The organism is Paraburkholderia phenazinium (genome assembly GCF_900142845.1).
Lineage (GTDB): Bacteria > Pseudomonadota > Gammaproteobacteria > Burkholderiales > Burkholderiaceae > Paraburkholderia > Paraburkholderia phenazinium_A.
Map to the genome: position 1 here is coordinate 798545 of NZ_FSRU01000002.1, position 57340 is coordinate 855884.

Annotated in this window: 49 protein-coding genes and 1 pseudogene (2 of these 50 cut by a window edge); 29 read left to right on the forward strand and 21 right to left on the reverse strand. The window is 64.7% G+C overall.

Annotated elements, in window-relative coordinates; genetic code table 11:
* Both BUS12_RS20750 and BUS12_RS20755 read left to right on the forward strand, forming a co-directional pair.
* Positions 1-1006: the 3' portion of an oligosaccharide flippase family protein gene (locus tag BUS12_RS20750; RefSeq protein ID WP_074298861.1), read on the forward strand. It extends 461 nt beyond the left edge of the window; the window shows 1006 of its 1467 coding nt (coding positions 462-1467); the start codon falls outside the window, past its left edge; its stop codon occupies positions 1004-1006.
* Positions 1003-3471, forward strand: coding sequence for a glycosyltransferase family 4 protein (locus BUS12_RS20755; RefSeq protein WP_074298864.1), 2469 nt, complete (start codon positions 1003-1005; stop codon positions 3469-3471). The genes BUS12_RS20750 and BUS12_RS20755 overlap by 4 nt, the downstream gene beginning before the upstream one ends.
* 89 nt (positions 3472-3560) lie before the next feature.
* On the opposite strand, the gene BUS12_RS20760 is transcribed toward BUS12_RS20755, so the two are convergent.
* A complete protein-coding gene (locus BUS12_RS20760; protein WP_074298866.1) occupies positions 3561-4763 on the reverse strand; it encodes an acyltransferase family protein in 1203 nt (400 codons plus the stop codon).
* A gap of 247 nt (positions 4764-5010) precedes the next feature.
* Here BUS12_RS20760 and BUS12_RS38860 point away from each other — a divergent pair, with 247 nt between their 5' ends.
* Entirely contained in the window at positions 5011-5166 is a 156-nt protein-coding gene (locus BUS12_RS38860; RefSeq protein WP_171991691.1) for a hypothetical protein, read from the forward strand.
* A 249-nt stretch (positions 5167-5415) separates the two neighbouring features.
* Positions 5416-6309 (forward strand): UTP--glucose-1-phosphate uridylyltransferase GalU, encoded by an 894-nt coding sequence (galU, locus tag BUS12_RS20765; RefSeq protein WP_074301606.1) that lies wholly within the window; start codon positions 5416-5418, stop codon positions 6307-6309.
* Here the strand turns inward: galU and BUS12_RS20770 are convergent.
* The 4 genes from BUS12_RS20770 to BUS12_RS20785 all read right to left on the reverse strand — a co-directional run bounded on the left by BUS12_RS20770 (position 6290) and on the right by BUS12_RS20785 (position 11001).
* On the reverse strand, positions 6290-6946 hold the full coding sequence (locus tag BUS12_RS20770) for a phosphoribosyltransferase (RefSeq protein WP_074298868.1): 657 nt from the start codon (positions 6944-6946) through the stop codon (positions 6290-6292). The two genes, galU and BUS12_RS20770, sit on opposite strands and share 20 nt — an antisense overlap.
* Positions 6947-7044: 98 nt before the next feature.
* Positions 7045-9285 carry a xanthine dehydrogenase family protein molybdopterin-binding subunit gene (locus tag BUS12_RS20775; RefSeq protein ID WP_074298870.1) on the reverse strand — a complete coding sequence of 747 codons (2241 nt, stop codon included), beginning with the start codon at positions 9283-9285 and terminating at the stop codon, positions 7045-7047.
* 26 nt (positions 9286-9311) lie between these two features.
* On the reverse strand, positions 9312-10319 hold the full coding sequence (locus tag BUS12_RS20780; protein ID WP_074298872.1) for an FAD binding domain-containing protein: 1008 nt from the start codon (positions 10317-10319) through the stop codon (positions 9312-9314).
* 13 nt (positions 10320-10332) lie between these two features.
* On the reverse strand, positions 10333-11001 hold the full coding sequence (locus BUS12_RS20785) for a (2Fe-2S)-binding protein (protein WP_074298874.1): 669 nt from the start codon (positions 10999-11001) through the stop codon (positions 10333-10335).
* On the opposite strand from BUS12_RS20785, the gene BUS12_RS39670 reads away from it, so the two are divergent.
* Positions 11000-11128 (forward strand): hypothetical protein, encoded by a 129-nt coding sequence (locus BUS12_RS39670; protein ID WP_290439576.1) that lies wholly within the window; start codon positions 11000-11002, stop codon positions 11126-11128. The two genes, BUS12_RS20785 and BUS12_RS39670, sit on opposite strands and share 2 nt — an antisense overlap.
* 53 nt (positions 11129-11181) lie before the next feature.
* On the opposite strand, the gene BUS12_RS20790 is transcribed toward BUS12_RS39670, so the two are convergent.
* The gene (locus tag BUS12_RS20790; RefSeq protein WP_074298876.1) at positions 11182-12126 is read right to left on the reverse strand and encodes a cupin domain-containing protein; all 945 of its coding nucleotides are present in this window, start codon (positions 12124-12126) and stop codon (positions 11182-11184) included.
* A gap of 156 nt (positions 12127-12282) precedes the next feature.
* Entirely contained in the window at positions 12283-13230 is a 948-nt protein-coding gene (locus BUS12_RS20795; RefSeq protein ID WP_074298879.1) for a LysR family transcriptional regulator, read from the reverse strand.
* 160 nt (positions 13231-13390) lie between these two features.
* Between BUS12_RS20795 and BUS12_RS20800 the strand changes: the two genes are divergently transcribed.
* Positions 13391-14254 (forward strand): class II aldolase/adducin family protein, encoded by an 864-nt coding sequence (locus BUS12_RS20800; RefSeq protein ID WP_253190171.1) that lies wholly within the window; start codon positions 13391-13393, stop codon positions 14252-14254.
* A gap of 12 nt (positions 14255-14266) precedes the next feature.
* Here BUS12_RS20800 and BUS12_RS20805 read toward each other — a convergent pair whose 3' ends face one another.
* Positions 14267-15265 (reverse strand): LysR substrate-binding domain-containing protein, encoded by a 999-nt coding sequence (locus tag BUS12_RS20805; RefSeq protein ID WP_083640531.1) that lies wholly within the window; start codon positions 15263-15265, stop codon positions 14267-14269.
* Positions 15266-15296: 31 nt separating this feature from the next.
* Positions 15297-16589: an MFS transporter gene (locus BUS12_RS20810; protein WP_253190172.1), complete on the reverse strand. Its 1293-nt coding sequence runs from the start codon at positions 16587-16589 to the stop codon at positions 15297-15299.
* Between the two features lie 351 nt (positions 16590-16940).
* Here BUS12_RS20810 and BUS12_RS20815 point away from each other — a divergent pair, with 351 nt between their 5' ends.
* The 5 genes from BUS12_RS20815 to BUS12_RS20835 are packed head-to-tail and all read left to right on the forward strand — an operon-like array spanning position 16941 to position 21578.
* Complete coding sequence (locus tag BUS12_RS20815) at positions 16941-17780, forward strand: ABC transporter ATP-binding protein (RefSeq protein WP_074298883.1); 840 nt, start codon at positions 16941-16943, stop codon at positions 17778-17780.
* Positions 17777-18595: an ABC transporter permease gene (locus tag BUS12_RS20820; RefSeq protein ID WP_074298885.1), complete on the forward strand. Its 819-nt coding sequence runs from the start codon at positions 17777-17779 to the stop codon at positions 18593-18595. Before BUS12_RS20815 ends, BUS12_RS20820 begins: the two co-directional genes overlap by 4 nt.
* Positions 18577-19617, forward strand: coding sequence for an ABC transporter substrate-binding protein (locus BUS12_RS20825; protein ID WP_253190173.1), 1041 nt, complete (start codon positions 18577-18579; stop codon positions 19615-19617). The genes BUS12_RS20820 and BUS12_RS20825 overlap by 19 nt, the downstream gene beginning before the upstream one ends.
* Positions 19614-20894 carry an amidase gene (locus BUS12_RS20830; RefSeq protein ID WP_074298887.1) on the forward strand — a complete coding sequence of 427 codons (1281 nt, stop codon included), beginning with the start codon at positions 19614-19616 and terminating at the stop codon, positions 20892-20894. The genes BUS12_RS20825 and BUS12_RS20830 overlap by 4 nt, the downstream gene beginning before the upstream one ends.
* Before the next feature lie 3 nt (positions 20895-20897).
* Positions 20898-21578, forward strand: a complete 681-nt coding sequence (locus tag BUS12_RS20835) for a GntR family transcriptional regulator (RefSeq protein WP_074298888.1) — start codon at positions 20898-20900, stop codon at positions 21576-21578.
* A gap of 134 nt (positions 21579-21712) precedes the next feature.
* Here BUS12_RS20835 and BUS12_RS20840 read toward each other — a convergent pair whose 3' ends face one another.
* Entirely contained in the window at positions 21713-23887 is a 2175-nt protein-coding gene (locus BUS12_RS20840) for a malate synthase G (protein WP_074298890.1), read from the reverse strand.
* A 79-nt stretch (positions 23888-23966) separates the two neighbouring features.
* Entirely contained in the window at positions 23967-24371 is a 405-nt protein-coding gene (locus tag BUS12_RS20845; RefSeq protein WP_074298893.1) for a heme-binding protein, read from the reverse strand.
* A 455-nt stretch (positions 24372-24826) separates the two neighbouring features.
* Here BUS12_RS20845 and BUS12_RS20850 point away from each other — a divergent pair, with 455 nt between their 5' ends.
* Together BUS12_RS20850 and BUS12_RS20855 are read left to right on the forward strand one after the other, a co-directional pair.
* Positions 24827-25420: a cytochrome b gene (locus tag BUS12_RS20850; protein ID WP_171991692.1), complete on the forward strand. Its 594-nt coding sequence runs from the start codon at positions 24827-24829 to the stop codon at positions 25418-25420.
* A 74-nt stretch (positions 25421-25494) separates the two neighbouring features.
* On the forward strand, positions 25495-26364 hold the full coding sequence (locus BUS12_RS20855; RefSeq protein WP_074298895.1) for an MOSC domain-containing protein: 870 nt from the start codon (positions 25495-25497) through the stop codon (positions 26362-26364).
* Positions 26365-27030: 666 nt separating this feature from the next.
* Here the strand turns inward: BUS12_RS20855 and BUS12_RS20860 are convergent.
* Entirely contained in the window at positions 27031-28428 is a 1398-nt protein-coding gene (locus BUS12_RS20860; RefSeq protein WP_074298897.1) for an MFS transporter, read from the reverse strand.
* A 1170-nt stretch (positions 28429-29598) separates the two neighbouring features.
* Between BUS12_RS20860 and BUS12_RS20865 the strand changes: the two genes are divergently transcribed.
* From BUS12_RS20865 to BUS12_RS20875, 3 genes are all read left to right on the forward strand, one after another.
* Positions 29599-30267 carry an HAD family hydrolase gene (locus tag BUS12_RS20865; RefSeq protein WP_074298900.1) on the forward strand — a complete coding sequence of 223 codons (669 nt, stop codon included), beginning with the start codon at positions 29599-29601 and terminating at the stop codon, positions 30265-30267.
* Between the two features lie 113 nt (positions 30268-30380).
* Positions 30381-32765, forward strand: a complete 2385-nt coding sequence (locus tag BUS12_RS20870; RefSeq protein WP_074298903.1) for a phosphoketolase family protein — start codon at positions 30381-30383, stop codon at positions 32763-32765.
* Between the two features lie 4 nt (positions 32766-32769).
* Positions 32770-33981 carry an acetate/propionate family kinase gene (locus tag BUS12_RS20875; protein WP_074298905.1) on the forward strand — a complete coding sequence of 404 codons (1212 nt, stop codon included), beginning with the start codon at positions 32770-32772 and terminating at the stop codon, positions 33979-33981.
* A gap of 51 nt (positions 33982-34032) precedes the next feature.
* Here BUS12_RS20875 and BUS12_RS20880 read toward each other — a convergent pair whose 3' ends face one another.
* The gene (locus BUS12_RS20880; RefSeq protein ID WP_074298907.1) at positions 34033-34518 is read right to left on the reverse strand and encodes a BON domain-containing protein; all 486 of its coding nucleotides are present in this window, start codon (positions 34516-34518) and stop codon (positions 34033-34035) included.
* 201 nt (positions 34519-34719) lie between these two features.
* Here BUS12_RS20880 and BUS12_RS20885 point away from each other — a divergent pair, with 201 nt between their 5' ends.
* The 3 genes from BUS12_RS20885 (at position 34720) to BUS12_RS20895 (ending at position 37310) form a co-directional block, all read left to right on the forward strand.
* On the forward strand, positions 34720-35847 hold the full coding sequence (locus tag BUS12_RS20885) for an acyl-CoA dehydrogenase family protein (RefSeq protein WP_074298909.1): 1128 nt from the start codon (positions 34720-34722) through the stop codon (positions 35845-35847).
* Positions 35848-35970: 123 nt separating this feature from the next.
* On the forward strand, positions 35971-36570 hold the full coding sequence (locus BUS12_RS20890) for a class I SAM-dependent methyltransferase (protein WP_074298911.1): 600 nt from the start codon (positions 35971-35973) through the stop codon (positions 36568-36570).
* A complete protein-coding gene (locus BUS12_RS20895) occupies positions 36567-37310 on the forward strand; it encodes a glycosyltransferase family 2 protein (RefSeq protein WP_083640534.1) in 744 nt (247 codons plus the stop codon). The genes BUS12_RS20890 and BUS12_RS20895 overlap by 4 nt, the downstream gene beginning before the upstream one ends.
* A 1-nt stretch (position 37311) precedes the next feature.
* On the opposite strand, the gene BUS12_RS20900 is transcribed toward BUS12_RS20895, so the two are convergent.
* Genes BUS12_RS20900 through BUS12_RS20910 form a run of 3 tightly spaced genes read right to left on the reverse strand, consistent with a single transcriptional unit; the run spans position 37312 to position 39684 of the window.
* Complete coding sequence (locus BUS12_RS20900; protein ID WP_074298913.1) at positions 37312-37851, reverse strand: ankyrin repeat domain-containing protein; 540 nt, start codon at positions 37849-37851, stop codon at positions 37312-37314.
* A gap of 57 nt (positions 37852-37908) precedes the next feature.
* Positions 37909-38709: an SH3 domain-containing protein gene (locus BUS12_RS20905; RefSeq protein ID WP_074298916.1), complete on the reverse strand. Its 801-nt coding sequence runs from the start codon at positions 38707-38709 to the stop codon at positions 37909-37911.
* A 60-nt stretch (positions 38710-38769) separates the two neighbouring features.
* Entirely contained in the window at positions 38770-39684 is a 915-nt protein-coding gene (locus tag BUS12_RS20910; protein WP_074298918.1) for a LysR family transcriptional regulator, read from the reverse strand.
* A 231-nt stretch (positions 39685-39915) separates the two neighbouring features.
* Between BUS12_RS20910 and BUS12_RS20915 the strand changes: the two genes are divergently transcribed.
* The 3 genes from BUS12_RS20915 to BUS12_RS20925 all read left to right on the forward strand — a co-directional run bounded on the left by BUS12_RS20915 (position 39916) and on the right by BUS12_RS20925 (position 42285).
* A complete protein-coding gene (locus BUS12_RS20915) occupies positions 39916-40689 on the forward strand; it encodes an SDR family NAD(P)-dependent oxidoreductase (RefSeq protein ID WP_074298920.1) in 774 nt (257 codons plus the stop codon).
* Positions 40690-40861: 172 nt separating this feature from the next.
* A complete protein-coding gene (locus BUS12_RS20920; protein WP_074264617.1) occupies positions 40862-41008 on the forward strand; it encodes a DUF3096 domain-containing protein in 147 nt (48 codons plus the stop codon).
* Positions 41009-41283: 275 nt separating this feature from the next.
* Positions 41284-42285 carry a phosphatase PAP2 family protein gene (locus BUS12_RS20925; protein WP_083640536.1) on the forward strand — a complete coding sequence of 334 codons (1002 nt, stop codon included), beginning with the start codon at positions 41284-41286 and terminating at the stop codon, positions 42283-42285.
* 1 nt (position 42286) lies between these two features.
* Here BUS12_RS20925 and mdtD read toward each other — a convergent pair whose 3' ends face one another.
* Positions 42287-43771 (reverse strand): multidrug transporter subunit MdtD, encoded by a 1485-nt coding sequence (gene mdtD / locus BUS12_RS20930; RefSeq protein WP_143788417.1) that lies wholly within the window; start codon positions 43769-43771, stop codon positions 42287-42289.
* Between the two features lie 65 nt (positions 43772-43836).
* Here mdtD and BUS12_RS20935 point away from each other — a divergent pair, with 65 nt between their 5' ends.
* Entirely contained in the window at positions 43837-44697 is an 861-nt protein-coding gene (locus BUS12_RS20935) for a LysR family transcriptional regulator (protein ID WP_074298923.1), read from the forward strand.
* 118 nt (positions 44698-44815) lie between these two features.
* Here BUS12_RS20935 and BUS12_RS20940 read toward each other — a convergent pair whose 3' ends face one another.
* Positions 44816-45466, reverse strand: a complete 651-nt coding sequence (locus BUS12_RS20940) for a hypothetical protein (RefSeq protein ID WP_074298925.1) — start codon at positions 45464-45466, stop codon at positions 44816-44818.
* A 257-nt stretch (positions 45467-45723) separates the two neighbouring features.
* Between BUS12_RS20940 and BUS12_RS20945 the strand changes: the two are divergent.
* A pseudogene (locus BUS12_RS20945) lies at positions 45724-46737 on the forward strand (D-cysteine desulfhydrase family protein).
* Positions 46738-46930: 193 nt separating this feature from the next.
* Positions 46931-48496: a methyl-accepting chemotaxis protein gene (locus BUS12_RS20950; protein WP_074301612.1), complete on the forward strand. Its 1566-nt coding sequence runs from the start codon at positions 46931-46933 to the stop codon at positions 48494-48496.
* Between the two features lie 111 nt (positions 48497-48607).
* Here BUS12_RS20950 and BUS12_RS20955 read toward each other — a convergent pair whose 3' ends face one another.
* Together BUS12_RS20955 and BUS12_RS20960 are read right to left on the reverse strand one after the other, a co-directional pair.
* On the reverse strand, positions 48608-49480 hold the full coding sequence (locus tag BUS12_RS20955) for a DMT family transporter (RefSeq protein WP_074298927.1): 873 nt from the start codon (positions 49478-49480) through the stop codon (positions 48608-48610).
* 112 nt (positions 49481-49592) lie between these two features.
* A complete protein-coding gene (locus BUS12_RS20960) occupies positions 49593-50507 on the reverse strand; it encodes a LysR family transcriptional regulator (protein WP_074298929.1) in 915 nt (304 codons plus the stop codon).
* A gap of 157 nt (positions 50508-50664) precedes the next feature.
* On the opposite strand from BUS12_RS20960, the gene bla reads away from it, so the two are divergent.
* From bla to tkt, 3 genes are all read left to right on the forward strand, one after another.
* Positions 50665-51552 carry a class A beta-lactamase gene (gene bla / locus BUS12_RS20965; protein ID WP_074298931.1) on the forward strand — a complete coding sequence of 296 codons (888 nt, stop codon included), beginning with the start codon at positions 50665-50667 and terminating at the stop codon, positions 51550-51552.
* A 144-nt stretch (positions 51553-51696) separates the two neighbouring features.
* Positions 51697-51942 carry a DUF6723 family protein gene (locus tag BUS12_RS20970; RefSeq protein WP_074298933.1) on the forward strand — a complete coding sequence of 82 codons (246 nt, stop codon included), beginning with the start codon at positions 51697-51699 and terminating at the stop codon, positions 51940-51942.
* Positions 51943-52399: 457 nt separating this feature from the next.
* Positions 52400-54472 (forward strand): transketolase, encoded by a 2073-nt coding sequence (gene tkt / locus BUS12_RS20975; RefSeq protein ID WP_074298935.1) that lies wholly within the window; start codon positions 52400-52402, stop codon positions 54470-54472.
* Positions 54473-54557: 85 nt separating this feature from the next.
* On the opposite strand, the gene BUS12_RS20980 is transcribed toward tkt, so the two are convergent.
* Positions 54558-55628 (reverse strand): hypothetical protein, encoded by a 1071-nt coding sequence (locus tag BUS12_RS20980; RefSeq protein ID WP_074298937.1) that lies wholly within the window; start codon positions 55626-55628, stop codon positions 54558-54560.
* 220 nt (positions 55629-55848) lie between these two features.
* Here BUS12_RS20980 and glgX point away from each other — a divergent pair, with 220 nt between their 5' ends.
* On the forward strand, positions 55849-57340 hold the 5' portion of the coding sequence (gene glgX, locus BUS12_RS20985; protein ID WP_074298938.1) for a glycogen debranching protein GlgX. Its footprint extends 737 nt past the window's final position; only the first 1492 of its 2229 coding nucleotides appear in the window; the start codon lies at positions 55849-55851; its stop codon lies beyond the right edge, outside the window.

The window sequence follows — 57340 nt, forward strand, 5'->3', positions numbered from 1 at the left end:
CGTCTACAACACCAATCAGACCATCGGCACCTTCATCTTCCAGTTGCTGCCGTTGGGCGCCGCGTGGCTGCTGGGGCCGAGCCTGCAGAACGTGCTCGCGGCGGCCGTGGTGGCGCGCCTGCTGGCTGCGGCGCTGCTGGGACGCTCGGCGCTCAAGGTGCTTAACCTGCGCCGCATGCTGCCGCCGCAACTCGGTGTGGCCAAGGGACTGTTCAACTTCGGCGGCTGGATGCTGATTGCCAGCATCACGACCATGGTGGCCGACTCGCTCGACAAGGTCTTTCTCGGCACCGGCCTCGGCGCGCGTTTCGTGACCTTCTATACCGTGCCGCAGAATCTCGTGACGCGCTTGAACATTGTGCCCACGGCGCTCGTGCGTACCTTGTTTCCGCGCTTGTCCGCGGTCGGCCGCGATCATGCGGATCTGATCACGCAGCAGTCGCTCGAATTTCTCAACGGCGCCTTCACGCCGGTCGCCCTGGTGGCGATGTTCGTGCTGGGGCCGTTCCTGCATCTGTGGGTCGGCAACGAGATCGCCACGATCGCCGCGCCGGTGGGCCGCATCCTGATCGTATCGGTGTGGCTGGTCGGGCAGGCCAACGTCAGCCGCATCATGATCCAGTCGCAGGTCAATCCAGCGGTCGCGGCGCGGGTGGGCGTATTCGAATTGCCGCTCTTCGCCGCTGCGCTGTGGTTCGGCATTCACTACTACGGGCTGACCGGGGCGGCGGTGGCCGTGGCCGGCCGCGCCTTGTTCGACTATGGCGTGCTGCTGTGGCTGTCGTCGATTCGCGCCCGGCCGATTGCGCTCGACATGCTCGCGCATCTCGCCTTTCTGCTGCTCAGCCTGTGGCTGGCCAGCTTCCTGCCCAGTCTGTCATTGGCCATTGCAGCCGGCGCGGTGGTCGTGGCCGCCAATGTTGCATGGTCGATCACGATGACCCCCGCTTTGCGCGATCTTGCGCGTTCGCTGCTGTTGCGACTGAATCCGAGGAAGAGCGCATGAACCAGGATGTCCTTGATGAAGCCGTGTTGCGGCCCAGCCAGCGCAGCGCGCTGGCCGAACTCACCACACCGCCCGCACCCCAGGCGCCGCCGCGGCGCGCGCCGCGCGTGGACAAGAACGTGCGCGTGGCGATCGTGCACGACTGGCTCGTCACCTATGCGGGCGCCGAGCGCGTGCTTGAACAGATCGTGGCCTGCTTTCCGGATGCGGACCTGTTCAGCGTGGTGGATTTTCTCGACGACCGTAGTTTCCTGCGCGGCAAGCCGGTGACGACGTCGTTCATCCAGAAGCTGCCGAAGGCCCGCACCAAGTACCGCGCCTATTTGCCCTTGATGCCCATTGCGATCGAGCAGCTCGACGTCTCGGCCTACGACGTGGTGATCTCGAGCAGCCACGCGGTCGCCAAGGGCGTGCTGACCGGTCCCGACCAGGTGCATATCAGCTACGTGCATTCGCCGATCCGTTACGCGTGGGACCTGCAGCATCAGTATCTGCAGCAGTCCAAACTGACCAATGGGCCGAAATCCGCGCTGGCGCGGCTGATTCTTCATTACATCCGCAACTGGGATATCCGCACGTCGAATTCGGTGGACACCTTCGTCGCCAACTCGCAATTCATCGCGCGGCGCATCAGGAAGGTGTATCAGCGTGACGCGCACGTGATCTTTCCGCCGGTGGACGTCGATGCCTTCGTACTCCACGAGCAGAAGGAAGATTTTTATCTGACCGCATCGCGGATGGTGCCGTACAAGAAGATCGACCTGATCGTCGAAGCGTTCGCGCGCATGCCGCAGCGACGGCTCGTCGTGATCGGCGACGGCCCCGACATGCAGAAGATTCGCGCCAAGGCGGCGCCCAATGTCGAGATCATGGGCTATCAGCCGTTCAAGGTGCTGCAGGACAAGATGCAGCGGGCCAAGGCGTTCGTGTTTGCCGCCGAGGAGGACTTCGGCATTTCGGTGGTCGAGGCCCAGGCGTGCGGCACGCCAGTGATCGCCTACGGCAAGGGCGGCGCGCTTGAAACGGTGCGCGATCTGTCCAGCTCACGGCCTACCGGGATGTTCTTCGAAGAACAGCGCGCCGAATCGATCATCGCGGCCGTCGAGGAATTCGACACCCATGCGAGCCGCTTTGTCGCCGCCGATTGCCGCGCCAACGCGGAGCGTTTTTCGGCTGCGCATTTCCGCGAGCGTTTCTTTGCGCACGTGCGCTCGGCCGTGCCGGCCTTGCAGGGCGCCTCGCTGCCGGTCTATGAACCGTATGTGGCGACACCCGCCGTCAGCGGCGCCGCTCAGGCGCCACGCGTGCTGGCGATCGATCAGAGCGGCGTGCTGGGCGGCGCCGAGCTGTCGCTACTCGAGATCGTGAAGGCGCTGCGGGCCCGCATCGAAGTCGTGCTGTTCGACGATGGACCGTTTCGCACGGCGCTCGATACGGCCGGCGTGAACGTGAGCGTCCTCGATTCCGGCGCGCTGCGCGAAGTCCGCAAACAGGGCGGCACGCCGCCGCTCGGCCAGGCGCTCAAGGGCGTCGCCGCGCTGGTGCGCGCCACGGTCGCCCGCGCACGCCATGCCGACGTGATCTACGCGAACACGCAGCGCGCCATGGTGATCGGCGCACTCGCGGGACGGCTGGCGCGGCGCCCGGTGGTGTGGCATCTGCGCGATATCGTGAGCGCCGAGCACTTCGGCCGCAAGCAACTGCGGATCATCAAGTGGTGCGCCAAACTCGGTCTTGCACACGTGATCGCCAATTCGGCTGCATCGGCGCGCGCGTTTGCCGATCTGACCGGTTTCGACGAAAAACAGATCGACGTCGTTTTTAACGGCATCGCAGCGGCCCCGTTCGACGCCTTGCGCAACGTGCCGGTCGCGACGCTGCGTGCGCGTCTGAAGCTGCCGCAGGACGCGTATCTGGTCGGCTCGTTCAGCCGGCTCGCGCGCTGGAAGGGGCAGCACGTGCTGCTCGAGGCGATGGTCCTCAATCCGCATATGCATGCCGTGCTGGTGGGGGCGCCGCTGTTCGGCGAAGACCCTTACGAAGTGGAATTGCGGGCGTTTGTCGCGAACCATGGCCTGGGTGACCGGGTGCATTTTCTCGGCTTCCAGCACGATATTGCCGCCTGCATGTGTGCGGTCGACGCGGTCGCGCATACGTCCATTACACCGGAGCCGTTCGGCCGCGTGATCGTCGAAGGGATGCTGGCGCAGCGGCCCGTGGTGGCGGCGCGGGCCGGCGGCGTGCTGGAAATCGTCGAGGACGGCGTGAACGGCGTGCTGTGCGAGCCGGGTGACGCGCATGGTCTGGCCGATGTGCTGGCCGAGTTGCGCAGCAATACGGCGCTGCGCGAGCGGCTCGTCAGAAACGGGTATCAGACGGCGATAGCGCGGTTCGGGACCGCCGCCTATGTGGCGGGTGTCGAGCGCATTCTGAAGGGCGTGGTGGGGGGCAAGAAGGCGCGGTAGGCGGCGCGAACCGCCGTCACCGCCACGCGAAAACGACCCGCTGTGCCGCTACGTGCGTGAACCGACGCACGCGGCGGCAGCCACGAATCTCACGCCCGCGCCGCAGCCACCCTGGCCTTGCTTTTAGGCTTAAGACTCGCGGACCACTTCATCGCCGGCAATTCAACCAGCCGATAGAACACATAAGCAACCGGCACCGCCACCAGCATAAAGCCAAACGACGGCCAGATCGACAGTTGCAGCGCCGAGCGATACAGCAGCGACGACAGCAGCACGAAGATCGGCAGATGGATCAGATAGAGCGAGAAACTGAAGTCGCCGAAGCGCGACAGCACGCGCGCCAGCGGTGTCTCGACCGAGCGCCGGTCGAGCGCCCGATATAGATAGAAAGCAAACCCCAGCGCCCACAACTGGAACGCGCCGTACTGGCCGAACCGGAACGCCACACAACCGAGCGCCACCAGCACCGCCGCGACCGCATACAGCCCGTTCGACGCACGCCGCGCGTCCTTGTCGGCGGCCTTCCGCGCCTTCACATCGGCGATCCACGCGCCGAGCGTCCACGCAAACCAGTACGACGTAAAGAACTGCAGATCGTGACGCTCCAGCACGTAGGCCGACACGATATTGACGAGCGCCACAAGCGCGAGCAGCGGCGTCATCCCCAGCCGGCGGCGCAGCGCGAACAGCAACGGGTAGATCGCATAGAACTGCACTTCGAGCGACAGCGTCCATAGCGCGCCGTTCGAGCCATACGTCTTGCCCGCCACGCCTTGCAGCGAGAACAGATTGACCAGAAACGCATGCAGGCCGATCTCACGCAGCTTGTGATTGACGGGCGGCAACTGGAAGCTGACCCAGTCGAGCGCGAACGTCAGCAGCAGCGCCGCGAGCAGGACCGGATAGATGCGTGCAAAGCGGCGTGCCCAGAAATTGACCGTGTTGAGCGTGTAGTTCGGGTTTTGGGCGAGACGAAGCGCCCCGCCGCGATGAATGCAATAGCCGCTGATCACGAAGAAGATCGGCACGCCCGCCGAGCCCCATGCGATCGGCATGGTCAGATAAGCCACGATCGAGCTGAAACTCAGCGCGTGGCCCACGGTGTGATGAAAACTCTCCATGCCGACCCAGGCGACCTGGCGGCAGTGAAAATAGGCGACCAGCAGCGCGGCAAAGCCGCGCATCGCATCGATGACGTGTTCCTTGCCGGCGCTGTCCACGCGCGCGTCGCGCTGCGGGCGAGCCGAAAAGGGCAGAGATGCGCCGGTGGCATCGAATGCTGAATCGCTCATGCGCGGTCCTTTTCCAGACGGGTGAGTGGGCTGACAGCGGGCGAACGCCAATACGTGCCCACCGCCGCAGGCACATCCTAGAACAGCGCCGGATCAAAAAAATCGATAAAAAATGGAATTTCAGCAGATGAAAAAATCAAACATGTTTCTATTTGTAATGAAATGCGAAATGAGTTTTCAGGGGAATTATTTGCCGATTTTTTCGTGATAATTTGAGAGCCTGATTTTTCAGACCAGAGGTGGAGTCATGAACCTGCATGTACTCGCCGGCATCGCCGTGCTCCTGATCCTTGTCGCCGCATCGGCTTACCGTGAGGCGCTCCGCAACGAACCCATCGGCCGCTTCCGGATGACACGAGGCAAGCTGCCGCCGATCGACGAAAACGAGGAAGGCGCCGCCTGAGTCTCCGGCGACGCCTCTGCCATGCGTTAGCCGGCCCGTAAAAGTTACGGCAACCGGCGCGCTTCGCTCGTAATTGTTTCCTATGTCGCCGTGTAATGTTAATCAACGACTTCATAGATTATTTTTCAGACGAATAACTTTAATTTTGTCGAAACGTGAATTAGATTTCGACGATACCTTCAACGAAATTCATTCGGCGCCACTCTGGCGAACCGCACACATTCATCAACCGATGTGGGAATGCATACCATGCTGAAAGTCACCAAAGCCGTGTTTCCGGTAGCAGGTCTCGGGACGCGGTTCCTGCCGGCCACCAAGGCAAGCCCCAAGGAAATGCTGCCCATCGTCGACAAGCCGCTGATCCAGTACGCCGTGGAAGAGGCGATTGCGGCCGGCATCACCGAGATGATCTTCGTCACCGGCCGCAGCAAGCGGGCCATTGAAGACCACTTCGACAAGTCGTACGAGATCGAGGCGGAACTCGAAGCGCGCGGCAAGGAACAACTGCTGGAACTGGTGCGCGGCATCAAGCCGGCCAATGTCGACTGTTTCTACGTGCGTCAGGCGACCGCGCTCGGCCTCGGCCATGCGGTGCTGTGCGCGGAGAAACTGGTGGGCGACAGCCCGTTCGCCGTGATTCTCGCGGACGACCTGCTGCACAGCACGCAGCCGGTGATGAAACAACTGGTGGACGTGTTCAACCACTATCACAGCTCGGTGATCGGCGTGGAAACCATCGCGCGCGAGGACAGCCGCTCCTATGGCGTGGTGGACGGCCGCGAGTGGGAAGAGGATGTGATCAAGCTGTCCGGCATCATCGAAAAACCGGCGCCGGACAAGGCGCCGTCGAATCTCGGCGTGGTGGGCCGCTATGTGCTGATGCCGACCATCTTCAAGCACATCCGTGCGCTGAAGCCAGGTGCCGGCGGCGAACTGCAGTTGACCGACGCGGTGCAGTCGCTGCTCTCGGAGGAACAGGTGCTGGCCTATCGCTACTTCGGCACGCGCTTCGATTGCGGCAGCAAGCTCGGCTATCTGAAGGCGACCGTCGAGTTCGCGCTGCGCCATCCGGAAGTGAAGGCCGAGTTCGAGGAGTATTTGCAGAGCTACCTGCCGCTGCATCTCACGGCTGCGGCGGCCTGAAAGAGGCAGCGAGGAGGGCACGGACGTCGTCGTCGGTGGTTTCGTCGAAATCCTGGTAGAACTGACCGACGCTGAAAAATACCCGTGGCGTCAGCGCGCAGACGAACTCGTCGGCGGCAGCGCCGAGGCGCTGTTCGCCATCCGCTGGCGCCACCGGGAGTGCGACGACGATCCGCGCCGGCGCGCGGCTGCGCAACGCGCGCAGCGCCGCGAGCAGGGTGGCGCCGGTCGCCATGCCGTCGTCCACCACGATGGCGATCCGTCCTTCCACCGATACCGCGGGCCGTTGCTCCCGGTAGAGCGTGTCGCGCCGCGCCAGTTCGCCCTGCGCGTCGGCGAGTGCGTGCTGGAATTGCGCCTCGGTGACGTCGGCCTCGTGCATGAGCCTTCGATCGACGTACAGCGCGCCGCCGGAGGCGATCGCACCCATCGCCAGTTCCGCCTGCCACGGCACGCCGAGCTTGCGCACCAGCAACACGTCGAGCGGCGAGTGCAGCGCCGCGGCCACTTCAAAACCGACCGGCACGCCACCGCGCGGCAGCGCGAGCACGATCACGTCGTCACGCTGCGCATAGCGGCGCAGATGCCGCGCGAGCGCACGGCCCGCTGCGGCACGGTTGAGGAAAATGCGTTCCATGATCGACCCCCTCACGGGTGACGTGGATAGTGTGCCACGCGCCACCCGTCATGTCCCGCTAGCAGAACGAGCGCGCCGCAAACGGCTCGCTCCGGGGACTACGCGGATACCTGGGAAGCCAGCAGGTCCTCGATACGAACCGGAAGATTGCGTACCCGCACCCCGGTTGCGTGATACACGGCGGCTGTAATGGCAGGCGCAATCCCGGCCGTGCCGATTTCCCCGACCCCACGCGCGCCGAGCGGATTCAACGCGAGATCCGGATAGTCGAGGAACGTCACGTCGATCTTCGGCGCATCGGCATGCGTGGTCATCACATAGTCGGCGAGGTTGCGGTTGATCGGCGCTCCGGTGCGCGTGTCGTAGTGCGTTTCTTCGAACAGCGCCATGCCGACGCCCATCACAACAGCCCCTTCGATCTGGTTGCGGGCCGTGCGCGCGTTGATGATCTGACCACCGTCGATCACACTCACCACGCGGCTGACTCGCAACCTGGCTGTTGCCGGCTGCCAGGTGACTTCGATGAAATGCGCGCAGTACGAGTGAATCGATACTTTCGCCGCGTCGGCATCGTCCTGGCTCGCGCCGGAGTGGCCTTTTCCTACGACCATATTGATCTTTGCGGGCGCGAGAATCCGCTCGAACGGTACGCCCGCGCCAGGCGAGGTGCCTTTCCGGTAGACCATGCCGCGCTCGAACGCGAGTTCGGTGACCGGCTGGCCGTTGAACGGCGAATTGTCCGCCTGGGCCGCGGCGACCAGAAGCTGCTGGATCGCCGCCTGCGCCGCCTGGGTCACCGCCGGAACCAGCGACGCGGTAACCATGGAGCCGCCGGACAGCGGTCCAGGCGGCAAACGGGTGTCGCCGATCACCACGGCGATCCGCTCGAGCGGGATGCCCGTCAGGTTAGCCGCCATCTGCGCCAGGATCGTATACGTTCCGGTGCCGATGTCCTGGGTCGCGGTCGACACGCGCGCGGTTGCATCGGCATGAAGTTCGACGATGATTTCCGTCGCGAGGCGCCGCGCGGCCCACGACCCCGCCGCTACGCCCCAGCCCACCACCAGGCCGTCGCGACGCATGGAGCCGACCGCCGGCGTGCGTTGCGGCCAGCCGAATTGTTCGGCGCCGAGTGTGAGGCACTCTTTAAGGTGCCGCGAAGAAAACGGCACGTTCAGGCCTTCGTCGATCGCGGGCTCGTTGATCAGGCGTAAGCGGACCGGATCCATGTTGAGCTGGATGGCGAGTTCGTCAACCGCCGACTCGATCGCGAACAGTCCGGGAACGGCGCCGGGCCCACGCATCGATGTACTGGGCGCGACATCCCGGCGTGCGTACGCCGCCGTCGCACGCAGGTTCGGCGAGCTGTACAGATAGCCGGTTGTCTCGCCACAGTTCTCCTTACGCGTTTCCTTGCGTGCGGTCTGGTAGACGTAGTCCTGCTGGAGCGAGGTGAAACGCCCGTCGGTCGTTGCCGACAGGCGCATGCGTTGCTGCGTGCTGGTGCGGTGGCCGACGTTGTGAAACATCATCTCGCGGGTCACCACCAGTTTGACGGGCCGCATCAGGTTGCGGGCCGCGGCGCCGGCGAGTAACGAGTGCGACCACGGAAACAGCTTGCCGCCGAATCCAGACCCCAGGTATTTCATGATCACACGCACCTGGTCTTGCGACACGCCGAGCATCTGCGCCATGACGAGGCGCTGGTTGACGATCGATTGCGAGGTTTCGTAGAAGGTGTAGTTCGTGCCGTCGAACGCGGCCACCGTCGCATGCAATTCGATCGGATTGTGCGTTTCGATGGGCGTCGTGTAGGTCTGGTCCAGCTTCTGCGCATCAGGCGCGGCCGCGAACGCGCTATCCGCGTCGCCGCGTTGCGTGTCGACGCTCGGGGTCTGCTCTGCCGACATCTCGCTGCGGACGTCGGGACGGCTCGATGCATACGCTACCTTTACCGCTCGCACCGCCGCGCTTGCCTGTTCGAAGGTATCGGCCACGACGACACCGATGTACTGGCCGTAGTAGTAAATGTTGTCGTCGTCGAACGGCGGGCGCTTTTCGTCGATCCGGGTGTCGACGGCAAAACCGACGCGATAGAACTTGCCGATGTTCTCGCGTGTGAAGACGGCCCGGACTCCCGGCATGCCTGCGGCCGCCGCTGTGTCCAGACGGGTGATGCGCCCCTTGGCGATCGTGGCGCAAACCGGCACCGCGTAAAGCATCCCCGGCAGGTTGAAATCCGAGGTGTAGGTTGCCGTGCCGCTGACTTTGAGCGGTCCGTCAATTCGAGTGAAGTCGCCGCCGATCATCGGCTGCGTTTTGTTGCTGGCTAATTGCATATTCTCTCCGCGTCACGACCGTTGCGTCAGGCAGTCTGTGTGGCTTGTGTGAGTGCGTGCTGGATGCAGCGCCGCGCGAGTTCAACCTTGAAGCCGTTTTGACTCTGGACCCGCGCCGACTGCAGCGCCGCTTCGGCTGCGGCCCGGAACGCGGCGGCGTCCGGGGTCCGTCCGAGCAACTGGGCCTCGGCCTCTTTCGAGCGCCACGGTTTGACGCCGACGCCGCCCAGTGCGATCCGGATGTGATCGATCCTGCCCGACGAGACCCTCATGACGACGGCAGCCGAGGCCAGCGCGAATTCATACGACGCGCGGTCGCGTAGCTTGAGATAGACACTGCGATTGCCGGGCACCGGCGCGGGAAGCGTCACATGGGTAATGAGCTCGCCGGGATTGAGCGTGGTTTCGCGGTCAGGCGTGCTTCCGGGCAGCAGGAAGAAATCGTCAATGGCGATGTCTCGCCGACCCTGCGCGCTTTCGACGTGGATCGTGGCTTCGAGTGCCGTCATCGCGACGCTCATGTCCGAAGGGTTGGTCGCAATGCAGTGCTCGCTGGTCCCCAGGATAGCCAGGTTGCGGTTATAGCCGTCGATCGCGGAACAGCCCGTGCCGGGCTCGCGCTTGTTGCACGGCATGACGGGGTCGCGAAAGTAGACACAGCGGGTACGCTGCAGGAGATTGCCGCCAGTGGTCGCCATGTTGCGCAACTGGGCCGATGCACCGGATAGCAACGCCTGCGACAGCACCGGATAGTGGCGCTTGATCAGCGGATGATTGGCGAGATCGGCATTGCGTACGGTGGCGCCTATTGTGACGCCGCCGTCGCTGCTGGTCTCGACCTGATCGAGCGGCAGGCGATGGATGTCGATCACCTGGGTGGGACGCTCGACGTCGAGCTTCATCAGATCGAGGAGTGTCGTCCCGCCCGCGAGGAAGCGGATCGACGCGCCGTCGGCTTCACCGTGAGCGGCGGTCTGCGCGAAGTCGATCGCTTGTCCGACGTTGGAGGCGCGCTTGAGCTGAAAGGGTTCCATGCGTAGGCTCCGCTTAGACTTTGCGACGAATTTGCTGGATCGCGGAGACGATGTTCGAATAGGCGCCACAGCGGCAGATATTCCCGCTCATGGCTTCCTTGACGTCGTCGTCGCTGTGACCGTAGGGCTCATGGAGGAGTGCGACGGCCGACATGATCTGGCCTGACGTGCAGTAGCCGCACTGGAAGCCGTCGTGTTCGACGAAGGCTGCCTGCATCGGATGCAGCGCGCCCGGCTTGCCGATCCCTTCAATGGTCGTGATCGCCTCACCCTCGTGGGTGGCGGCAAGGCTCAGGCAGGAGTTCACCCGCCTGCCGTCGACATGGACCGTACACGCGCCGCACTGGCCGTGATCGCAACCCTTCTTGGTGCCGGTCAGGTGCACATGCTCGCGCAGGCAGTCGAGGAGGGTGGTGCGTGGATCGATATCGAGGTCGTAGTTCGAGCCGTTGATATTCAACCGGATCTGCATGGTGGCACGATCGGCTGATGCGTTCGACGCAGCCGGCGCTTCCTGGGGCGCGACATCGGTATCCGCGAGTGCGACCGAATGAAGCTGCCCGGTGCCGATGGCGACGCCGGCAGCACCTACGCGGGTCAGGAACGAACGCCGCGTCGGACGTTCGGGTGACGACGCGGGATCTTCTTCGCTGGTGTCCGGTGTCTGGGACTCTTTGGTCATGAATCTGATTCTCCGCTGCGGCATGGATCAAGGGGAGGCGGATGCCGCTTTGGAGTTCGGCACCCGTTATGTCAATCATACAAAGGTGGAGTGGCGCGAAAATGGCCGCCGGCTGGCGGTTAGATGAAACATCGCGTTTATGGCCCACATGTGGGGCAGGTGCAGGCGATTGCTTCGACCTTAATGCGCGAAGCGGATGTCGAGCGTGCGCAGCCAGGTCTGCAAGCCGGCATCCTGAATCGGAATCACATAAGCGTTCTGGTTCGATTCGTTGAAATGCGCGTGCCAGTATCCGGGAGGGGTCACGAACGCCATGCCGGCTTCCCAATCCACGCGCGTCGGATGCGCGATATTGCCGTTCTCGTCCAGTTCGGTGCCGACCAGCGTATAGACGCCGGAGGCGCAGCCGGCGATGAAGTCGAGTGCGATCGACTGGTGGCGGTGCGGCTTTTGCATGGAGTGAGGCGGCACGATGCCGAACATGGCCCACAGCACATGCGTGACGGTGCGCGTTTGCGGGAAGTTGGCGTTGCCCATCAGCACGCTGATGCGGTTGCGGCGCCCCGCGTTGGCGTCGTCCGCGACCTTGCGCAATTCCGCCTGCGCCTCAGCCGCCGGATAGAGTGTCGGCGCAAAGCGCGCCCGCACGCCGGTCGTGCCCAGATAGGTGAGCAGCGGTGCGTCGTTGACGTAGTAGAGCGTGGCCGTTGCGTCGGCGGACAGCACCGCGTCGGCGCCGCCCGGCAGCGTGAAGAAGTCGCCCTGCGCGAACGGGAAGCGGCTCGTGCCCTGGGTCACGCTGCCGCTCCCGCTGACAACGTAGCAAACCTGCGAGGTCGCGTTCGGCGCGAGCGTCAATGCGTCGCCTGCGGCGATGCGCAGAAAATTGGCGCTCAGGCCAGGACCGGTCGCGGGGCCCGGGCAACCCAGTTCCGCGGAGAGATCGAGCGGTACGACGCGGGTGGGTCCCTCTGCGTACAGCGAAGGCGGGAAATTGCGGAACGGCACGCGCGAGATCAGCTTCGCGCCGATCGGATTGGCGGACGACGTGTACTCGAAGTATTGGGCGTCATGGGTAGCGGCGGGGGCGTCGTCAACCGCCGGGGAGGTCGTTCTGGTCAGCATGGTCTGCTCCTGAAAGTGAGGGACGCTTCGCGCAGGTTGCATCGTGAGATGTGGCATGCGTTCGAAAGCTGGTCTGACTATAGGTGCGGGTCACTGACAGCAGAAGTGCCGGGTATCGAAATCAGCTTTGCGCAAAAGGGAGTGCCGTGCCGGCTCTCATGCGTGCTTTGAGATGCCGTCGTCCCAGTACGGTGGCTCGCCGATCACCTCCGCAAAGAAGTCGACAAACGAGCGTACCTTCGACGACACAATCTTCTTCGGCGGATAGACCGCCCAGATGGCCGGTTCGGCCTTGCCGGTGCGCGCCTCCCATTCGGGGAGGGCGTGGAGCAGGCGTCCCTCGCGTAGCGCGGTGCCCGCGAGCCAGGTGGGCAGGAGCGCGATGCCGCATCCCGCCAGCGCGAGGTCGAGCACCGCCTCGGAGTCGTTGGCGCGCAAGCGGCCTTTCAATTCGACGGGTGTCTGTTCCAGGGCCGCTTTGGTCTTTCCTGCGCGGGTGAAAAGCCATTTGTCGCCGGGCAGCAGCGACAGGCGCAACGACTCATGAGCTTCGAGATCGGCCGGCACGGAGGGCATGCCGTTGCGGTCGAAATAATTCGGGCTGCCGCAGACGATCCGTCGATGCGGGGCAAGACGTTTAGCCATCAAGGAAGAATCGGACAAGACCCCGATCCGAATGGCCGCGTCAATCCCGGCATCGATCATGTTCACGGTCTCGTCGGTCAGCACGAGGTCGAGGTCGATGTCCGGGTATCGGGTCATGAAGGCGGGAAGGTGCGGCACCACGTGCCGGCGCCCGAAGGCGGATGGCAGGGTCACGCGCAGCAGGCCCTGCGGCGAGCTATTGAGCGACGAGGTGGCCTGGCGGGCGTCATCGAGTGCCTCGAGTGCCAGGATCGCGCGCTCGCGAAATACCCGGCCGCCCTCGGTCAGCACGAGACCGCGTGTCGAGCGATTGAAGAGGGCGATGCCCAGATCTTTTTCGAGGTCGCTCACATATCGCGAGATGGTTGAAGTCTTCACGGTCATCTCGCGTGCCGCTTTGCTGAAGCTCTGCAGTTCCGCCGCACGAACGAAAGCGTGTACCGCCGAAAAATAGTCCATTTTTTGCGTGAGTCGATCTGCCTGAGCCTTTAGTGTACCGGTACGGCACAGGCGGTTGACGAACCTTTGCGAAAGCGACCCGTTACGCAAAACAGTTGTGCGTAAAAGGGTCTACGTCATTTGCTGTGAGCGCAAGAAGCAATCCTGTGAGAAATCGTCGATGGACCGTGTCCCCGGCACGGAAGAAAATCAAGGCTCGATCAGCACGAAGGAGCGTGTCATGGGCCATGCGGAAGTCCGCGAGTTGCAGATTCCCAAACCGATCGGCGGACGTTTGCCGGTGCCGCCGGTATTCGCAAGCTTCGACGCAGAACGCCAGCATCGCAAACTCAAACTTGCTGCGGCGTTTCGCCTCTTCGCGCGCTTCGGGCTTGCCGAGGGCATAGCAGGACATATCACGGTGCGCGATCCGGAGTTTCACGACCGGTTCTGGGTCAATCCGTACGCACAGCATTTTTCCTCGATTCACCCCGACGATCTCGTGTGCATCGACGAGGATGCCAACATCTATCATGGGAGCGCGCCGGTCAACGCCGCGGCGGCAGCGATTCATTGCGGGATCCACGGCGCGAATCCCGATGTCGTTGCCGCGGCGCATACGCATACGACCTTCGGCCGCGCCTTCTCGGCGCGCCCGAGGTTGCTGGCGCCACTCAATCAGGAGGCTTGTCTCTTCTATGACGATCACGTGCTGTTTCGCGGCGACGTCGTCGTGCTCGCCACAGAAGAGGGCCGCCGGATTGCCGAGACCATGGGCACAAAACGCGCCGCCGTGTTGCTCAATCATGGCCTGCTGACGGTCGGTTCATCGGTCGACGCCGCGGCATACCGCTTCATCGCCATGGAGCGTTGCTGCCAGGTGCAGCTACTGGCCGAGGCGGCCGGCCCGATCGAGCCGTTATCCGATGAGGCAGCGAGGACGACGCGCGCGCAACTCGGCTCGGACTATGTCGCGTGGCTGAACTTCCAGGGGCTTTATCAACAACTCCTGCGCGACAGCCCCGATCTGCGCGAACTCGCCTGAAACCGCGCGTGCTCAGTTCGGCGCAAGCGTCGCTTCGACGGCTGCCGTGTGGTCGCGGCGGCAGCCGTCGCGATAGTCGCGAACGGCTGCGCTCAGCCATCGATCGAAGCGTTGAAGCGGCTCCCAGTCGCGTTTTTGCTCCGGAAACGAGTAGTAGACGGTCTCCGGATTCGGAATCGAGTGAGGGTGCACCTGAATCAGCGCGCCGTTCTGCAACTCCCGTTCGATCAGGATGCGCGGAAGCAGGGCCACACCCAGTCCGGAAATCGCCGCGTTGATGGCCATGATGAACATGTCGTAGTGCTGGTTCGACGTGCTGGGTTCGATGACCTTCGAACAGGCTGTCTCGGACCAGGCAAGCCACGCGCGCGGAAGATCGCGGGTGTGGATCCACGGCAGCGCGCTAATTCCTTCCGCGCTTAAGCCGTCGCGCCGACCGATCAACGCGGGTGCACAGACCGCCAGAATCCTGTCGTCGTTGACGAGCGGCTGTCCCGGCATCGCGGGCCACAGGCTCTGCGCAAAATAGATCGCGGCGTCGAAGCTGGAATTGTCGAAGAAGGTGGGCTGGTCGCGGCCCATGATGTGCAACTGCAGATCCGGATTGAGTTCGTAGAAGTCGTGCAGGCGCGGAATCAGCCATTGCGAGGCGAACGTCACACCGACGGCCAGCTGGATTTTGACTTCGCTTTGCTGGCGGACCAGTTCGAGCGTATCGCGGCGAATCTGGTCGAGATGGACGCGAATCCGCCGTGCGTACTCCGCACCCGCCGCAGACAGTACCAGCCGCTGGCGCACCCGCTCGAACAGCGTGATGCCCAGATGCGCCTCGAGTTCGTTGACCTTCTTGCAGACGGCGCCATGCGTCTGCGACAGTTCGACAGCGGCTTTCGAAAAACTTTCATGTCGCGCCGCTGCTTCGAAAGCCTGCAGGGCGCTGAGACTGGGGACACCGCGGCGCATCGATAATCCTGGCTGGCGAAAGGAAATGGCAATGGATGCGTCGATCATAGCCCTTCGTACGAGGCGGCGCTGGCGGCGCTCATTCGCTGGCGAGTCGAGGCGGGCTGACCGCGCGCCAACGGGTCTCGAGCAGGAAGACCACGATCGACGCGAGCACCATCGTCGCTGCAATGCCGATAAACGCGAGCACGAAGGTGCCGGTTGCATCCTTCACCCAGCCAATAAAATAAGGCAGCAAAAATCCCGACGACACCCCGATACTCGTGATCAACGCGATGCCGGCCGCTGCGGCACGATCGGTGAGGATGCGGCTCGGCAACTGCCAGAAGGTCGTGATGCTGCAAAAGCACGCTGAGGCGCCGATCGAGAGCGCGACGATCGACTGGTAGGGGGACTTCAGCAGCAGGGCGACCGAAAGCGCGGCCGCGCACACCAGCAGCGGGCCCGCCACGTGCCAGGCGCCGACGTTGTGGCGGCTGACCAGACGGCCCCAGATCAGCGTCGCGATGACGGCAACGCCGAATGGAACCGCTGTGATGAGCCCGATATCCGTGAGGCTGTAAGTCACGCCAAAAGTATGTTCAAACGTCTTGACCACTTGCGGCAGGAAATAGAGCAAACCGATGATGCCGGCATTGGTGCCGAAATAGACGGTACCGAGCGCCCAGACCTTCGGATTGCCAAGCGCTCGCCATGCGCTGGCCGGTGAGGTGACGGCCGCTGCCTGAGCCTGTTCGACTGCGAGTGCGGCGGCGATTTCAGCCTTTTCCGTCGCAGACAGCCAGCGCGCGCGGGAAGGGCTGTCCGCCATCCAGAACCAGGCGACCACGCCGAGGACGAGCGCGGGCACGCCCTCCAGCAGGATCATCGCGCGCCAGCCGGTCACGCCGAACACATTCGCATGCGCCATCAGCCATGTAGAAACGGGTGCGCCTAGCACGCCGGTAAGAGGGATAGCCGTCACGAACAGCGACATCATCCAGACGCGATTGCGCGCGGGCATCCACAGCGTGAGGTAGTACACCATGCCCGGAAACAGCCCCGCCTCGAACGCGCCAAGACAGAAGCGGGCGATATAGAGCCAGCGTGAGTCGGGAACGAAGCTGGTCAGCGAAGACAGCAGACCCCAGCTCAACAGGATGCGCGCCATCCAGCGCCGCGCGCCGAACCGATGCATGCACAGGTTGCTCGGGACTTCGAACAGGATGTAGCCAAGAAAAAACAGGCTTGCCGCGAAACCGTATTGCGCCGCCGTCATGTGGAGCTCGGCGTTCATGGTCAGCGCGGCATAGCCGATGTTGGCGCGATCAAGCTGGTTCGCGATGTACATCACGATCATGAGTGGGGCGAGCCGCCAGGCGATCCGTTTCATCAACCGATCGGAAATCGCGGGTTTGAGCGCGCCAATGTCCATGGTTCCCCCAGATTTACGCGTTACGGAATGCTCTCGCAGTCGATTAAGCGCTCTGGCCGTGTGGACGACAATGGACGAAAAATATTGACTTTGTGAGCAAACGTCACAGCTTGAGGCCGGGGCCCGAGCGGGGTTCGCTTCGCGCGCGGCGCTGCGCGTTATGTAAAGGGATGCGCGCTCGGGAGGGCCTGCGGATTTTTTATGGCGAGTTGTGAAGCGTTTTTTTTTCGCTCACTGTGCATTGTGCACAATGCATTGGCGGCACTGTGCCATTTCCTGGGTATGCCAATGAACACATCGAACACAGTGATGTCACAGGGAGTCGAACGGACCGCTTCGGCAGACGATCTCAAGCCGGGCGCGCGCTTGACGGTTGCGGGGCTGAACCATGGCTTCGAGACAGACGACGGTGTGCGAACGACCCTCTTCGCCGGGCTGAATTTCAGCGTCGGCGCAGGGGAGATCGTGTCCATCGTCGGTCGCAGCGGCGCGGGCAAAAGCACGCTGTTCAACCTGATCTCGGGCTTGCTCAGTCCGCAGGCCGGCCGCATCGAAGTAGGCCGCCGCAGCGACGGCGCAGCGGGCCGCATCGCCTACATGCTGCAGAAAGACCTGCTGATGCCGTGGCGCTCGGTGCTGCACAACGCGTTGCTAGGCATCGAGCTCTACAGGAAGGTGACGCGCGCCGATGTCGAGCGCGCCCGCGACATGCTGGCACGCTATGGCCTCGCGCCGGTAATCGACGCCTATCCGCATGCGTTGTCCGGCGGCATGCGGCAGCGGGTTGCACTGACGCGTACGTTGCTCGTCGATCCCACGCTGGTGCTGCTCGACGAACCGTTCTCGGCACTCGACTACGAGACGCGCCTCGCGCTCGAGGACGACGTGATGCTGTTGCGTGAAAGTACCGGGACGAGTGTCGTACTGGTCACGCACGATATCGAAGAGGCGATCGCGATGAGCGATTGCGTGATGCTGCTCGGCGGCCGCCCGGCTCGCATCGAAGACAGGGTGGAGGTCAGGCTTTCCACGCAAGGTCCCCGCAATGCCGTATCGGCGCGCGAGGCGCCGGAATTCCGTACCTTGCATAAACGGATCTGGGACGGTCTGCGCAGCAATAGCATCCACCATGCCGGAGCCTCGACATGAGCGACGCGGTTTTCCCGGCAGTCTCGCCGCAGCGGAGTGCTCGCGTGCGGCGTTTGCAAGGCAGGGCGGCGACGGGTGCGGTCGTTACCCTGATCACGGTGGCGCTGGTCGTTCTCTGGCAGGTGGCGGCCGGACGCGCGTGGATCAACGGCCAGTTGTTCGGCTCGCCGTTGGGCATCTACAAGGCTGCGGCCGTAGGGCTGACGCAGGGCAACCTGGTGACGGATACCTTGACGACCTTGTACGAGACCGTACTCGGCCTCGTGATCGGCAGCGGACTGGGGATCGGATTCGGTCTGCTGCTCTGGTTCGTGCCGCGCGTGGCCGGTGTGACCGAAGGGTTCGCGGTGATACTGAACAGTATTCCCAAGATTGCGCTCGGCCCGCTGATCGTCATCTGGTTCGGTTCGGACATGACGTCGAAAGTCTGGCTCGCCGGCATTTCCACTTTCGCAGTGGCGATGATCTCGTCCTGCGCGGCGGCGAAGGAGGTCGACCGCGACCTGTTGAATCTGTTTCTTTCGTTCAAGGCCAAGCCCGGCATGATCTTTCGCAAGCTGATCGTACCAGGCGCGCTGCCATGGATCTTCTCCACGCTGCGCGTCAACATCGGCTTCGCGTTGATCGGCGCCGTCGTGGGTGAATATATCGCCTCCCAATCCGGGCTGGGTCACGAAGTGTTCGTTGCCGGCTCGCTCTTCGACCTCAATACGGTCTGGCTCGGCATCATGATTCTGACGTTGATGGCGACACTGCTGACCGGAATCGTTCAACTCGCGGAAAGCCGGATCATTTCATGGAAAACCAAACGATGAATCAGCCGCTCACCTCCCTGCAAGGCCAGGCGTCGCACCACAGGTTTCTCGCCAGCCGGTTCGTGCAGGCTTGCGCCGCCGGCATCCTGCTCGCGACCGCAGCGACCCGGTCTGCGTGGGCGGCGCCGGAGAAGGTGGTCGTCTACCAGGCGTTCCAGTCGATCCAGTATCTGCCGCTCTATGTTGCAATCGATAAAGGCCTGTTCGCGCAAAACGGTCTCGACGTGCAGAAGGTGACAGCGGGCAGCGGCGCGCAGGGCGTTGCCGCGGTGATCGGCGGACACGCCGATTTTTCGCTGCAGGATCCGATGACCGCCGTGCTGGCCAATCTGAAGGGCGCCACGCTCGTCAACGTGGCGAACGTCGTCTCGGGCGTACCGGTGTGGATCGTGACGCCGCCCGATTCCGGGCTCAAGAGCCAGGCCGATCTGGCGGGCAAGACCGTGTCGGCGGCGCTGCCCCCGTCTACCAGCACGTATCTGCTGCAGCGCCTGATCAAGCAGGAGAATATTGCCGGCGTGAATCTGAATACGGTGCAGATCGGCACCGAGCTGGCGCCGGTCGCCGCGGGCCGTGCAGTGGCCGCCGCGCTTTATGAGCCGCAAGCCGACCAGGGCATCGCATCCGGCTACAAGATTCTCTATGCGTTTCCCAAGAGCTATCCCGGCGGCTACGCCTTCTCGACGATGGATACGCTGGCGTCGACCATCAAGTCGCGGCCCGCGATGGTGGCGGCGTTCGTGAAGTCCGTCGCGCAGGCCGAAGCGCTGATCCAGCAGTCGCCGGATACCGCCAAGGCCGTGGCCGTCGCGGAGTTTCCCACCCTCGACAGGAAAATCGTCGAGACCGCAGTGGGCCGTTTGATCGACCAGAAGATCTACGCCACGACGCCCGATATTTCCGAGCAGGCGTTTCGCAATGCGCTGGACCTTCAGGAGTATGTCGGCAATATCAAGCCGGGCAGCGTGACGTACAACAGCGCGGTAGACGATTCCTTTGCCAACAAGGCCAGCGCGAAATGAGCGAGACAACCGCTTCACTCGTGGCCGACCTGATCGCGAGCCGTGGCGATGAGACGATCTGCCGTGCGCGGCTCGAAGCCGCCCAGACACGGGCGCACGACTGCGAGCCGTGGTTAAAGGCCTTCGTCTACCGGCCCGACACCTTTGAGACCCGGGACGCGGTGAGCCGGCCGCTGGCGGGTTTGCCGATCGGCGTCAAGGATCTGATCGCGACGCACGACATGCCCACGACCTATGGTTCGCCCATTTACGCGGGCTTCAGGCCTGCTGAAGACGCGTGGATCGTCGAACGGATACGGCACTTCGGCGGCGTCGTGTTCGGCAAGACCGTGACGACCGAGTTTGCATGGCGTGAACCGGGGCCGACCGTCAATCCGTGGAACCGGCTTCATACCCCCGGCGGCTCTTCGAGCGGATCGGCGGCGGCGGTCGGGGCCGGCATCCTGCCGCTGGCGGTCGGCACCCAGACGGTGGGTTCCGTGATCCGGCCCGCGGCGTTCTGCGGCGTGGTCGGCTATAAGCCCACGCATGGCAGGATACCTTCGGCCGGCGTGAATCCGCTGGCGCCTTCTCTCGATCATGTCGGCTTCTTTGCCCGGACCGTGGAGGGCGCGGCACTCTGTCATGCGCTGTTCGTCGACGCGAAGCCCGAGGCGATCGCGGATCTCGATGCATGGGGCGCGTACTTTCCGGTGCGGCGTCCGCAAAAGCTGGGCGTGGTTCGCACGCCTTTCTGGGACCGTGTGACGGGCGAACAGAAGACCAATTTCGACGCGACGCTCATGCGCCTCGCGGCCGCCGGCGCGACGCTCGTGGAACTCGATCCGTTCGACGACATGCCGTCTATCCTCGACGCGTTGCAAACTATCCTGCAGGTCGAAGCGGCGCGCGCCATCGGACCTGTAGCGGCGGAGCACCCCGACAGGATCAGCCGGCACATGTCGGTGCTGACGGCGGCGGGCGCGGCGCTTGCGCCCGCGAAGTACGACGCGGCGTTGGCGTTGCAAGCTCGACTGCGCGGCGAATTCGACGGCTTCATCGACGGCTGCGATGCGCTCGTGACCGTACCGGCGGTGGGGCAGGCGCCCGAGGGGCTGGCCGACACCGGGGACGCCACTTTCTGCGCGCCGTGGAGTTTTCTCGGTGTGCCTGCTGTCACGGTGCCGTCGGGTCAATCGCAAGGCGGACTGCCGTTAGGCTTCCAGGTGGTCGGTCGACATGACGGCGATCTGCTGACCCTGCAAACAGCGGCATGGATCGAGGCCGCATTGAGGTAGGCGTTGACCAGACTCTATCGGACCGCTCAGCAATATGTGCTGAGCACGCTCAGGGCGGAAATCCTGCAAGGCCTGTATCCGGCCAACACGCACCTGCGTCAGGAGGAAGTGGCGAAGCGTCTTCATGTCAGCACGACCCCGGTACGAGAGGCGTTTCGAGACTTGCGGGCTGAAGGGCTCGTCTCGATTGACCCGAACAAGGGTGTCGAGACGCGAGGTCTAACGCTGGTTGACGTGACCGGTATCTATGAACTGCGCGTGATGCTCGAGCCGATGCTGGCGCAGCGCGCATGCCCGCATACCACGACCGACGATCTCAACGCCGCCAAAGGCAGTCACGCGGCGATGGTGGCGACCGCTTCTCCGGAACAGTGGTCGTTGCTGAACGAAACGTTCCACGAACATCTCGTGAAGAGCCAGGTGCATACGCGATTGTTCGACATCGTGGAGTCGCTTTCGCATGCGGCCCGCCCGTACGTGAGTCTTTCGATGCACGTCGATCAGGATCTCATGGCGTCCAACAACCGCGAGCATGCAGCGCTGCTGCGTGCCTACGAAGCGCGCGATATCGAAGCGGTCTATGCGCAGACCCGTAGCCACCTGGAAAATACCCGCGACGCGGTAGTCGGATATGTGGACCAACGGCTGGCCGCCGATAGCCGGCTTCAGATGAAATCCGGCTGACTATTGACCGACTGGCACTGACGGTCTGCGGACGGAAAAAACGAAACAGGGATTTGCTGCTTCCGTCCGATGGACTCGACTCGCGGGCCACGTGCCGCCCGCGAGTCGCTCCTTCAGACGGTCGGGATTCCGTATCAGGCGGAAGCCTTCACCTCAAGCCGGAACTTGTGCAGCAACGGTTCCGTATAGCCGCTCGGCTGCTCGCGTCCTTCGAACACGAGCGCCTGCGCCGCCTTGAACGCGATCGTGTCGAAGCCCGGGGACATGGGCTGGTAGTGCGGATCGCCCGCGTTCTGCTCGTCGACCACCTTGGCCATGCGCTTAAAGGTTTCTTCGACCAGTTCGCGCGTCACCACGCCGTGATACAGCCAGTTCGCGATGTGCTGGCTGGAAATGCGCAGCGTCGCGCGGTCTTCCATCAGGCCGACGTTGTGAATATCCGGCACCTTCGAGCAACCGACGCCCTGATCGACCCAACGCACCACATAACCGAGAATGCCTTGCGCGTTGTTCTCGACTTCCTGGCGGATTTCGTCGTCGTTCCACTTGGCGGCTTCGACCACGGGAATGGTCAGCAGACCGTCCAGCAATTCACTGCGCACGCTGGCCAGATCGATCTTTTCCAGTTCCTGTTGCACGGCCTGCACGTCCACCTGGTGATAGTGCAGCGCGTGCAGCGTCGCCGCGGTCGGCGAGGGCACCCATGCCGTATTGGCGCCGGCCTTCGGATGAGCGATCTTCTGCTCCAGCATGGCATGCATCAGATCCGGCATGGCCCACATGCCCTTGCCGATCTGCGCGCGGCCACGCAAGCCCGCCGCGAGACCTTCCAGCACGTTGCTGCGCTCGTAAGCGCCGATCCACGCGGTCGACTTCATGTCGCCCTTGCGCAGCATCGGACCCGCCTGCATGGCGGTGTGCATCTCGTCGCCGGTGCGGTCGAGGAAGCCGGTATTGATGAACGCAACCCGCTCCGACGCTTCGGCGATACACGCGGCGAGGTTGACGCTGGTGCGGCGCTCCTCGTCCATGATGCCCATCTTGATGGTGTTGCGCTCGAGGCCGAGCAGATCTTCGACGCGCGCGAACAGTTCGCTCGCAAACGCGACTTCCGCCGGGCCGTGCATCTTCGGCTTCACGATATAGACCGAGCCGGTGCGCGAATTCAGATGATGCTTGCGGTCGTGCAGCGCGCACAACGTGGTGATCACCGCGTCGAGAATGCCTTCCGGAATCTCCTCGCCATCCTTCGTCAGCACCGCCGGATTGGTCATCAGATGACCGACGTTGCGGATGAACAGCAGCGAGCGGCCATGCAGCACGACCGGCGCGGTGCCGTTCGCGGCGGTATACACGCGATCCGCATTCAGCCGGCGCGTGAAGGTCTTGCCGTTCTTCGTGACCTCTTCGGTCAGATCGCCGGTCATCAGGCCGAGCCAGTTGCGGTAAAGCTGGACCTTGTCGTCCGCATCGACGGCCGCGACCGAGTCTTCGCAGTCGATGATCGTGCTCACCGCCGCTTCCATCAGCACGTCCTTGACGTGCGCGGCGTCGGTCTTGCCGATCGAATCGTCGGCGTCGATCTGGATTTCGAAGTGCAGGCCGTTGTGCTTCAGCAGCACGGCCGAGGGCGCGTCAGGTTCGCCCTGATAGCCGATGAATTGCGCCGCTGTCTTCAGCGCGGTCGCGCCGTTCTTCAGCTTCACCACCAGCTCGCCGCCTTCGACGCTGTAGCGCGTGGCGTCGACATGCGAGCCGCTGGCGAGCGGCGCGGCTTCGTCGAGGAAAGCACGGGCACGGGCAATCACGCGCGCGCCGCGCAGCGGATTGAAGCCGCGTTGCTTCTCCGCGCCATCGGTCTCGGGAATCGCATCGGTGCCGTACAGCGCGTCGTACAGGCTACCCCAGCGCGCATTGGCGGCGTTCAGGGCATAGCGCTGGTTCGACAGCGGCACGACGAGCTGCGGGCCGGCCTGCTCGGCGATCTCGCGGTCCACGTGGTCGGTCGTGGCCTTGACGCGGGCGGGCACCGGTACGAGATAGCCGATGCTTTCGAGGAAGCTGCGGTAAGCGGGCAGGTCGCGCACCGGGCCCGGATGGGCGCGGTGCCACTGATCGAGCTCGGTTTGCAGGCGGTCGCGCTCGGCCAGCAGGGCGCGGTTCTTCGGGGCGAGGTCGTGCACCAGCGCGTCGAACCCCGCCCAGAAGGCGGCGCTGTCTACGCCGGTACCCGGCAGGGCTTCCTGTTCGACAAACTGGTCGAGATTCGCGGCTACCTGCAGTCCGCTTCGCTTGGTCATCTGAGTCATGGACTGCTCCATCTGATTGGGCTGGGCCGGTGTGGGGCCACCGGCCTGTTCCTGCATGCTGCCTGGCTTCTTGCTTGACTTAACCGTTCAGGGCGGTGGCACCCGCCTTGGCGATTTGGGCATCCTGATCCGCCTTGACGCCGGACACACCCACTGCGCCGACCACCTGGCCGCCGACGATCACCGGCACGCCGCCTTCGAGCGTGCCCTGGAGCGGGGCGCTCAGGAAGGCCGTGCGGCCGCCGTTGATCATGTCTTCGTAGACCTTCGATTCGCGCCGGCCGAGTGCCGCGGTGCGGGCCTTCTCGGTGGCGATGTAGGCGCCGACCGGCGCGCAGCCGTCGAGACGCAGCAGGCTCAACAGATGGCCGCCGTCGTCGGTCACGGCGATTGTCACGGCCCATTGGTTCTTTTCGGCCTCGGCGCGCGCAGCGTCGAGAATCTGCGTCGTCTCGGCAACGGTCAAAACGGATTTCGTCAGCATAATGAATGTCCTGTTTGGATTAGGGTACGGATTCTTTCAGGCGTTGTGGTCGGTCGGTATTGCTGCCCGCCCATCTGAGGGCCATCAGTTGGGCGTTCCGACGAGAGCCGGTGGCTTCGCGGCAGTGCAGCGCTCCGGAATTTTACGTCCAAGCGCCTGGGGACGTAACCGCCGAAATAAACGCCCGCTCTGCAGCAGTGTCCCGAACGACGCTGTTCGCCGCTTCGATGGCCCCTCAATGGCGGTGGGATGGCTTCGCGATGGCATCCCAATGGCGCCGCGATGGCACGCGGGTTGCATGCCGATCGCATGCCGGTCGCACAGGCGTAGCATGGAGGAATCGTGCCGCCGTGCCGGTAATGGCGCGTAACGCACCGCACGCGGGCCGCTTGCTCACGGGCCTTATTTCCATGTCACGCTTTTTCTCATCCGCGTTCGATCGAAAGGCTCTCACCATGTCCCGTCCCTCGCCAACGTCTTCCGCCGCGGGCGCCGCCATGCCGTCGGCCCGCCTGACCTACAGCCTCACGCTGCGGGTGCTGCACTGGCTGACCGCGCTATGCATGTTCGTCGTGATTCCGCTCGCCTGGTACATGACCGGGCTCGACCGTCACGATCCCATGCAGGAAAACTGGTTCAACCTGCACAAGTCGATTGGCCTGACGGTATTGCTGCTGACGCTGATCCGCGTGGTTACGCGACTGTCGGGCACCGCGCCGCCTCTGCCCGCCGCCATCCCGGCCTTCGAGCAGACGCTCGCGCACATCGGCCACGGCCTGCTGTATCTGATCCTGTTCGCCATGCCGATCAGCGGCTATATCAACTCCTACGCGGGCGGTCATCCGGTCAACTGGTTCTGGCTGTTCCAGGTGCCCTCGGTGGTGCCGCTGGACAAGGCGCTCGGCCATCTCGGCGGGCGCGTGCATGGACTGCTCGCCTGGCTCACGTATGCATTGATCGCCGGGCACGTGCTCGCCGTGATCTACCATCAGTTGATCCAGCGCGTCGACGTGCTGGGCCGCATGACCGGCCGCGCGGCGAAGCGTTGATATTGACCACGCCCAACGCAGCCGGCAACTCGCACTACAATCGGTCTCTACGCGTTTAAAAGAATCTTCCCACCATGCCAGCTGTCAGCAGTCTTTACGTCTATCCGATCAAATCGTGCGCGGGCATTGCGTTGCACGAAGCGCGGTTGCTCGACACCGGTCTGGAATACGACCGTAACTGGATGGTGGTCGACCCGAGCGGGCTCATGTTGACGCAGCGCAGCCATGCGCGCCTCGCGCTCATCGGCGTCGCGCTGGGCCAGGGCGAACTGATCGTCACGGCGCCCGGCATGCCTGAGCTGCGCACGCCGCTCGCGGTGACGGCGCTCGAGCGGCCCGCGCTGATCGAAACGCGGGTGTGGCGCGACACCATGTCGGCCTTCGACACCGGTCCGCAGACCGAGGCCTGGTTTTCCGCGTTCCTCGGCGTGCCGGCGCGGCTGGTGCGCTTCGACCCGGCGGTGCGGCGCGTGGTCGATCCGGTGTGGACGGGCGATCTCGCGGCGATCACCCAGTTCGCGGACGGGTTCCCCTTGCTGGTGGCCGGCGAGGCCTCGCTGGCCGATCTGAACCGGCGGCTGACCGCCAAAGGCGCGCCGCCGATTCCGATGAACCGTTTCCGGCCCAACCTGGTGTTCACCGGTCTTGAGGCGTACGACGAAGACTATGTGGAAAGTCTCACCATCTGGGTGGGCGACGAAACGGCGCAGTTGCACCTCGTCAAGCCGTGCGCGCGCTGTCCGATTCCCACCATCGACCAGGCAAGCGGCGCGCCCGATCCGCACTGGCCGAACGAACCGCTCGATACGATGAGCACCTACCGTGGCAATGCGCGGCTCGACGGCGCGCTGACCTTCGGCCAGAACGCGATCGTGTCGTCCGGCTTCGGCGCGGTGCTGGCGCTCGGCCAGCAGATCGACGCCGAACTGGGCTTCGGCGACTAGCGCGCGCATCCCCGCAGCGGCGCGCTCCGCTGTTACGTGCACGGTGATCTGACGATCACCGTTGCAAGACGTCAACCGAGCCGCAACAGCAGGCCGAAAAGCTCCAGCGCGATGGCGAGTGCCACGATCGTAACCGGCAGCGTCAGGACGATGACCCACAAGGTTCGGCGCGATGCCGGGGACGGCCTGGACCCGCTCGACGCGTGCCCTGTGCTCGCCGCGGTCTCGCTCCGGGGCACCGCGTTTGCTGCTCCGCTTTCACGTTCCGTCATCGCCGCGTGTCCGTTGGTTGTGGTAGTGGCCTCGCAGGGATTATGCATCGCATCGTTGCTTGCCGCAGGTTGATCGGCAAGGGCAAGGACGTCAGGCAATGCGGCGCGCGAGCTTAAGGTCCCTTTAAGACGGAGCGGATACATTGAACGCTATCCGCCGGGCGCTGGACGCAGCGCCCAACGGCATCCGCAGCACCCGCAGTGTCACGCAATACCCGCAGTACCCTCGCAGTACCCTGTTTGCCACGTCCAGTTGCCCCTTGCCTTTGCAGCGGGGTAACCTTTGCAGGCCCGGCCCGTCGCCGGGCCTTTCTTTTTTTGCGCGCGTGGATCGCCATTCGCCCGAGGGGCTGCAGCGACAAACCGGTGCCCCGTTCAGGCGCCGGCGTATGGATCAATGGCTGATGGTTTCGAGCGACAGTCCGCGTGTCGACGGTCCGAGCAGGATCATGCCAATGCCGACCAGCATCGATACCCCGATGAACGCCGCCACCCCCGGCACGCCGTAGCCATGCAACAGAATGCCGATCGCCAGTCCCGCAAACGCGGCGGAGATCCGGCTCCACGAATAGACAAAGCCGATTGCCCGGGCCCGCACCCGGGTCGGAAACAGCTCGGCCTGGTAGCCGTGATAGGCATAGGACATGATGTTCGCGGCCAGTGTGAACAGCACCCCCAGCACGATCAGCAACCACGGCGCGGACGCCTGGGAGAACACCGCGATGACCACGGCCATCGTAATCAGTCCGCCGCAGATCTGCGTCTTGCGCTCCAGCTTGTCGGCGAACCACACGCCCAGCAGCGGCCCGAACGGATTGGCAATGGCAATCACGAAGGCATACCCGAGGCTCGCCGTCACGTGGATGCCGCGATGGATCAGGAGCGTCGGCACCCAGGCGGCGAAGCCGTAGAAGCCGATCACCTGGGCCATGTTGAAGATCGACAGGATGATCGTGCGGGTCCGGTAGCGCGGCCCGAAAATCTCCTTGTACGAACCGGTGCCCGCCTGTTCGGGCGAGACCGGCTGCGGGGCCGGCAAGACCACGCCTTTCTCGGCGGCGACCCGGCGTTCGATATCGGCGACGATGCGCTCGGCTTCCTCGATGCGGCCGTGCCGCGCGAGCCAGCGCGGGCTCTCCGGAATCTTGCGGCGCAGGATCCAGACGATCACCGCGCCCACCGAGCCGATCAGGATCACCACCCGCCAGTATTCGAGACCGAGCGGCTGGGTGCCCTTTAACGCGTAGGCAAGGAACGCGACGACCGGCACCACCGAGAAGGTGATGAACTGGTTGACCGCATACGCACGGCCCCGCTCGCCGCTCGGGATCAGCTCGGAGATATAGGTGTCGATGGTGACCAGCTCGACGCCGATACCGATGCCCGCGACAAGGCGCCAGATATCGAGCGCGAAGCCCGAGGTCTGGAAGGCCATGATGATCGTGCAGACCATGTACCAGATCAGCGACCACGTGAACACGACGCGCCGCCCGAAGCGGTCCGCCACGAAGCCGAACGCCACCGTGCCGATCCACAGGCCCGCGAAGGTGGCAAACACAAAGGTACCGAAGCCGGCCACCGCGAGCGGCTGCAGCGCTGCAAAAAAGCCCAGCGACTCAGGCTTGAACAGCCCCGATTCGACCATGCCGGGTGCGACGTAGCCGGTGAAGAACAGGTCGTAGAACTCGAACACGCCGCCCAGCGAGATCAGGATCACCATGATCCAGACGGTGCGTGAGGGGGGCAACCGGTCAAACCGGGCAGCGATTTCAGCCGCCTTCTGAGTGGACATGTACGCCTCTTGTTTTAGACATTCTGGAAGGTTGACCGCCGGGCATGTGGCCCGTTGCGTTGGCGGCAATTTCGCACGACGCCGCGTGCGTTCGCAATGCGGACGAATACGGAGACCGGCTTGCCCCGCTGGATTCGCACGCTGCGAAATGTCAATGAAACGAAAATGACTCGGTAAATATTCGACAAGACGCGGATTTGAGTTCGAATAGCATCCTGCAATAAGACCTGGGCGACTCAATGATGCGTCATGACCATCTGGGCGCCGTCGTCCACGCGTTCGGCGCAGGGCACAGCCTGAATGTGCTGCGCGATTCGGGCGTGCGGGTCGACGCCGGACCCCGGATGTCAGCTAAACCGTTTGTGCCCTGACTCACTCATTGCATAAAGGGACGAATTGATTATTTGGTAAGCCGAATGCAGGAAAGCAATTGTGCTTGGTCATTGATTTTTTTCAGGTTAAATTTAAGCCGCTTTCTGGAACGTTCTCCACCGAACGTTTGGGCCCGTGCATCAGAGCGGGCTTTTTTTTGCCTGATGCAGCGGGTCGGCCGAGGTTCGCAGCCGTGCCGCCCGTACGACAAAATAGAGTCCGCTGCCGACATCAGGTATTAAATACCGCTTAATCGGACCGCCACCATTTAATTTATTCTGAACAATTGCGGCTTTCATTTCCGTGGATGGCAATGAAATGGAGTTGACGTCGTTTTATCGCTTTCAGTCTGCTGCCGATGCGGGTAACCTGAAGTGGCGGAGGCGTCAAACCATGGATTCCCCGGTCCGATTGATGCCGCCGTGTAGCAAGTGAATTGCGCGCGCCCATGCAGGTCCCGGGAGCGCGCATCTTTTTGTCGCCGCGCGTCGAACGCCGTCATGGCGTCGACTCCACCGCATATCGTTCACCATCAAGCGGATTCGCAACGGCATTGCCCGAGATCAGCTAAGTTCGGATAACTGAACACTTGACGGGCAAGCGACGAATCAGGCAGTTCCACGAGACGCCACCAGTCCGGCGCCGCCGCCGTCGACTTCAGCGACACCTGCGTCTCAGCGCGCGTATGATCAATACCGGCTAAACCGCTTCGCCCAAGCCCACGGTATGGCCGCCCGACGGCGCGAACCGCGCACGGCGGCCGTACTCATCACTCTCGCCTGTGGAGGAACTTACCGTATGAGCGCGCCTGAAGAAGTCGTATTCCTGCTCGATGTCGACAACACGTTGCTGAACAACGATGCCGTGGTCGCGGATCTGCGCGCCCATCTGAACGAAGAGTTCGGGGCGAGCAGCGACCGGTACTGGGAAATCTTCGAAACGCTGCGTAGCGAACTGGGCTACGCCGATTACCTCGGAGCCTTGCAACGCTACCGGCTGGAGCGTCAGTGCGACACCCGGCTGATGCTGATGTCGTCGTTCCTGATCGACTATCCGTTCCCGAGCCGCCTGTACCCCAACGCGCTGGCGACGCTCGCGCGGCTGCGCACGCTTGGCCCGACGGTGATCCTGTCCGACGGCGACGTGGTGTTCCAGCCCCGCAAGATCAAGCAGTCGGGACTCTGGGACGCCGTGGAAGGGCGCGTACTGATCTACATCCACAAGGAGCAGATGCTCGACGAGGTCGTGCAACGCTATCCGGCTCGCCGCTACGTGATGATCGACGACAAGCTGCGGATCCTCGCCGCGATGAAACAGAGCTGGAAAGAGCGGCTGATTACCGTCTTTCCACGCCAGGGGCATTACGCGCTGGACACGGCCAATCTCGTCGCCTACCCGCCGGCCGACATCACGATCGAGCATATCGGCGATCTGGCCAGCATGGATCTCGCGGTGTTTTCCGCCTAAGTCTCGCCCGCTGCGAACCTTGCCGTCGCACGCTTGTCACACCCCGGACGGACAGTGGAATGCTCTGATGCACACCCCACGTGAACAGGCAGTCCATACCATGGAGTGACCCGATGGCCGAGATCAACACCCAGAACCCGGTGCTGGATGCCGAAACGTTGCGCAAGATGGACCGCTACTGGAACGCGTGCAATTACCTCGCGGCCGGCATGATCTACCTGCGCGACAATCCGCTTTTGCGCGAACCGCTCAAGCCGGAACACATCAAACGGCGCCTGCTCGGGCACTGGGGCTCGGATCCCGGTCAGAGCTTCCTGCTGGTTCACCTGAACCGCCTGATCCGCAAACTCGACCTGAACGTCGTGTATATCGCCGGTCCTGGCCATGGCGCGCCGGCCACGCTGGCGAGCAGCTATCTTGAAGGCCATTACTCGGAGATCTATCCGGACCGCAGCGAAGACGAAGCCGGCATGCGGCGCTTTTTCCGCCAGTTTTCGTTTCCTGGCGGGATCGGCTCGCATTGCACGCCCGAGACGCCCGGTTCGATTCACGAAGGCGGCGAACTCGGCTACAGCCTCTCGCACGGCTACGGCGCAGCGTTCGACAACCCGGATCTCATCGTCACCGTGATGGTGGGCGACGGCGAGGCGGAAACGGGACCGCTCGCCACTTCATGGCATTCGAACAAATTCCTCAATCCGATCCGCGACGGCGCCGTGTTGCCGGTGCTGCATCTGAACGGCTACAAGATCGCCAATCCGACCATCCTCGCGCGCATTCCGCATGAGGAACTGGAAGCGTTGCTGACGGGCTACGGACACAAGCCGTATTTCGTCGAAGGCGACGAACCGGAAGCGATGCATCAGAAGATGGCCGCCACGCTCGAACACTGCATCGGCGAAATCCGCGCCATCCAGCAGCAGGCGCGCGCAAGCGGCCGTGCCGAACGGCCGCGCTGGCCGATGATCGTGCTGCGCTCGCCCAAGGGCTGGACCGGTCCGAAGGAAGTGGACGGACACCGCGTAGAGGGTTCGTGGCGTGCGCACCAGGTGCCGATTCCCGATCCCGCCACCAACGAGAAAAACCTGAAAGTGCTCGAAGGCTGGCTGCGGCGCTATCGTCCGGAAGACCTGTTCGACGAACACGGCCGGCTGGTGGCCGAGCTGCGCGAACTCGCGCCCAGCGGCTCGCGCCGCATCAGCGCCAATCCGCATGCGAACGGCGGACTGCTGTGCAAGGCGCTCGATATGCCCGAGTTTCGCGAGTACGGTGTCGACGCCGGCGCGCCCGGTTCGACCTATGTGTCGCCCACGGATGTGCTCGGCAAGTTTCTCTGCGAAGTCATGCGGCGCAATATGAGCGACTTTCGTGTGTTCGGGCCGGACGAGACGGCCAGCAACCGGCTGACGGCGATCTACGAGGCTTCGGAGAAAACCTGGCTGGCCGACTTCGAGCCCAGCGACGAGGACGGCGGCGAGCTGTCGGTGGACGGCCGCGTCATGGAAATGCTCAGCGAGCACACGCTCGAAGGATGGTTCGAGGGCTACGTGCTGACGGGACGGCATGGGCTATTCGCCACCTATGAAGCATTCGTGCACGTAATCGACTCGATGTTCAACCAGCACGCCAAATGGCTGGAAAAGGCGAAGCTCGAGTTGAGATGGCGGCAACCGGTGCCGTCCATCAACCTGCTGATTACGTCGCTGGTCTGGCGTCAGGATCACAACGGCTTTACGCACCAGGACCCGGGCTTTCTCGACGTCGTCACCAACAAAAGCCCGAACGTGGTGCGCATCTATCTGCCGCCCGACGCCAATTGCCTCTTGAGCGTGGCCGACCATTGCCTGCGTTCGCGCGATTACGTCAACGTGATCGTCGCCGACAAGCAGCCGCATTTGCAGTACCTCGACATGGCCGCGGCGGTCACGCATTGCACGAAGGGCATCGGCATCTGGGACTGGGCCTCCACCGATCAGGGCGCCGAGCCGGACGTGGTGATGGCCTGCGCGGGCGACATCCCGACCATGGAATCGCTGGCGGCGGTGCAGATTCTGCGGGAGAAGTTTCCCAGCCTGAAGATCCGCTTCGTCAACGTGGTCGACCTGTTCCGGTTGATGCCCGATACCGAGCATCCGCACGGCCTGTCGGACCGCGATTTCGATTCGCTGTTCACGCGCGACAAGCCGGTCATCTTCAACTTCCACTCGTATTCGTCGCTGGTGCACAAGCTCACCTACCGCCGCGCCAATCACGACAACCTGCACGTGCACGGCTATCACGAGAAGGGCAACATCAACACGCCGCTCGAACTGGCCATCATCAACCAGGTGGATCGCTTTTCGCTGGCTATCGACGCGATCGACCGCGTGCCGGGCCTGCGCGGTGTCGGCGACCACGCCAAGGAGTGGCTGCGCGACCAGATCATCGAGCATGTCGCGTATGCGCATGCCGAGGGGATCGACAGGGAAGAGATCCGCAACTGGACCTGGACGGGGTAGGGCGATGACGCAGACGCAGACGAATCCGGCGACGATCCTCGTGCTGAACAGCGGCTCGTCGTCGCTCAAGTTCGGCCTCTTCAAGGCGGGCCATGCCGCTGCGGCGGGCGGCGGCGTAGCGGCTTCTCACGAAGCGGACGAAGCCGTTCAGGATGACGAATCGCTTTTGCTGAAAGGCAGCGCCGAGGGCATTGGCCGGCCGGACGGTAGTCTGAAGATTCAGGCTGCGGACGGCACCGTTCTGCTTCAGGCGGACCATGTGCTGGAGTCGCAAACCGACGCCTTGCAGAAGCTCGCCGGCGTGCTGGCGGAGCGCGGCCACACCCGGCCGGCCGCGGTCGGGCATCGGGTGGTGCATGGCGGGCCACATCTGCGCGAGCATCAGCTTCTCACGCCCGGGGTCATGCAGCATCTGCGCGACGCGGTGCATTTTGCGCCGCTGCATATTCCCCCGGCGCTGGCGCTGATCGATCAGGCCACGCAGATTTTCGGCGACGCCCGGCATTACGCCTGTTTCGATACGGCCTTCCATTGCACGATGCCGCCGGTCGCTACGCAGCTTGCGTTGCCGCGCCGCTATGCGGAGTCCGGTGTGATTCGCTACGGTTTTCATGGTTTGTCGTACGAATCATTGGTGCGGCGTCTCGGCAAGGCGTTGCCCGCCCGCGCCGTGTTTGCGCATCTGGGCAATGGCTCGAGCGTGTGTGCGCTGCGCGATGGACGTTCCATCGATACCTCGATGGGGCTCACGCCGACCGGCGGCCTACCCATGGCCACCCGCAGCGGCGATCTCGACCCCGGCGTGCTGCTGTACCTGATGCGTACCGAGCAGCCCAGCGCGGAGCGGCTCGAAACATTGCTGAATCGCGAGAGCGGCCTTGCCGGTTTTACTGCGGGCGAGGGCGACATGCAGGCGCTGGAGAAACGCAGCGCGGCAGGCGATCAGGATGCCGAACTGGCGATCGACGCGTTTGCGACGGCGGTGCGTAAATATGTGGGCGCCTATGCAGCGCTGCTGGGCGGCATCGATCTGCTGGTGTTTGCGGGAGGCATTGGCGAACACAGTGCCGAAGTGCGGCGGCGTGTCTGCGCGGGTCTCGAGTTCATGGGGCTGAAGGCCGACGATCCCGCCGGCAAGGTGCGCGTGCTGCACACCGAAGAAGAGCGGCAGATTGCGCGCCATTGCCGGACGTTGATGGGGCAAGCGGCGGGCTAGGACCTGCGTGCCCGTGCTGTGGTGTATCCCCACGCCGGGGCGCGACGGTGCTCAGACGCGCTTGCCGTGTCGCCCTTGGGCAGCGCCGCCGGCCTTGAGGGTGGTGTGGTCGGATACGCCCGCCACGCCGAACAGACGGCTGACATCCTCTAGCGCGGCCGCCTTCTGCTCGCCCCGGTCAAGCTGACCGACCAGCGTGATCCACCCGTGTTCCACCTTGACCTTGAGCGCGTTCTGCGGCACCCAGGCGTCCCAGGCAAGGCGCGTCAGCGCTTGCGCGGCGATCTCGTCATCGCGCAACCTGGCCGTGCCCGCGGCGCGAATCTCCACCGCCACGACCACCGCTTTGACCTCCTTGAGCCGCAACGTGGCAGCCTCGGCGCGATGCTTCTCGTCGGCGTGCTGCACGTGGCCCAGCAGCGTCACGATGCCGGCCTGCGCGATAGCGCCGACGCGGCCCGCCGGCATGCCAGCCGCGCTTAACTCGGCCATGACCGCGCGTTGCAATGCCTCGTCGTTGGAAAGGACGTGTTTCATCGAGCTCGAATCTCCTTCATGCGGCGTCGCCCGGTGGGGGAAAGAACGTCCGGCAAACGTAGTTCTCCATTATGCGAGCTTCGCTCGCGCCGCGCTGGGTGAGTGAAATGCAGGGCGGGGCACGTCGCTTGCGGAGACCCGGCAAGCGCTGCGGTTCCCCAACGGCCGCGCAGTCCAGTCGAAGCGGTCAAGGGAGGCCAGATGCTCGATACCCGTATTCGTGCAGCCGATCACGAGGCAAGGCGACGTACCCATGACGCCACGCCCGACGATGACGTCATCGCCGAAAATCATCAGGACTCTGTAAAAAATCCACTGGATGCGCTCGAAGCATTCCTGGCGCGCGCGTCCTTCGACACGTCGGATCCCGCCGCGCTCGGCGCGATGCTGGGGCAGATGGTCGACGCAGGATACGATCGCGTGCCCTTGCCGGGCAGCGGCGAAACGCTCGCACGATGGCGCGCGCTGGCGTCGGTAGCCGCCCGCGATCTCGGTCTCGTCAAGCTGTTCGAAGGCCATACGGATGCGCTCGCGATCCTCGCTGAACTGGGCGCGCCCGCGCTGCCTGCCGGCAGCCGCTGGGGCGTCTGGGCTGCCGAAGCCCCTGGCGCACGCGTGCTGGCCACGCCGCTCGCGGACGGTCAACTGCGGCTGACGGGCACCAAAGCGTGGTGCTCCGGCGCGCATGCCGTGAGCCACGCGCTGGTGACGGCGTGGCTCGGCGACCAACCGGTGCTGGCCGCGCTCGCCCTGGATCAACCCTCGATCTCGATCTCCACTTGCCACTGGCACGCGGTCGGCATGCGCGCCACGGCGAGCGGCGACGTCACGTTCAACGAGACGCCGGCGCGTCAGCTCGGCGCACCGCACGGCTACGTGCGACGGGCCGGCTTCTGGCAGGGCGGCGCGGGCATTGCCGCGTGCTGGTACGGCGCGGCGGCGGGCGTCGCCGGCATGATGGCCGGGGCGGTGGCCGCTCGCCCGGATGCGCATCGTCTTGCGCATATGGGTGCGGTCGAGGTCGCGCTGGCAGGAGCGGCGGCGGTGCTGCGCGCCACGGCGGCGCAGATCGACGCGCATCCCGCCGACGAGCTCATGAGCGCAGCCTTGCGCGCGCGGCTCGTGGTGGAAGCGGCGGCCACCACGGTGATGGACCACGCAGGCCGGGCGCTCGGCGCGGCGCCGCTGTGCCGCAACGAACGGTTTGCGCGGGCGATGGCCGACCTGCCGGTGTTCCTCAGACAAAGCCACGCGGAGCGCGACCTCGCCGCGCTCGGCGAACGCTCGCTGGAACAGCGCGGCGACGGCGGCGATCCGTGGGCGCTTTAAGACGGGGCGCGTAGCCGCGGGCGGCATGCCAGACGTGCCGGACGTGCCAGACGTGCCGGACGTGCAGGGTGCGTCCTCAGCCATACAGCGATAGACCGCAAGCTAGATAACAAGGAGTCCGACATGATTGCTTCCAACGGCTACTTCGACGCACTCTACGAAGCCTGCGACGACCCGTGGGGCTTTCGCAACCGCTGGTACGAGCGTCGCAAGCGCCTGCTGACGCTGGCATTGTTGCCGCGCGAGCGCTACCGGCGCGCCTTCGAGCCGGGTTGCGGCAACGGCGAGCTTTCGGCGCAGCTTGCCGAACGCTGCGACAGCCTGCTCGCGGCCGATCTGAACGAGACGGCGGTGCATCTCGCCACGGAACGCGTGGCGGCACTGCCCCAGGTGCGCGTCGAACGCCGCAGCGTGCCGTGCGACTGGCCCGACGGCGCCTTCGATCTGATCGTGATCAGCGAACTCGCCTATTACCTCGCCACAGCCGAACTGGAACAACTGGCCGAACGTATCAAAACCTCGCTCACGCCCGATGGCACCTTGCTGGCCTGTCATTGGCGGCGGCCATTCGATGCCGCGCCGCAATCGGCGGCTAGCGTGCATGCCTTGCTCGACGCGCGCTGCGGACTCACGCGGCTCGTGCGTCACGAAGAGCCGGACGTGCTGCTCGACGTGTGGTCGCATGATTCGCGCTCGGTGGCGGAGCAAGAGGGGCTCGCATGATCGGCGTCGTCATCCCCGCACACAATGAAGAGGCGCTGCTCGCCCATTGCCTCGCGGCAATCCGCGCCGCCGCATGCGATCCGGCGCTGGTGGGCGAGGCGGTGCGCACGGTCGTGGTCCTCGACGACTGCACGGACCGCACCGCCGAAATCGCCCGGCACGGCGGTGTCGAAACCCTCGCGTTGCAGGCGCGCAATGTCGGCGTCGCGCGCGCCGCCGGTGCGCAGCGCTTGCTCGAGGCGGGCGCCCGCTGGCTGGCGTTTACCGATGCCGACAGCCGCGTCTCGCCCGGCTGGCTCGCGGCGCAGTTGTCGCTCGGGGCGGATGCGGTGTGCGGCTCGATCTGCGTCGACGACTGGACGGCGCATTCGCCAGACCTGCGCGACTATTTCCGGCGCACGTATCGGGACGCGGACGGCCACCGGCATGTGCACGGCGCGAATCTTGGCGTGTCGGCTGAGGCTTATCGGCGCGCCGGCGGCTTCGCGCCGCTTGCCTGCAGCGAGGATGTCGCGTTGGTGGAGCAGTTGCTGGCGACCGGCGCGCAGATCGCATGGAGCGCGGCGCCGCGCGTCACGACGAGTGCGCGGCGCGCGAGCCGGGCGCGGGGCGGCTTCGGCGATACGCTGCGGGCGTGGGCCGCGCATCTGGCGCTCGAGCGTGCGCCGGACCCGGCGGCAGCGGAGCGGGACCACGAGCCGGTCTTCGCCCCGGGTCTGGATACAGCCCTGGACCCCTGAATCAGGAACGCGCCTTGGCGAGTTGCGCCGGCGTATCGGGCGCGCCCATGCGGTTGGCGGCATCGAGCGGCGTGACGCCTGACGCGTCGCGCGCCTGCGGATTGGCGCCATGGGCGATCAGCAGGTCGACAATCTCCGTACGGTTGAACATCGCGGCAATCATCAACGCGGTACGGCCGTCGGGCGAGGCCCCTTCGACATCCGCGCCCGCAGCCAGCAGTGTTTCGACCACTTCCTTGAAGCCCTTGAACGCCGCGCCGGCAATCGGGCTCTGGCCGTTGTCGTTGCGCAGGTTCGCATCGGCGCCGAGCTCGGCGAGCGTGCGCACGGCCTCGGCATGGCCGTGATAGCTCGCCAGCATCAGCAGGCTGTCGCCTTTCTCATTGCGCAGGTTGGGCGGCACGCCTTTTTTGATGACTGCCGCCAGTGTGGCTGCATCGCCGCGCCGCGCGAGATCGAACACTTCTTGCGCGACGGCCTGCAGGTCAGGATCGAGGTCGGCCGGGGCGGGCGTTTGGGAGGGATTGAGTTCGTCGGTCAAGGTGGGCTCCGTGCCATGAGATCGTTGGGGGGCAGCGTTGGGCATCGCGCTGCGACGTTACTGCGACTGCGGCGGTTCCCGGCGTCCCTCATTGGGCTGCCCGCGCCCCTGTGGCTGGGCCTGGGGCTGAGGTTGCGGACGCGGCTGCGGCTGGGCCGGCGGTCGGCCGCCGTATTGCTGCTGCGGCGCCTGTTGCGGCGCGGGTCCGCCGTGCGGCACAGGCACCGGTCCGGCGTTGGGGCGATAGACCGGCTGCCCTTGCCCTTGCATTGGCGGCGGATAGGGCGCGCCCTGGTTCGGGTGCGGCTGGCCCGGCGCTCCATACGGATGCCCCTGGTACGGCGGCGGCTGATTGGGATGCCCGCCTGGATAGCCCGGCGGCCCGCCGTGGCGCCAGCGGTCGCGGTCGCCGTACCACGGCCTGCCGTGATAATAGTTGTCCCAGTAGGAGTCGATCGAGAACACGACGACCGGCAAGCCGATCACCGCGCCATAACTGGGCAGCGGCACGTAGTTGCCTTCGTACGCATAGGTGAGTGCGCCGCCGTAGACCCAGCCGCGCAGGTCGTCGAGCGCGACGTCGCACCATTCGTAGCCGCTGACGCAGCCCATCACCTCGACCGGCTGATTGGGCGCGAGACCGGTGACCACGGGATAGTCGTCGCCGGGTCCGGCCATCAGGTTGACGGGCTGATTCGTGACGGCCTGCACTTGCGCGAAGGCGAGGCAAGGCAGCGAAAGCAGCGCGGCCAGTGCCGCACGAGTGGTGAGCCTGAGCGCGGCGGGCTGTGGAGTACGCCGCGCGCCGGGCCGTGCAACAAGCCGGGTATTAAGCCGCGCATAAAGCCGATTAGGCATGAGAGTCGCGCCTTGGGACGCTGTAGTCGTGGAACGGTCAGGTTAGCAGATGGGCGGCGCTTATGCAGTGGCTCCGGTCAGCGACACGATGAATTCGAAGAACGCCCGCACCTTGGCGGGCGGGTGATGCCGCGACGGGTACAGCGCGTACAGCGGATAGCGCTCGTCGCCCCAGTCGGGGAACAGTTCCTTGACCTTGCCCTGGGCGAGCAGCGTCTCGGCGCCGAGGCCGAGAATCTGCGCGATCCCTTGACCCGCCGTGCAGGCGCTGTGCAGGGTGCCGACGTCGTTGACGGTCAGCCGGCCCGGCGGCGAGATCACCACGCGTTTGCGTCCACGGTGAAACTCCCAGGTAAAGGGCGAACCCGTTTCCGGGTCGCGAAACTTGATGCAGACGTGGCGGCCGCTTTCGAGGTCGGCAGGCGCAACCGGATGTCCGTATTTCTTCAGATACGACGGCGCGGCGACAGTCAGGATGCGGGTGTCGAGCAACTTGCGTGCGATCAGCGTCGAGGCACGCGGCTCGCCGAAACGGATCGCCAGATCGAAGCCGTCGGCGACCATATCGCCGAGCGCGTCGCGCGTCACCAGTTCGAGTTGCAGATCGGGATGCTGGTCCATGAAGGCGCCGAGGCGCGGTCCAAGCACGAGGCGCGAGAAGAACGGATCGATGGTCACGCGCAGCCGCCCGCGGACCGCTGTGGCGCCGTGTGCCGCCGAGGACGCCGCTTCCTCGAGTCCGCCCAGCAGCGGCACGATCTGTTCGTAGAAACGCCGGCCTTCGTCGGTGAGCGTGACCGAGCGCGTCGTGCGATCGAACAGACGGATGCCGAGCCGCGCTTCGAGGCGAGCGATCGAGCGGCTCACGCCGGACTGCGACATGTCGAGCGCATTGCCCGCGGCGGCGAAACTGCCGCTATCGACGATCGCCGTGAGGACGCCCATGCCGTTCAGTATGCGTTCGTCGAATGGCATGGTCATGCTCCTGTGTCATGGATGGGGTGGGGGTGATGCTAACGCGAAATGCCTTGCCGCAGCGGCATTTGCAATACCTGGTTCATGACAGGCTGTCATGGTCGACATGATCCGCCGGCTCTCGCTCAACGGTGCGCCGGCCGCTAAGCTGGACGTCGTTGCGCCTCACGGTTCGGTTCAACGCAGGCGCAGAATTCCTCTTCATCCGTTCGATTCGTCAAGGAAGGCATCATGTCACGCATTTTCATTACCGGCTCCGCGGACGGCCTCGGCCAGATGGCGGCCCGTTTGCTGATCGACGCCGGACACGAAGTCGTGCTGCACGGCCGCAACGCAGCCCGCGCGCAGGCTGCGCTAAAAGCCGCGCCGGGCGCAAAGGAGGCACTGCACGGCGATCTGTCGAGCATCGCGCAAACTCTCGCGCTTGCCGATCAGGTCAACCGGTTCGGCCGCTTCGACGCCGTCATTCACAACGCAGCGGTGGGCTACCGCGAGCCGCGCCGCATCGCAACCGTCGACGGCTTGCCGCATGTGTTCGCCGTCAATACGCTCGCGCCATACCTCCTCACCGCGCTGATCGACAAGCCCCAGCGGCTGGTCTATCTGAGTTCCGGGCTGCACCGGCAGGGCGACGCCACGCTGCAGGACCTCACCTGGGAGAAGCGCCCGTGGCAAGGCACCCAGGCCTACTCGGATTCGAAGCTGCACGACGCGCTGCTCGCATTTGCGGTGGCGCGCCGCTGGCCGCAGGTGCGGTCGACTGCGCTCGAACCTGGCTGGGTGGCGACCAAGATGGGCGGAGCCGAAGCGCCCGACGATCTGGATGCCGCACCGAAAACCCAGGTGTGGCTCGCCGTGAGCGACGAACCCGCGGCGAAAGTGAGCGGCGAGTATTTCTATCACATGAAGCCGCGCGAGCCGCATCCGGTCGTGCATGACGCGTCGGTGCAGGAACGTTTGCTCGACGCCTGCGAGCGGCTTTCGGGCGTTCGTCTGCCGGATTGAGTCTGGGTGCGGCACGATTGCGCCGGCACCAGGGAGCAGGCACGCGGATTGCTGACACAGAGGCAACGTTCGCCGCTGCGCGAACCGATGCGCTGCATCTGCGGCGGGACGAGCCGGGTCGCCGGCCCGCCGCCGCGCGGCCTTTTCCGCTTTCGATCCTGGAGAACAAAACATGCATATCGTGACGAACGTGGGCCCGCTCGCGGCGCTGATCGCCGGCATTCTGATCCTCGTCGTGCCGCGCCTGCTTAACTACATCGTGGCGCTTTATCTGATCATCATTGGCCTGCTGGGGCTGTTCGGCGATCATATTCGTTGATCGACCGGCGGATGCCGGCATCGCGCCGGCATCCGGTCATTCGCTTTCACCAGCAATAGCACTGGCGCTCGCTCGCCACACACCGCGTGTCATGCGGCGCGTCGGCCTCGTCTCAAGCTTTCCACCCGCTTGCCGTTGTAAAGTATGCTTGCCCTGGCACAAGCCGCTCGCGGTCAGCTCGCCGTCAAGCGCAGTGCGCTGCCGTGAGCCAACCGCGCGGCAACGGCCGGCTTCGAACGAAAACAATATCGCGACTCCAACGTAAAACGATAGAGATGCTCGAGACCCTGTCGAAACCTCTTGTCCCTGACGAGCGCAGCGCACGCTCCCCGGCATTGCTCTGGAAGCGCTATGCGCTGTGCTCGGCGATGCTGAGCGTGCTGCTCGCGATCGACCTCGTCTGGCTCCACGTGGGCGGCTATTCGGTGCAGGAGAGCAGTCTCGTCACAGCGGCGAAAACCATCGGCATGCTGCTAGGCGTCGCCGCAGGTCTCGCCGGCTTCGCGAAGATCCCGCGCTACCGCCTCGCGACGCAAAAGTTTCGCTACCCCGAGGCGGCGCGCATGCTGGTGTGGCTGGTGTTGTTGCTGTGCTTTATGGCGGTGGCGGGCGTCCTGTCTTATCTGTGCGTCACCGTCAATGCGCCGGTGATCGACGCAAGCCTGATCCGTTTCGATCAGGCGCTCGGCTTCGACTGGCTCGGCGTTTATCGTTGGACCCGCGAGCACGCCGCTGTGCAGCGCGTGCTGTCGTTCGCTTATGACAGCGGCGGCTGGCAGTTGATCGGCATTCCGGCAATCCTGGGCCTGCTTGGCCGCGACGAGGCGCTCGCGGACTTCGTCATGCTGCTGATCCTGTCGAGCATCCTGCTGTTGCTGGTGTCCACGCCGTTCCCGGCGACGAGCGCCTATGTGCACTTCAACGTCGCGGATCCGAAGCTGCTGGCGACCGTGTCGGACTTCGAGCGGCTGCGTAACGGCACACTGCGGCAGTTCGATCTGACGAAGATTCAGGGACTCGTTTCGTTCCCGTCGTTTCACACCGCACTGGGCGTTTTTTTCGTGTACTCGGTGAGGCGCGTCCGTGTCCTGTTCCCGATCATTGCGGCGCTCGACGTGGCGATGGTGATCTCCACGCCGACGCAAGGCGGGCACTACCTGGTGGATGTTTTCGGCGGATTGATACTCGCGTTCGCGACCGTTCAGATCGTCGCGCGCATGCCGGGAACGCGCACCGTCGAGCGCACGCGTTCGGGAGCGAACGCGGCGGCCGGCTAGATCAACGCCCCGCGCTGGGCGCCGCGCGACCGACCGTTGCGGGCACAACCGCTGCGTCTTCGAGCCGCCGGAACACCAGCGCCGACACCAGCGTGATCACTCCGACGCACACGAAGCTCAAGCGGAAGCCCATGGCGGGCGAGCCGAGCTGCGCGGAGAACAGGTTCACCAGGCCGCCGCCGATCGATACGCCGAGCCCCATCGCCAGCATCTGCACCATCGAAAACAGGCTATTGCCGCTGCCCGCGTCTTCGTGCGAGAGGCCCTTCAGCGTGACGCTGTTCATCGCCGCGAACTGCATCGAGTTGGCCGCGCCGAACACGGCCAGCACCGCGATTTCGACGACGAGCGGCGTGCCGCGCGAGATCAGTGCGAACGCAACGATCGCCGAGCCGACGATCACGGTATTCACCAGCAGGAAAGTGTCGTAACCGTAACGCCGGATGAGCGGCGCGATCCAGCGCTTGGCGACGGTGCCGGCCAGTGCGGCGGGCAGCATCATCATGCCGGAATGCAGCGGCGTATAGCCGAGTTCCAGTTGCATCAGAAGCGGCAGCAGGAAGGGCACCGCACTCGAACCGATGCGGCACACCAGATTGCCGATCAGGCCGACGCTGAAGTTAGGTTCGCTAAACAGTTTGAGCTTGAACAGCGGATTGGCGCGGCGCTTCGCATACGGCACATAGGCGAGCGCGGCAACCAGACCGAGCACGAACAGACCGGTGGCCCAGGCGGCGCGGTGCGTCTGCACCGGCGTTTCCACCGCCAGCGAGAACGCGATCATGCACAGCGAGAGCAGGGCGCAGCCGGCGAAATCGAAAGGCGGCGCGGCGGATGACGTACTGCGCGGCAGATAGCGATTCACCGCGAACAGGCCGACTGCCCCGATGGGCACGTTGATCAGGAAAATCCAATGCCAGGAAATGGCCTCGACGAACCAGCCGCCGAGCGTCGGTCCGACAATCGGCCCCACCTGGCCCGCGACCGAAATGAACGCCAGCGCCGACACATATTGCTCGCCAGTCACGCTGCGTAACACGGCAAGGCGTCCAATGGGCAACAGCATCGAACCGCCGACGCCTTGCAGCACCCGCGCCATCACCAGTTGTCCCAGCGTATGGGCGCTCGAGCAGCAGAGCGAGCCGAGCACGAAGATCAGGATGGCGGCGAAATAGACCCGGCGCGTGCCGAAGCGGTCGGCGAGCCAGCCGGAGGCGGGCGTCAGCATCGCCATGGTCAGCGTGTAGGCGACGATCACCGGCTGCATGGCCAGCGGCTTTCCGTGCAGGCTGTGGGCGATGGAGGGCAGCGCAGTGTTGACGATCGTGGTGTCGAGCGACTGCATGAAAAAGCCGGCAGCGACGATCCAGAGCAACGCAGTCTGGCTTGAATCCTTACTCATGTGAACTTTTGGGCGAGCGGCGCGCCCCCGGCAATGAGGGCCGATGCGACGCAATAGTGGGGTATGTCGCCATGATATTGACATACGCATCAATCGGGAACCCCACTAAGGACATTGACTGTTATCGCCATTGCCGATAACAATGCCGCATGCTCAATCCCATCTGGCTCAAGACTTTCGCCGCCGTGGCCGCCTGTCACAGCTTCACGGAAGCGGGGCGGCAACTCGGCCTCACGCAGTCCAGCGTGAGCGAGCACATTCGCCGTCTGGAACAGGAAATCGGCCGGCGGCTGTTGGTGCGCGACACCCATTCGCTGGCCATGACGCCTGACGGCGAGGCCATGCTCGCGCATGCCAGCGTGATCCTGCAGGCCCTCTCGCGGGCGGAATCGCAGTTTCGCGCGCCGCGCCTGAAGGGCCGCGTGCGCCTCGGATCCTCGGACGACATTGCGCTCGGTCCGCTGCCCACCGTGCTCGCGGCGTTTCGCAACGCGCATCCGGATGTGGAGCTGGAAATCACCATCGGCATGACGGGCAGGCTCTATGAGCTGCTGGACGCGGGTTCGATCGACCTGCTGGTCGGCAAGCGGCGGCTGGGCGACCGGCGCGGCGTGCCGCTATTCACCGGGCGGCTGGAGTGGCTGGCCCGTACCGGCACGCTGGTGGACATGAGCCAGCCGCTGCCGCTGATCCTCGTGGCCGAGCCCAGCGTGACGCGCGCAGTGGTGCTCGATGCGCTCGCCGAGGCGGGCTTTAGCTGGCAGGTGGTGTGCACGAGCAGCAGCCACTCGGGCTGCATTGCGGCGGCGCGCGGCGGTCTCGGCATCACCGTGCGACCGCACTATCTGACCGCGCGCGGGCTGGCGCCGCCCGTCAACAATGCCAGCCTGCCCACCTTGCCGGATGTGGAGTTCATCGCGCTGGCCGCAAAGCGGCTCAGCCGGCCGGCGGGCACGCTGCTGCAGCTCTTGCACGATAGCGACCTGCGCGGGTCGTGGATCGGGGAGTAGGGTTAGTGGCGCGCAAGGTGCACAAGGCGCGCAAGGTGCGCAAGGTGCGCAAGGTGCGCAAGGTGCACAAGGCGCGAAGAATGCGCGTCGTACCTGAACTGCGCGTAGTGGCCGCGCATCATGTGCCGACGGTTGCCACCCGCGGCCGGGTATTGCGCTCGATGGCCAGCAGGATCAACAGCAACGTCAGGACGCCGATCAACGCCACCAGCGCGGCCGCAGAGATCAGATAACGCTGGTCGCGCCCGGCGAGACTCGCTTCTTCGTTTTGCGCTGCGCCGATACGGTCGAGCTTCAGGCGCGCGTATTCGGTCATCGCGGCGGCCACATAACGCTGGCGGTTATCCCATTCCCACGACGCGGCATGCTGGGTGGCGCGCGCCACCACCGTCGACAGTTCGTCGAGAAACCCCTGGCGGGCGGCCACCGGCACATTGCCGAGCCAGGTGTTGAGGACCGGCTGGCTGGCATCGTCGCTCAGCAAGGCGGCCTGCAACGCCGGCGGAATCACGAAGCCGGCGGCGTTGGGCACCTGCACACCGGAGTCGGGCTGGCTCGACAGCAGGTCGTTGGCGTTTTCGGCACCGGGAATGCGCGCGAGCACGTCGGTGGCGGCGACGCCGGGATCGAGCGACACCGGGGCGCTGCGCGCGTCGACCGAGATTTCGGCGACGTCGATGGCGACCACCGCCAGTGCAGCGACGAGCAGAGTCAGACAGACGACCCGCACCGTGCCCAGAAAATAGCGTTTCTCAATGATTTGGCCCATGGCGATTCCAGCTCCCGTAGCGGTGAATGTTATCCATGCACGCCCGTGGTTGTTTCGACAGGCGTGTGCTTACGATTCGCAAACGGCTTGAGCGCCTCTCCGGGCGCCTGCCATGCCGAACGGCCAGTTCGACAGACCGACGCGGGCAGGGTTTCACCGCCGCGGCAAAAATGGCCGGCTCGCCGCCCGCCTGCGCGCATGGCGGGAGTCTCGACTATGATGTTTTGCGCCACGTTTTTTCCACACGGATCCCCACGATGTCGACCGCTCCCACTCTTCAGCTTGACCGCTTTCCCTGCTTCTCCCTGCTCGAAGGACCCACGCCCATCCAGCATCTCGCGCGTCTCTCGAAATAGCTCGGCGGCGCCGATGTGTTCGTCAAACGCGACGACCTGAACGGCCTCGGCGGTGGCGGCAACAAGCTGCGCAAGCTCGAATTCCTGGTCGGCGAGGCGCTGGCGCGCGGCGCCGATACGATCATCACCGTGGGCGCACGTCAGTCGAATCACGCGCGGCTGACGGCCGCCGCCGCGGCGCGCGCCGGCCTGCAGTGCGAACTGGTGTTGACGCGCCTCGTGCCGCGGCATGACGCCGATTACCTGGAGAACGGCAACATCCTGCTCGATAGCCTGTTCGGCGCTCATGTGCACGATCTGCCGGGCAGCGCCAATGCATTGGCGTTCGCCGAAGCACGCGCCGCTGAGTTGCGCGCGCAAGGCCGCAATGTGTATGTCTGCCCGTTAGGCGGATCGAGTCCGGTGGGCTGTCTCGGCTATGCGAATTGCGCTGCGGAGATCGTCGCGCAAGCGGACGCGTTGAACGTGTCGTTCGACGCCATCGTCGGACCGAACGGCAGCGGCGGCATGCATGCGGGACTGGTCGCGGGGATGGCCGCGCTCGGCCGGGCCACGCCGCCGATCGTCGGGTACGGGGTCTACGGCGAGGCCGGGGCCGCGCGTGCCGCGACGCTCGACAAGGCCAATCAGACCGTCCGGCTGATCGACCCGGCGCTCAGCATCGCCAGTGAAGCGGTCGTCGTCGACGGCGGCCACCTCGGCGAAGGTTACGGCATCCCCACCGACGGCATGCTTCACGCAGTCCGTCTGCTGGCTTCGACCGAAGGCCTCCTGCTCGACCCCGTGTACGGCGGTAAGGCGTTTGCCGGCCTCTTGCACGCCCTCGAAACCGGCGTGTATCGCGCCGGCCAACGCGTGCTGTTCGTCATGACGGGCGGCTTGCCGGGGCTGTATGCGTATCGCAGCGCGTTCTGACGCTCGCGGCGCCGTCAAACGCACGCCACACATTCTCAAAATTGTTTTTGCAGCGCCCGGCGAGTCGTTATACTTTCCAAATACGATACATTGTTCCATATAAGGAACAAAACGACCAAAACAAGCGGCGACGATGCCGCCTGGACGTACGCGGAGGCCGCGCGTCCAGAGCCGGGGAAGACCACCGACCATGATGACCAAGCATCTGACCATCAACCTGCGGATCGCGATCACCATCGCGTTTCTGGGCGCGCTGCTGATCGGCACGGGTGTGCTCGGCATCGTCGGCATGGCGCAAAGCAACGCCGCGCAGCGCGACGCGTATGCGGTGCATTTCGCTTCGGTGGTGGCGCTCGGCAAGTCGGGCACGGCGATGTCGCGGGCCCGCTTCGGGCTCGACTGGGCGATGAGCAACCCGCATTCGCCGCAACTGAACGCGCAACTCGACCGCGCGAGCACGCTGCTCGCCGATTCGGACAAGTGGTGGAACACCTTCCGCGATCTGCCGAAGACGCCGCCACTGCAACAGCTCACCGACGATCTCGATGCGAAGCGCACCGCCGTGCGGCGCGACGCCATCGACAAGCTGATCGGCGCGATCCGCAGCGGCGACACGAGCTGGATGGACGAGACGCGCGCCAATCATCTGATCGGCCTCTACACCGCGATGAACACGAGCCAGGGCGCGCTCGAACAGTATCTGAACCAGCAGGCCGAGGAAGCGAACGAGCGCTCGGCCGCGCGCTTTCATACGCTGCTGGCGGCGTGCCTCGCCAGCCTTGCAGTGGGTTTGACGGTGGCCTTCGTCAGTTGGCGCACCTTGCGCCGCGCCATCATGTCGCCGTTGCACGACGCGCTGCGCCAGTTCGACGCCATCGCGCGAGGCGAACTCACCACTCACGTGCCGATCCGTTCCAACGACGAAATGGCGACCCTGTTGCGCGGCCTCGCCGCCATGCAGGCGAAACTCGGCGCCACGGTGACGACGGTGCGGGCCGGCTCGCATTCGATCGCTTCGTCGACCCAGCAGATCGCCGCCGGCAATCTCGATCTGTCGCAACGCACGGAGGAGCAGGCCGCCTCGCTGGAAGAAACCGCGTCGGCGATGGAGCAGCTCACCGCCACCGTGCAACTGAACGCGGAAAACGCCCGTCATGCGAGCGAGCTGGCCTTGCGCGCTTCGGAGATGGCGGCGCGTGGACGCGATTCGGTTGGCAGCATGGTCGAGACGATGCGGGCGATTCACGCGGGCTCGTCGAAGATGACCGGCATCATCACGGCCATCGAAGCGATTGCATTCCAGACCAACATCCTCGCCTTGAACGCGGCGGTCGAAGCGGCCCGCGCCGGGGAAGAGGGCCGTGGCTTCGCGGTGGTGGCGGGCGAAGTGCGCAGCCTCGCGCAGCGGTCCGCGGCCGCGGCCAAGGAAATCGGCGCGCTGATCGTGGAATCGACCTCGCGCGTCGAGAACGGCGCGGGGCTCGTCAACGAGACGGGCGGCACGATGCAGGAGGTCGAAGCGGCGATTGCGCGGGTGGCGCGGATCGTCGGCGAGATTGCGGCCGCCTCGCAGGAGCAGAGCGAAGGCATCAAGCAGGTGAGCCTTGCCGTGACGCAGATGGACGAGGTCACGCAGCACAACGCGGCGCTGGTCGAAGAGAGTGCGGCGACCGCGAGTTCGCTGGCGGACCAGGCGCAGCAGTTGAGCGAACTGACGGCCGCGTTCAAGGTGGCCGGTGATGGGATGGCGATGGCGTGATTTTAGGCGATACGGCGAGGGGCGTGGCGCGAGGGTGCCGCCTCGTCACGATGCCTGTTCGATTGGTTTGCCGTTAGCCGTTTGTGCGGAGTGCGAAAGAGCGTGCCCGCTTCACGCGCCGCGTATCCTCATTCCACTGAATCTGCCGCTCGCGATCACGGTGCCCACCAACACGATCAGACAACCGGCGAGCATCGACGGCGTGACCGTTTCGCCAAGCAAGGCCGCGCCCCACAGCACGCCGAAAACCGGAATCAAAAACGTCACGGACGCGGCATAGGTGGAACCGGCGCGCTCGATCAATCTGAAGAACAGCAGATAAGCGACTGCGGTGCAGACCACGCCGAGCGCGACGACACAGGCCCATATCGACGCACCGATAGCGTGGCGCGGCCAGCAGGTCGCCGCGAGCGGCCACAACACCAACGCGGCGAAACACTGGCTGCCGAACGCTACGACCTGCGGCTTCACGCCGGCCAGACGGCGTTTCGAGTAGTTGACGGCGAAGCCGTAGAAGAGCGCCGCGAGCAGGGCGGCCGCGATCGCGAGCGGCACGCCCGCCGAACCCGCGCCCAGCGAATCCCACACCAGCACCACCACGCCCGCAAAACCGGTTAGCAGACCGAATATCTGCTGGCGGCCGAGCGCGACCTGAAAACCGGCTGCGGCGATCAGCGCGGCCCAGAGCGGTGTGGTTGCATTGAGGACCGAGTCCATCCCGGCGTTCACCGAGAGCGCGGCATAAGCCAGCAAACAGAAGGGCACGGCCGAATTCGTCACGCCGACGACGAACAGCGGCCATCGATGCGTGCGCAACTGCTGCCGCGCGGCAGGCGAACGCAGCACCGGCAGCATCACCAGCATGGCGATGCCGACCCGCAGCGCCATCAGCGGAATCGGACCGAATTCAGGCGCGGCAATCCGCATGAAGAGAAACGATGCGCCCCAGATGGCGGCGAGCAGAACGAGTTCGAGAAAGTTCATGGCGGGCGGTGGACACTTCTTCAGGTCGAGGGGATGCCTGGACTCTAGAGGAAGAACCGCCCGGGGTCTGGCCGGATTCGGACATGAGTATGAGGACCGGCGCGGGCGTGGTTCAGGTGAACGCCCGGACTCCCGCGGATCGCTCTTCCGCAGCAAGCGGCATGCCGCCCGCTTCCGCGAGAATCCAGTTGCGGAACAGCGCCATGGCCGGCGCCATCTGCCGCGATTTCAGCCGCGTGAGCCAGTAACTGCCCGTGCTTACCTGGGTGTCGAATGGGCACACCAGCATGCCGGCCTGCAGTTCTCGCACGAACATGCGCGGCGGCGCCAGCGCCACGCCGGCGCCTTGCACGGCGGCTTCCACCATCAGGCGCGACGAGTCGAACACCGGGCCATTGACGGTCCACGGTTCGAGTCCGGCGGCGGCGAGCCAGAGGTTCCATTCGTCGGCGCGATACGAGCGCAATAAGGTCTGCCTTGCGAGATCCGCGGGCCCGGCGAGTTGCCTGGCGATCTCCGGCGCGCACAGCACCGAGAGCGGCGCATCGAGCAACAATTCGTTGTGGGTGGCCGGCCAGGTGCCCTCGCCGAAACGAATGGCGAAGTCCAGCCCTTCCGCGGCCGGATCCACCAGATTGTTATGGGTCAGGAGCCGCAGCTCGACGAACGGATGCGCCTCGCGGAACGATTTGAGGCGCGGCATCAGCCAGCCGACCGCAAACGTCCCGACGACGCCGACCGTCAGCACCTCATGAAAATGGCCGCCTTCGAATTGCTTGAGGACGTTTTCGATGCGCCCGAATGCGTCGCTGAGGACGGGCAGCAGCGCGCGGCCTTCGTCGGTAATGCCGAGGCCGCGCGGCAGCCGCTTGAAGAGGGCGGTGCCCAGCCGCTCTTCGAGCATGCGAACCTGCTGGCTGACGGCGGCCTGCGTCACGCTCAGTTCGAGCGCCGCGCGCGTAAAGCTCAGATGACGCGCCGACGACTCGAAGGCACGCAAGGCATTGAGGGGGAGATGAGGACGCATAGGAGGTTAGCCAATAGATTTTCTTTACCCTGAGCCAAATTATCCTCGTTTGTCACGGGCTCGCAAAGGGACGATAGTCGCGTCTCCCCGGGACGCCTGCGTTCAGTCGTCCGGCCCTTCAGGCCCTTCAGCCGTTCCTCACGACGAGATGAGACCGATGACCTCTTTCGAAAACCGCCGTTCGTTGTTGCGGTTCGCCGCGACGCTTCCCTTCGCGTTCGCTTTCAAAGCACGCGCTGCCGATACGTCAGAGGCGCGTTCTGTCGAAGGCCAGCTCGCGAAGCTCGAACAGACCGCCGGCGGACGCCTCGGCGTGTCGGCGCTGAATACGGCCAACGGCACGTGGATCGGCCACCGCGCCGACGAGCGCTTCCCGTTTTGCAGCACCTTCAAGGTGATCCTGAGCGGCGCGATCCTCGCCCGCAGCACGCAGGCCGCCGGGTTCATGCAGCAACGCATTCACTACGCGCAAAGCGACGTGGTGCATTACTCGGCGGTGACCGCCGAACACATCGGCGACGGCATGACCGTAGCCGAACTCTGCGCCGCGGCAATCCAGCACAGCGACAACACGGCCGCCAATCTGCTGATCAAGCTGCTCGGCGGCACGGATGCCGTCACGGCGTATGCACGCTTGATCGGCAATGACGTATTCCGTCTCGACCGTCTGGAGACGTCGCTGAACGACGCGGTACCCGGCGATCCACGCGATACCGCAACGCCCGCTTCGATGGTGCGCAGCCTGCATACCCTGACGCTCGGCGATACCTTGCCGATCGCACAGCGTACGCAGTTACTGGACTGGCTGCGCGGCAACCAGATGGGCTCGAAGCGGATCGGCGCCGCGCTGCCTGCCGGCTGGACCATGGGCGACAAGACCGGCACCGGCGACTACGGCACGGCCAACGACCTCGCCGTGATCTGGCCGCCGTCGCGGCCACCGCTCATCCTCGGCATTTATCACACGCAGCCCGGGCAGGATGCCAAGGCGCGCGACGACGTCGTTGCGGCAGCGGCGCGCATCGTCGTGGGCGCGGTGGGTTGAGACTGCCGCAGAGCCTCCGCTTGCCCAGGAACGCGGGTTGCTCGCCGCTCGTGAAACGCTCCTACGCGCGAAGCGGCCCGCCGAGCGTACGCCAGGCGCAACCGGACGCCGCGAAGAGAGCCTCAACCCAGGGAAGCGAGCAGAATGGCGCGACACAAAGCCGACGTGGCCGATGACGAATTCGAGATCTTCGCGAGTTACCACAGCACCGGCGACGGCCGATATATAGGTGGACTAAAGGTCATCCGCAAAGCCGACCGGCGGATTCTGTTTCCGTTCGAGGGCGCGCCGCAGATCGGTCCTTACGATAGTGCGGACGAAGCTCGCCACGCCGCAGTGGAGTACGGCCGGGCGATTGTCGCGGCGGACCGGGCTGCGCCGGAGCCTTGATGGCGTGTTCTTTTTTACAAGGCGCAGGGGGATTTTGCCGCAACCGCGGCGCTCGCGGGGCAGGCGCGTTTTATGCGAGGTTGAGGAAGCTGCAGCAAACCTCCGGACTCCACCGTGTACAGCGAGGTGGAGCGGGCGGCCATGCAGGCGCGGCGCGCCTCGGCAGGTCGGCCGCAAGCTTTGAAAGCCGGGGCTCGCGGGCATTGTTGCGTCCCACATGGCAAGTCATTGCACGCCAACCAGTTGGCTATTGCCGCGTAACGGCGCATGATCGGACGGTCGGCCGCACGGATCGTCCAAACCGGTCGTTCGCAACCGGCCGTCCGCATCAGTCATATCCGGTCACCAAGGTCACACCAGGTCACAAACGGACCGCCCTTCGCGAACCGTTTCCGCAAGCATGTTCAATCGCGGCGTGTCACGACGAACGCTGCCACCCGTCGAACAGGAGCTTCCCATGCAAAACAATCCTTCCCTCGATAAGCTGTGTATCGACACGATCCGTACGCTTTCGATGGATGCCGTGCAAAAGGCGAATTCGGGCCACCCCGGCACGCCGATGGCGCTGGCCCCGGTTGCCTATCATCTGTGGCAGAACCATCTGCGCTACGACCCCGACGAGCCGCTGTGGCCCAATCGCGACCGCTTCGTGCTGTCGGTGGGGCATGCGTCCATGCTGCTGTATTCGCTCCTGCATCTGGCCGGCGTGAAGGCCGTCGACGAGCACGGCAAGCCGACCGCCGGACCCGCCGTATCGCTGGACGACATCAAGCAGTTCCGCCAGCTCGACAGCAAGACCCCGGGGCACCCCGAATACCGCATGACGACCGGCGTCGAAACTACCACCGGGCCGCTCGGCCAGGGGCTCGGCAATAGCGTCGGCATGGCGATGGCGGCGCGCTGGTACGAGGCGCGATTCAATCAGCCGGATGCGCCGCTGTTCGATTACCGCGTCTATGCGCTGTGCGGCGACGGCGACATGATGGAAGGCATCTCGCACGAAGCGGCCTCGCTGGCCGGCCATCTGGAGTTGTCGAACCTCACGTGGATCTACGACAGCAATCGCGTGACGATCGAAGGGCACACGGACCTCGCCTATAGCGACGATGTGGAAGCGCGGTTTCACGGCTACCACTGGCACACCATCCACGTCAGGGATGCGAACGACGGCGCCGCGCTGGAAGCGGCCTTCACCGAAGCGAAAAGCGTGACCGACAAGCCGACGCTGATTGTGGTGAACAGCATCATCGGCTGGGGCGCGCCGAAGAAGCAGGACACTTCGGCGGCGCACGGCGAGCCGCTCGGCGATGAAGAAATCGCCGCCGCCAAGCGCTTTTACGGCTGGCCCGAAGACAAGAAGTTCTACGTCCCGGACGGCGTGATGGCACGCTTTGCCGACGGCATCGGCGCACGCGGCAAAGCCGCGCGCAACGACTGGCTGGCGAAGCTCGACGCCTACCGGCAAAAACATCCGGACCTCGCACGCGAGTTCGCCCGGATCGAAGCGCATGAACTGCCGGACGGCTGGGACGCAGACCTGCCGACCTTCGAGGCGGACGCCAAGGGTGTCGCCTCGCGCGACTCGTCGGGCAAGGTGTTGAACGCGATTGCCCAGCGCGTGCCCTGGCTGCTCGGCGGCTCGGCCGATCTGTCGCCCTCCACCAAGACCAATCTGAAGTTCGAAGACGCGGGCAGTTTCGAGCACGAGAGCTACGGCGGCCGCAATCTGCACTTCGGCATTCGCGAGCATGCGATGGGCGCGGTGGTGAATGGGCTGGCGCTGTCGAATCTGCGTCCCTACGGTTCGACGTTCCTGATTTTCAGCGACTACATGAAGCCGCCGATCCGCTTGTCGGCCATCATGGAAGTGCCCGCCATCTACGTGTTCACGCACGATTCGATCGGCGTCGGCGAGGACGGCCCGACCCACCAGCCGATCGAACAACTGGCCTCGCTGCGTGGCGTGCCGGGTCTGACTGTACTGCGTCCCGCGGACGCCAACGAGGTGGTGGAGACGTGGCGCGTCGCCTTGTCGAGGCCGCGTCATCCGTCGTGCATCGTGCTCACGCGCCAGCCGCTGCCCACCTTCGACCGCAGCAAGTACGGCTCGGCCGCAGGGGTGCGCAAAGGCGCCTACGTACTGGCCGATGCCGCCGACGGCAAGACGCCGCAGGTGCTGCTGCTCGCCACCGGCAGCGAAGTGTCGATTTGCGTGGACGTCTATGAGAAGCTGAAGAGCGAGGGCATTGCCGCACGCGTGGTGTCGATGCCGGCATGGGACATCTTCGAGGCCCAGGACGAGGCCTACAAGGATGCCGTGCTGCCGCCCGACGTAGATGCGCGGGTCTGCGTCGAACAGGCCGCGGAACTCGGTTGGGACCGCTACGTGGGGCGTCTCGGCGCGAAAGTGGTGATGCATACGTTCGGTGCATCCGCGCCGTTGAGTGAACTGAAGCGCAAGTTCGGCTTTACGCCGGAGCATGTCTACGACGCAGCCAGGCAGCAGATTGCGCGCGTGCAGAAGAAGTAGCGCCGGGCGATAGCGGCGAAGACAGTCAGGCGGCGCCGTTGCGGGCCGCCTGAATTTTTTTGCGTGCGGCTTTGGCTGTGCGTCGCTAGTTCGCCGGAATCGTCACGACCGGCGCCTTGCTGCTGGTATCGGCCTCAGCCAGCGCCATCAGGTTTTGCACGACCGTGAAGGCGTATTTCGAATCGAAGTCGTTGCGCTCGACCCAATAGGCCGCGGCGCCATAGTCGATCAGCACATACGCATCGGCGGGCGGCTTGATGCCCGAATGCACGATGATGGTGGGCCGCGTTTCGCCGCCGATCAGGCCCACCGTCGGCTTGGTCGAGCCGCTGTCGATCTGTTCCTGCGGCACCTGCACCTGCGCGCCGAGATCGGTCAGGATGCCGAGCACCGAGCGGGTCACCATCGGAATCCGGTCTCCCGCTTGCGACGACGGTCCATAGACGATCTGATAGGTGCGCGTATTCGGCGCGAGATTCAGCAGTTGGCGCACGCGGGCGAGGTCCGCGACGATTTGCGGCGACACGCCGCTGGTGGCCGCGCCCATCGCCAGATAGACGCTGCTCTTGCCGTTCTCCTGACGCGATTCCACATTCAGCTCGCCCGCCATCTGCAGGCGTCTGAGTGCCTGCAGCAGTTCGAAGAAACCCGGCGCGCCGGCGGCATTGTCGCCGCCGAGTGCGCTGCCGTTCTGCAGGCCGCCGATCGATTGCGCGGTGATGCGCAACAACAGGTCGATCGGGACGCCGCCTTCGGCAAGCGGCAACACCAGTTCGGGCGCGAGCGGCCGGATATACGCGGAGGCGAAGGCTTCGCCGGTGGTCGGCGTGAACGTGAAGGTGGGGTGGTTCGAATAGGACACGCTGCCGGTCGCGAGCGCGTAGTTCGGTTCGCTGCCGGAGCCGAGATTGCCGGTCGCGCCGGCCGTTGCATCGAACTGGTAGGCCGCGATGATCGAGCTCACCGAGAGGAAGGCCGGCGCGTCGCCGTAGCGCAGCCCGACGATCGCCGCGAGAATCTCGCGTTTCTTCGCATCGCCCAGCGCTCTCGCGTAGTCCACCTGGTCGGCTTTCAGATGAGTGGGGCCGAGATGCACGCAGGCTGAAGTCAGGCAGGCCGTGCAGAGGGCCGCGAGAAGCGAGGCTTTGATCGTCATGGGGCGGGAGAGCGGAGCGGGCCGCGTGGTGAAAAATGGCATCGCAGGCGGGGTAGCAGGGCGTATGCCTGGTCTGAGGAATACGTTGCATCCACTGCGGGGAGCGCGTCGCCGTGTGCGGGTGGTCGACGTCAGTCCAGCGTCGGGACCGCAACTTGCTTCTCCAAGCCTCTCGCACCGCTTTCCGGTGCAAACCCATTCGACCGTCCAAGGAAAAACCATGTCACGCGAGGCCCCCCTAGCTTCTCACGCGCGCTACGCCGCCCGCATCGCCGAGGGCGGTCCTTTCCCGCTGGGCGCGACGTGGAACGGCGTCGGCGTCAATTTCGCGCTGTTTTCGGCGCATGCCACCAAGGTCGAACTGTGCCTGTTCGACGCTACCGGCAACGAGGAAATCGAGCGCATCGAACTGCCCGAATATACCGATGAGGTCTGGCATGTGTTCGTGCCGGATCTGAAGCCGGGGGCGATCTACGGCTATCGCGTCCATGGACCTTATGCGCCCGAGGAAGGGCATCGCTTCAATCCGAACAAGCTGCTGCTCGACCCGTATGCGAAAGCGCATATCGGCGAGCTCAAGTGGGCGCCGGAAATCTTCGGCTACACGCTGGATCACGAGGACGGCGATCTGTCCTTCGACGAACGCGACAGCGCCCCCTTCGTGCCGAAGTGCAAGGTGGTCGACGCGAACTTCTCGTGGAGTCATCCCGAGCGCAACGCACTGCCATGGGAGCGGGTGATTTTCTACGAGACCCATGTGCGCGGCTTCACCATGCGCCATCCCGAGGTGCCCGACAACCTGCGCGGCACCTTCGCCGGTCTCGGCCAGCAGCCGGTGATCGACTACATCAAGGGGCTGGGCGTCACCACCGTCGAGCTGCTGCCGATCCAGATGTTCGTCAACGACAGCTACCTGCTCGACAAAGGTCTGACGAACTACTGGGGCTACAACACGATCGGTTTCTTCGCCGCGGATCCGCGTTTTTTCGCGGGGGCCAATGCATCGGTGGAAGAGTTCAAGGCGATGGTCGACCGCTTTCACAACGCCAATCTCGAAGTGATTCTCGACGTGGTCTACAACCACACCGCCGAGGGCAACGAACGCGGACCGACGCTGTCGTTCAAGGGTATCGACAACGCTTCGTACTACCGTCTGATGCCGGACGAGCCGCGCTATTACATCAACGACACGGGCACGGGCAACACGCTGAACCTCTCGCATCCGCGCGTGCTGCAGATGGTGACCGATAGCCTGCGCTACTGGGTGAGCGAAATGAAGGTCGACGGTTTCCGCTTCGATCTCGCCACCATTCTTGGCCGCGAAACGCACGGCTTCGACGAGGGCGGCGGGTTTCTCGACAGTTGCCGGCAGGATCCGGTGCTCTCGAGCGTGCGCCTTGTGGCCGAACCGTGGGACTGCGGTCCCGGCGGTTATCAGGTGGGCGGTTTTCCGCCCGGCTGGGCCGAGTGGAACGACCGCTTTCGCGACACGACCCGGGCGTTCTGGAAGGGCGACGAGGGCATGGTGCCGGATCTCGCCAAACGCCTCACCGGCTCCGGCGACAAATTCGACCGGCGCGGCCGGCGCCCGTGGGCGAGCGTGAATTTCGTCGCCGCCCACGACGGCTTCACGACCCACGACCTGGTGTCGTACAACGACAAGCACAACGAGGCCAACGGCGAGGACAACAACGACGGCCACTCCGACAACA

Excerpts from the sequence above, each read along its gene's own strand:
- BUS12_RS20755 (WP_074298864.1), top strand. The coding sequence starts at position 1,003 with ATGAACCAGGATGTCCTTGATGAAGCCGTGTTGCGGCCCAGCCAGCGC.
- BUS12_RS20760 (WP_074298866.1), bottom strand. The coding sequence starts at position 4,763 with ATGAGCGATTCAGCATTCGATGCCACCGGCGCATCTCTGCCCTTTTCG.
- BUS12_RS38860 (WP_171991691.1), top strand. The coding sequence starts at position 5,011 with ATGAACCTGCATGTACTCGCCGGCATCGCCGTGCTCCTGATCCTTGTC.
- galU (WP_074301606.1), top strand. The coding sequence starts at position 5,416 with ATGCTGAAAGTCACCAAAGCCGTGTTTCCGGTAGCAGGTCTCGGGACG.
- BUS12_RS20770 (WP_074298868.1), bottom strand. The coding sequence starts at position 6,946 with ATGGAACGCATTTTCCTCAACCGTGCCGCAGCGGGCCGTGCGCTCGCG.
- BUS12_RS20775 (WP_074298870.1), bottom strand. The coding sequence starts at position 9,285 with ATGCAATTAGCCAGCAACAAAACGCAGCCGATGATCGGCGGCGACTTC.
- BUS12_RS20780 (WP_074298872.1), bottom strand. The coding sequence starts at position 10,319 with ATGGAACCCTTTCAGCTCAAGCGCGCCTCCAACGTCGGACAAGCGATC.
- BUS12_RS39670 (WP_290439576.1), top strand. The coding sequence starts at position 11,000 with ATGAATCTGATTCTCCGCTGCGGCATGGATCAAGGGGAGGCGGATGCC.
- BUS12_RS20785 (WP_074298874.1), bottom strand. The coding sequence starts at position 11,001 with ATGACCAAAGAGTCCCAGACACCGGACACCAGCGAAGAAGATCCCGCG.
- BUS12_RS20790 (WP_074298876.1), bottom strand. The coding sequence starts at position 12,126 with ATGCTGACCAGAACGACCTCCCCGGCGGTTGACGACGCCCCCGCCGCT.
- BUS12_RS20795 (WP_074298879.1), bottom strand. The coding sequence starts at position 13,230 with ATGGACTATTTTTCGGCGGTACACGCTTTCGTTCGTGCGGCGGAACTG.
- BUS12_RS20800 (WP_253190171.1), top strand. The coding sequence starts at position 13,391 with ATGGACCGTGTCCCCGGCACGGAAGAAAATCAAGGCTCGATCAGCACG.
- BUS12_RS20805 (WP_083640531.1), bottom strand. The coding sequence starts at position 15,265 with ATGATCGACGCATCCATTGCCATTTCCTTTCGCCAGCCAGGATTATCG.
- BUS12_RS20810 (WP_253190172.1), bottom strand. The coding sequence starts at position 16,589 with ATGAAACGGATCGCCTGGCGGCTCGCCCCACTCATGATCGTGATGTAC.
- BUS12_RS20815 (WP_074298883.1), top strand. The coding sequence starts at position 16,941 with ATGTCACAGGGAGTCGAACGGACCGCTTCGGCAGACGATCTCAAGCCG.
- BUS12_RS20820 (WP_074298885.1), top strand. The coding sequence starts at position 17,777 with ATGAGCGACGCGGTTTTCCCGGCAGTCTCGCCGCAGCGGAGTGCTCGC.
- BUS12_RS20825 (WP_253190173.1), top strand. The coding sequence starts at position 18,577 with ATGGAAAACCAAACGATGAATCAGCCGCTCACCTCCCTGCAAGGCCAG.
- BUS12_RS20830 (WP_074298887.1), top strand. The coding sequence starts at position 19,614 with ATGAGCGAGACAACCGCTTCACTCGTGGCCGACCTGATCGCGAGCCGT.
- BUS12_RS20840 (WP_074298890.1), bottom strand. The coding sequence starts at position 23,887 with ATGACTCAGATGACCAAGCGAAGCGGACTGCAGGTAGCCGCGAATCTC.
- BUS12_RS20845 (WP_074298893.1), bottom strand. The coding sequence starts at position 24,371 with ATGCTGACGAAATCCGTTTTGACCGTTGCCGAGACGACGCAGATTCTC.
- BUS12_RS20850 (WP_171991692.1), top strand. The coding sequence starts at position 24,827 with ATGTCCCGTCCCTCGCCAACGTCTTCCGCCGCGGGCGCCGCCATGCCG.
- BUS12_RS20855 (WP_074298895.1), top strand. The coding sequence starts at position 25,495 with ATGCCAGCTGTCAGCAGTCTTTACGTCTATCCGATCAAATCGTGCGCG.
- BUS12_RS20860 (WP_074298897.1), bottom strand. The coding sequence starts at position 28,428 with ATGTCCACTCAGAAGGCGGCTGAAATCGCTGCCCGGTTTGACCGGTTG.
- BUS12_RS20865 (WP_074298900.1), top strand. The coding sequence starts at position 29,599 with ATGAGCGCGCCTGAAGAAGTCGTATTCCTGCTCGATGTCGACAACACG.
- BUS12_RS20870 (WP_074298903.1), top strand. The coding sequence starts at position 30,381 with ATGGCCGAGATCAACACCCAGAACCCGGTGCTGGATGCCGAAACGTTG.
- BUS12_RS20875 (WP_074298905.1), top strand. The coding sequence starts at position 32,770 with ATGACGCAGACGCAGACGAATCCGGCGACGATCCTCGTGCTGAACAGC.
- BUS12_RS20880 (WP_074298907.1), bottom strand. The coding sequence starts at position 34,518 with ATGAAACACGTCCTTTCCAACGACGAGGCATTGCAACGCGCGGTCATG.
- BUS12_RS20885 (WP_074298909.1), top strand. The coding sequence starts at position 34,720 with ATGCTCGATACCCGTATTCGTGCAGCCGATCACGAGGCAAGGCGACGT.
- BUS12_RS20890 (WP_074298911.1), top strand. The coding sequence starts at position 35,971 with ATGATTGCTTCCAACGGCTACTTCGACGCACTCTACGAAGCCTGCGAC.
- BUS12_RS20895 (WP_083640534.1), top strand. The coding sequence starts at position 36,567 with ATGATCGGCGTCGTCATCCCCGCACACAATGAAGAGGCGCTGCTCGCC.
- BUS12_RS20905 (WP_074298916.1), bottom strand. The coding sequence starts at position 38,709 with ATGCCTAATCGGCTTTATGCGCGGCTTAATACCCGGCTTGTTGCACGG.
- BUS12_RS20910 (WP_074298918.1), bottom strand. The coding sequence starts at position 39,684 with ATGCCATTCGACGAACGCATACTGAACGGCATGGGCGTCCTCACGGCG.
- BUS12_RS20915 (WP_074298920.1), top strand. The coding sequence starts at position 39,916 with ATGTCACGCATTTTCATTACCGGCTCCGCGGACGGCCTCGGCCAGATG.
- BUS12_RS20920 (WP_074264617.1), top strand. The coding sequence starts at position 40,862 with ATGCATATCGTGACGAACGTGGGCCCGCTCGCGGCGCTGATCGCCGGC.
- BUS12_RS20925 (WP_083640536.1), top strand. The coding sequence starts at position 41,284 with ATGCTCGAGACCCTGTCGAAACCTCTTGTCCCTGACGAGCGCAGCGCA.
- mdtD (WP_143788417.1), bottom strand. The coding sequence starts at position 43,771 with ATGTCAATATCATGGCGACATACCCCACTATTGCGTCGCATCGGCCCT.
- BUS12_RS20935 (WP_074298923.1), top strand. The coding sequence starts at position 43,837 with ATGCTCAATCCCATCTGGCTCAAGACTTTCGCCGCCGTGGCCGCCTGT.
- BUS12_RS20940 (WP_074298925.1), bottom strand. The coding sequence starts at position 45,466 with ATGGGCCAAATCATTGAGAAACGCTATTTTCTGGGCACGGTGCGGGTC.
- BUS12_RS20950 (WP_074301612.1), top strand. The coding sequence starts at position 46,931 with ATGACCAAGCATCTGACCATCAACCTGCGGATCGCGATCACCATCGCG.
- BUS12_RS20955 (WP_074298927.1), bottom strand. The coding sequence starts at position 49,480 with ATGAACTTTCTCGAACTCGTTCTGCTCGCCGCCATCTGGGGCGCATCG.
- BUS12_RS20960 (WP_074298929.1), bottom strand. The coding sequence starts at position 50,507 with ATGCGTCCTCATCTCCCCCTCAATGCCTTGCGTGCCTTCGAGTCGTCG.
- bla (WP_074298931.1), top strand. The coding sequence starts at position 50,665 with ATGACCTCTTTCGAAAACCGCCGTTCGTTGTTGCGGTTCGCCGCGACG.
- BUS12_RS20970 (WP_074298933.1), top strand. The coding sequence starts at position 51,697 with ATGGCGCGACACAAAGCCGACGTGGCCGATGACGAATTCGAGATCTTC.
- tkt (WP_074298935.1), top strand. The coding sequence starts at position 52,400 with ATGCAAAACAATCCTTCCCTCGATAAGCTGTGTATCGACACGATCCGT.
- BUS12_RS20980 (WP_074298937.1), bottom strand. The coding sequence starts at position 55,628 with ATGACGATCAAAGCCTCGCTTCTCGCGGCCCTCTGCACGGCCTGCCTG.